The 57,671-nt window shown below is 68.0% G+C and carries 41 protein-coding genes, 3 tRNA genes and 2 pseudogenes (2 of these 46 running past the window's edge); 13 read left to right on the top strand and 33 right to left on the bottom strand.

The window, feature by feature from the left end:
• The 8 genes from MFM001_RS07830 to MFM001_RS07865 all read right to left on the bottom strand — a co-directional run.
• Positions 1-1,945: the beginning of an NAD-glutamate dehydrogenase gene (locus MFM001_RS07830; RefSeq protein WP_116374749.1), read on the bottom strand. Its footprint begins 2,855 nt before the window's first position; the window shows 1,945 of its 4,800 coding nt (coding positions 1-1,945); the start codon lies at positions 1,943-1,945; its stop codon lies off the left edge, out of view.
• Between the two features lie 100 nt (positions 1,946-2,045).
• The gene (gene ettA / locus MFM001_RS07835) at positions 2,046-3,722 is read right to left on the bottom strand and encodes an energy-dependent translational throttle protein EttA (protein WP_116374666.1); all 1,677 of its coding nucleotides are present in this window, start codon (positions 3,720-3,722) and stop codon (positions 2,046-2,048) included.
• Between the two features lie 123 nt (positions 3,723-3,845).
• Entirely contained in the window at positions 3,846-4,292 is a 447-nt protein-coding gene (ssb, locus tag MFM001_RS07840; protein WP_116374667.1) for a single-stranded DNA-binding protein, read from the bottom strand.
• A 199-nt stretch (positions 4,293-4,491) separates the two neighbouring features.
• On the bottom strand, positions 4,492-6,480 hold the full coding sequence (locus MFM001_RS07845) for a cytochrome c oxidase assembly protein (protein WP_116374668.1): 1,989 nt from the start codon (positions 6,478-6,480) through the stop codon (positions 4,492-4,494).
• Between the two features lie 19 nt (positions 6,481-6,499).
• Complete coding sequence (locus MFM001_RS07850) at positions 6,500-8,839, bottom strand: glycerol-3-phosphate 1-O-acyltransferase (protein WP_116374669.1); 2,340 nt, start codon at positions 8,837-8,839, stop codon at positions 6,500-6,502.
• Positions 8,836-10,434: an HAD-IB family hydrolase/lysophospholipid acyltransferase family protein gene (locus MFM001_RS07855; protein WP_116374670.1), complete on the bottom strand. Its 1,599-nt coding sequence runs from the start codon at positions 10,432-10,434 to the stop codon at positions 8,836-8,838. Before MFM001_RS07855 ends, MFM001_RS07850 begins: the two co-directional genes overlap by 4 nt.
• A gap of 49 nt (positions 10,435-10,483) precedes the next feature.
• On the bottom strand, positions 10,484-11,959 hold the full coding sequence (locus MFM001_RS07860) for a wax ester/triacylglycerol synthase family O-acyltransferase (protein ID WP_116374671.1): 1,476 nt from the start codon (positions 11,957-11,959) through the stop codon (positions 10,484-10,486).
• Positions 11,960-12,126: 167 nt separating this feature from the next.
• Entirely contained in the window at positions 12,127-13,386 is a 1,260-nt protein-coding gene (locus MFM001_RS07865) for an alpha/beta hydrolase (protein ID WP_116374750.1), read from the bottom strand.
• A gap of 170 nt (positions 13,387-13,556) precedes the next feature.
• Between MFM001_RS07865 and MFM001_RS07870 the strand changes: the two genes are divergently transcribed.
• A tRNA-Arg gene (locus MFM001_RS07870) sits at positions 13,557-13,630 on the top strand.
• A 5-nt stretch (positions 13,631-13,635) separates the two neighbouring features.
• Here the strand turns inward: MFM001_RS07870 and MFM001_RS07875 are convergent.
• Positions 13,636-15,072, bottom strand: coding sequence for a wax ester/triacylglycerol synthase family O-acyltransferase (locus MFM001_RS07875; protein WP_116374672.1), 1,437 nt, complete (start codon positions 15,070-15,072; stop codon positions 13,636-13,638).
• A 324-nt stretch (positions 15,073-15,396) separates the two neighbouring features.
• On the opposite strand from MFM001_RS07875, the gene MFM001_RS07880 reads away from it, so the two are divergent.
• The gene (locus MFM001_RS07880; protein ID WP_116374673.1) at positions 15,397-16,155 is read left to right on the top strand and encodes an enoyl-CoA hydratase; all 759 of its coding nucleotides are present in this window, start codon (positions 15,397-15,399) and stop codon (positions 16,153-16,155) included.
• Between the two features lie 3 nt (positions 16,156-16,158).
• On the opposite strand, the gene MFM001_RS07885 is transcribed toward MFM001_RS07880, so the two are convergent.
• From MFM001_RS07885 to MFM001_RS07920, 8 genes are all read right to left on the bottom strand, one after another.
• Positions 16,159-17,295, bottom strand: coding sequence for a dihydrolipoamide acetyltransferase family protein (locus MFM001_RS07885; protein WP_116374674.1), 1,137 nt, complete (start codon positions 17,293-17,295; stop codon positions 16,159-16,161).
• Positions 17,292-18,323: a 3-methyl-2-oxobutanoate dehydrogenase subunit beta gene (gene bkdB / locus MFM001_RS07890; RefSeq protein ID WP_116374675.1), complete on the bottom strand. Its 1,032-nt coding sequence runs from the start codon at positions 18,321-18,323 to the stop codon at positions 17,292-17,294. The genes MFM001_RS07885 and bkdB overlap by 4 nt, the downstream gene beginning before the upstream one ends.
• Complete coding sequence (pdhA, locus tag MFM001_RS07895; protein ID WP_116374751.1) at positions 18,324-19,391, bottom strand: pyruvate dehydrogenase (acetyl-transferring) E1 component subunit alpha; 1,068 nt, start codon at positions 19,389-19,391, stop codon at positions 18,324-18,326. It abuts the gene before it with no gap.
• Positions 19,392-19,481: 90 nt separating this feature from the next.
• Entirely contained in the window at positions 19,482-20,300 is an 819-nt protein-coding gene (locus MFM001_RS07900) for a CoA ester lyase (protein ID WP_116374676.1), read from the bottom strand.
• Positions 20,290-20,781, bottom strand: coding sequence for a MaoC family dehydratase (locus tag MFM001_RS07905; protein ID WP_116374677.1), 492 nt, complete (start codon positions 20,779-20,781; stop codon positions 20,290-20,292). Before MFM001_RS07905 ends, MFM001_RS07900 begins: the two co-directional genes overlap by 11 nt.
• Before the next feature lie 57 nt (positions 20,782-20,838).
• Positions 20,839-21,999, bottom strand: coding sequence for an acyl-CoA dehydrogenase family protein (locus tag MFM001_RS07910; RefSeq protein ID WP_116374752.1), 1,161 nt, complete (start codon positions 21,997-21,999; stop codon positions 20,839-20,841).
• 3 nt (positions 22,000-22,002) lie between these two features.
• Positions 22,003-23,973, bottom strand: a complete 1,971-nt coding sequence (locus tag MFM001_RS07915) for an acetyl/propionyl/methylcrotonyl-CoA carboxylase subunit alpha (RefSeq protein ID WP_116374753.1) — start codon at positions 23,971-23,973, stop codon at positions 22,003-22,005.
• A gap of 2 nt (positions 23,974-23,975) precedes the next feature.
• Entirely contained in the window at positions 23,976-25,526 is a 1,551-nt protein-coding gene (locus tag MFM001_RS07920; RefSeq protein ID WP_116374678.1) for a carboxyl transferase domain-containing protein, read from the bottom strand.
• Positions 25,527-25,607: 81 nt separating this feature from the next.
• Here MFM001_RS07920 and MFM001_RS07925 point away from each other — a divergent pair, with 81 nt between their 5' ends.
• Positions 25,608-26,228, top strand: coding sequence for a TetR/AcrR family transcriptional regulator (locus MFM001_RS07925; RefSeq protein ID WP_116374679.1), 621 nt, complete (start codon positions 25,608-25,610; stop codon positions 26,226-26,228).
• A 7-nt stretch (positions 26,229-26,235) separates the two neighbouring features.
• Entirely contained in the window at positions 26,236-26,994 is a 759-nt protein-coding gene (locus MFM001_RS07930) for an MmpS family transport accessory protein (protein WP_116374680.1), read from the top strand.
• Here MFM001_RS07930 and MFM001_RS07935 read toward each other — a convergent pair.
• Complete coding sequence (locus tag MFM001_RS07935) at positions 26,991-28,325, bottom strand: MFS transporter (RefSeq protein ID WP_116374681.1); 1,335 nt, start codon at positions 28,323-28,325, stop codon at positions 26,991-26,993. The genes MFM001_RS07930 and MFM001_RS07935 overlap by 4 nt on opposite strands.
• A 49-nt stretch (positions 28,326-28,374) precedes the next feature.
• Here MFM001_RS07935 and cmrA point away from each other — a divergent pair, with 49 nt between their 5' ends.
• Positions 28,375-29,181, top strand: coding sequence for a mycolate reductase (gene cmrA, locus MFM001_RS07940; RefSeq protein ID WP_116374754.1), 807 nt, complete (start codon positions 28,375-28,377; stop codon positions 29,179-29,181).
• 4 nt (positions 29,182-29,185) lie between these two features.
• Here cmrA and MFM001_RS07945 read toward each other — a convergent pair whose 3' ends face one another.
• Complete coding sequence (locus MFM001_RS07945) at positions 29,186-30,718, bottom strand: helicase HerA-like domain-containing protein (RefSeq protein ID WP_116374682.1); 1,533 nt, start codon at positions 30,716-30,718, stop codon at positions 29,186-29,188.
• Between the two features lie 105 nt (positions 30,719-30,823).
• On the opposite strand from MFM001_RS07945, the gene orn reads away from it, so the two are divergent.
• Together orn and MFM001_RS07955 are read left to right on the top strand one after the other, a co-directional pair.
• Positions 30,824-31,471, top strand: coding sequence for an oligoribonuclease (gene orn / locus MFM001_RS07950; RefSeq protein ID WP_116374755.1), 648 nt, complete (start codon positions 30,824-30,826; stop codon positions 31,469-31,471).
• Between the two features lie 35 nt (positions 31,472-31,506).
• Positions 31,507-31,579, top strand: a tRNA-His gene (locus tag MFM001_RS07955).
• Between the two features lie 84 nt (positions 31,580-31,663).
• Here the strand turns inward: MFM001_RS07955 and MFM001_RS07960 are convergent.
• The gene (locus MFM001_RS07960) at positions 31,664-32,854 is read right to left on the bottom strand and encodes an Ig-like domain-containing protein (RefSeq protein ID WP_116374683.1); all 1,191 of its coding nucleotides are present in this window, start codon (positions 32,852-32,854) and stop codon (positions 31,664-31,666) included.
• 143 nt (positions 32,855-32,997) lie between these two features.
• Between MFM001_RS07960 and MFM001_RS07965 the strand changes: the two genes are divergently transcribed.
• Positions 32,998-33,073 (top strand) — tRNA-Lys (locus MFM001_RS07965).
• A 12-nt stretch (positions 33,074-33,085) separates the two neighbouring features.
• On the opposite strand, the gene MFM001_RS07970 is transcribed toward MFM001_RS07965, so the two are convergent.
• Positions 33,086-33,313, bottom strand: coding sequence for a DUF3618 domain-containing protein (locus MFM001_RS07970; protein ID WP_116374684.1), 228 nt, complete (start codon positions 33,311-33,313; stop codon positions 33,086-33,088).
• A gap of 184 nt (positions 33,314-33,497) precedes the next feature.
• Here MFM001_RS07970 and bcp point away from each other — a divergent pair, with 184 nt between their 5' ends.
• Positions 33,498-33,971, top strand: coding sequence for a thioredoxin-dependent thiol peroxidase (gene bcp, locus MFM001_RS07975; RefSeq protein WP_116374756.1), 474 nt, complete (start codon positions 33,498-33,500; stop codon positions 33,969-33,971).
• Positions 33,972-34,086: 115 nt separating this feature from the next.
• Here bcp and MFM001_RS25160 read toward each other — a convergent pair whose 3' ends face one another.
• The 5 genes and pseudogenes from MFM001_RS25160 to MFM001_RS07995 all read right to left on the bottom strand — a co-directional run bounded on the left by MFM001_RS25160 (position 34,087) and on the right by MFM001_RS07995 (position 46,316).
• On the bottom strand, positions 34,087-34,764 hold the full coding sequence (locus tag MFM001_RS25160) for a M20/M25/M40 family metallo-hydrolase (RefSeq protein WP_371685420.1): 678 nt from the start codon (positions 34,762-34,764) through the stop codon (positions 34,087-34,089).
• A pseudogene (locus tag MFM001_RS25165) lies at positions 34,676-35,413 on the bottom strand (M20/M25/M40 family metallo-hydrolase); the annotation flags it as partial. The gene MFM001_RS25160 and the pseudogene MFM001_RS25165, both read right to left, overlap by 89 nt.
• A gap of 97 nt (positions 35,414-35,510) precedes the next feature.
• Entirely contained in the window at positions 35,511-35,900 is a 390-nt protein-coding gene (locus MFM001_RS07985) for a holo-ACP synthase (RefSeq protein ID WP_116374685.1), read from the bottom strand.
• A gap of 3 nt (positions 35,901-35,903) precedes the next feature.
• Positions 35,904-45,113: a type I polyketide synthase gene (locus tag MFM001_RS07990; RefSeq protein WP_116374686.1), complete on the bottom strand. Its 9,210-nt coding sequence runs from the start codon at positions 45,111-45,113 to the stop codon at positions 35,904-35,906.
• Between the two features lie 480 nt (positions 45,114-45,593).
• Positions 45,594-46,316 (bottom strand): DUF1906 domain-containing protein, encoded by a 723-nt coding sequence (locus MFM001_RS07995; protein WP_116374687.1) that lies wholly within the window; start codon positions 46,314-46,316, stop codon positions 45,594-45,596.
• Positions 46,317-46,444: 128 nt separating this feature from the next.
• Between MFM001_RS07995 and MFM001_RS08000 the strand changes: the two genes are divergently transcribed.
• Both MFM001_RS08000 and MFM001_RS25110 read left to right on the top strand, forming a co-directional pair.
• Positions 46,445-48,019 carry a serine/threonine-protein kinase gene (locus tag MFM001_RS08000; RefSeq protein WP_116374688.1) on the top strand — a complete coding sequence of 525 codons (1,575 nt, stop codon included), beginning with the start codon at positions 46,445-46,447 and terminating at the stop codon, positions 48,017-48,019.
• 71 nt (positions 48,020-48,090) lie between these two features.
• A complete protein-coding gene (locus MFM001_RS25110; RefSeq protein WP_304481773.1) occupies positions 48,091-49,734 on the top strand; it encodes a serine/threonine-protein kinase in 1,644 nt (547 codons plus the stop codon).
• On the opposite strand, the gene MFM001_RS08010 is transcribed toward MFM001_RS25110, so the two are convergent.
• Positions 49,735-50,592 (bottom strand): MerR family transcriptional regulator, encoded by an 858-nt coding sequence (locus MFM001_RS08010; RefSeq protein WP_116374689.1) that lies wholly within the window; start codon positions 50,590-50,592, stop codon positions 49,735-49,737.
• Between the two features lie 40 nt (positions 50,593-50,632).
• Between MFM001_RS08010 and MFM001_RS08015 the strand changes: the two genes are divergently transcribed.
• Positions 50,633-51,784, top strand: a complete 1,152-nt coding sequence (locus MFM001_RS08015; RefSeq protein WP_116374690.1) for an aromatic ring-hydroxylating dioxygenase subunit alpha — start codon at positions 50,633-50,635, stop codon at positions 51,782-51,784.
• On the opposite strand, the gene MFM001_RS08020 is transcribed toward MFM001_RS08015, so the two are convergent.
• On the bottom strand, positions 51,736-52,890 hold the full coding sequence (locus MFM001_RS08020) for a lipocalin-like domain-containing protein (protein ID WP_116374691.1): 1,155 nt from the start codon (positions 52,888-52,890) through the stop codon (positions 51,736-51,738). The genes MFM001_RS08015 and MFM001_RS08020 overlap by 49 nt on opposite strands.
• A 67-nt stretch (positions 52,891-52,957) precedes the next feature.
• On the opposite strand from MFM001_RS08020, the gene MFM001_RS08025 reads away from it, so the two are divergent.
• A complete protein-coding gene (locus MFM001_RS08025) occupies positions 52,958-54,418 on the top strand; it encodes an aldehyde dehydrogenase (protein WP_116374692.1) in 1,461 nt (486 codons plus the stop codon).
• Between the two features lie 71 nt (positions 54,419-54,489).
• Here the strand turns inward: MFM001_RS08025 and MFM001_RS08030 are convergent, their stop codons facing one another.
• The 5 genes and pseudogenes from MFM001_RS08030 to MFM001_RS08050 all read right to left on the bottom strand — a co-directional run.
• Positions 54,490-54,900: a MaoC family dehydratase gene (locus MFM001_RS08030; RefSeq protein WP_238159018.1), complete on the bottom strand. Its 411-nt coding sequence runs from the start codon at positions 54,898-54,900 to the stop codon at positions 54,490-54,492.
• Positions 54,901-54,936: 36 nt separating this feature from the next.
• Positions 54,937-55,452, bottom strand: a pseudogene (locus tag MFM001_RS08035) (MaoC family dehydratase N-terminal domain-containing protein); the annotation flags it as partial.
• The gene (locus tag MFM001_RS08040; RefSeq protein ID WP_116374693.1) at positions 55,449-55,865 is read right to left on the bottom strand and encodes a nuclear transport factor 2 family protein; all 417 of its coding nucleotides are present in this window, start codon (positions 55,863-55,865) and stop codon (positions 55,449-55,451) included. The pseudogene MFM001_RS08035 and the gene MFM001_RS08040, both read right to left, overlap by 4 nt.
• Positions 55,866-55,879: 14 nt before the next feature.
• Positions 55,880-57,430: an AMP-binding protein gene (locus MFM001_RS08045; RefSeq protein ID WP_116374694.1), complete on the bottom strand. Its 1,551-nt coding sequence runs from the start codon at positions 57,428-57,430 to the stop codon at positions 55,880-55,882.
• Positions 57,430-57,671 carry the 3' end of an aromatic ring-hydroxylating dioxygenase subunit alpha gene (locus MFM001_RS08050; RefSeq protein ID WP_116374695.1) on the bottom strand. The gene runs 868 nt beyond the window's last position, so the window shows 242 of its 1,110 coding nt (coding positions 869-1,110); its start codon lies off the right edge, out of view; its stop codon occupies positions 57,430-57,432. Before MFM001_RS08050 ends, MFM001_RS08045 begins: the two co-directional genes overlap by 1 nt.

Here is a 57,671-nt window from a genome sequence, read left to right on the forward strand (position 1 = left end):
TTGCGTACGCCCGCAGCAGGACCACTTGTTGCCAGGTGAGGTTTGCCCGCAACACCAGCTCGTTGAACCGGTCGATCTCCACGCGGCCCTGCCAAATAGCGGTCACCGCGTCGGCGAATCGCTGTGCGGCGGCTTCGCGTTCGGGCCCCTGCGGAGCCAGTGAGATCGTCGGATGCGGCGAGATCTTGAACTGGTAGATCCACACCTCCAGCCCGTCCGCCCGGGTCACGGTGAACGGGCGCTCTTCGAGGACCACCACGCCCATCGATTGCAGCATGGGCAGCAGCCGGCTCAACGACGCGGTTCGCCCACCCAAATACCATGTCAGCAGCGCGATTCCGTCGCCTTCGTCATGGTCGGAGAACACCAGTTTGACCGAATCGTCCGTCAACGATTCGATGGCGGCGATGTCCTTGATGGCGTCGACGGGGCTGACGGCCTGTTTGTAGGTCTCGGGGAAAGCCGCCGCGTAGTGTTCGGCCTGCGGCAGCGCAATTGCGCCGCTCTGCACGGCGCCGAGCAAGCGGTCAGCCCAGGTGCGGGCGGCCTCGGTCAGCAGGGCCTGAATGCGTGTCCGGTTGTCTTCGGAGGTGTCGACGCTGGCGTGCGCATCCGGCAGCCGAACCACGAAATGCACCAGCGCCCACGGCGCTTCGCTGACCCGCGCGGTGTATTCCAGGCTGGTGCCGCCGAATTCGCGAACCAGGATGTCCTGCATCTCCAGCCGGACAGCCGTGGTGTAGCGGTCGCGTGGCAGGTAAACCAGGCACGACACCAGTTGGCCGGGCTCGTCGGCGCGCAGGAAAAGCAGTGCGCGGCGCCGTGATCCGAGATCCACCACGGCCATCGCCATGGTCAGCAGCCGCTCGGCGTCCAGCGCGAACAGCTCCGAGCGCGGTACGGTCTGGATGATGTCGAGCAGCAGCTGTCCCGGATGGCTGGGATCGCGTTCGGCCAGTTCGAGCGCCTGCTGAACCCGCCCGGCGATCAGCGGGATCTCCAGCACGTTGGCGTTCATCGCGGCGACCGTGAACAGGCCGACGAAGCGGTGCTCGACGATGCCGTCCCCGTCGTTTTCGCGGATGACCGCGATGTAGGGGTAGGCGCCGAAGCGTACATAGCTGGGAACGGTGGCCTGGGCGAGCACCAGCAGTTTGGTGTCGTCGGTCAGCCGGGGTCGCAAGGCCTTGCGCAGCCGCAGCACACCCAGCCGCGTCGACTCGTCGACCGAGATCTGCCCATCGCTTACCGCCCCGCGTTGGTAGCCGAGCAGCACGAAGTGCCCGTCGGCCAGCCAGCGCAACAGCGCGGCGACGTCGGTGCGGTCCGGGGCCGAGAAGTGGTCGTCGGCATTGGTTTCGACTCGGCCGGCCAAATTGTCGAGGGCAGCGGCCATGGCTGTCGAATCCGCCGCGACCTGACGGACGTCGGCTAACACGTTGGGCAGCAGGCGCTCGGCGTCCGCCAGCGCCTTGTGATGCACCGACGGTGAGAGCTGGACGTGAATCCACATCTCGTCAACGCCGTCGGGTTCAATGCCCTCCAAATCGCCGTCCGGGCCGCGGCGCACCCCAAACACCGGGTTCATGATGCCGACGTAGGCCACCCCGAGCCGATGCAGCAGGACCGCCACCGAATCCATCAGCATGGCGCCGTGCTCGGTGACCACCTGCATCGCGGGTCCCAACCCGGCCGCGTCGTCGGCTGGGTATACGGCAACGCGGGTTTCGCCGGGCCGGCGGTGCTGCGCGAGCCGGAAGTGAGCGCTCAGCATCGCCGGCGTCACCGCCTGGACAGCGGCCCGATTCAGGACGGCGGTGTCGGCGAACTGGCGCTCGGTCTCGGGCGCGTCGCCGTGCGGGCCGCGATAGGTGGCGGCGTAAGCCCTCGGAATCCAGGGCGGAAGCTCGTCGACGCTGGTGAACTCGGCCCACCCCGCCGGCAGGCGGAAGCTCTGGCCTGACGGCGGTGCGGGCTGGGCTGGTCCCACCGTCACACCGACCGCTCCTCAATCAGCACGCATACGAGCGCTGGTATCGGAGACACTAGTCGCGGGTGAGCCTGCGGTGCGTCACTCGGTGCGGCCTGGCGGCTTCGACGCCGAGCCGTTCGATCTTGTTCTCCTCGTACGCGCCGAAGTTGCCCTCGAACCAGAACCACTTGGCCTCGTTGTCGGCGTCGCCCTCCCACGCCAGGATGTGGGTGCAGGTCCGGTCGAGGAACCAGCGGTCGTGCGAGATCACCACCGCGCAGCCGGGGAACTTTTCCAGCGCGTTCTCCAGCGAGCCCAGCGTTTCGACGTCCAGGTCGTTGGTCGGCTCGTCGAGCAGGATCAGGTTGCCGCCCTCCTTGAGGGTCAGCGCGAGATTGAGCCGGTTGCGTTCGCCGCCGGACAACACGCCGGCCGGCTTCTGCTGGTCGGGTCCCTTGAATCCGAACGCCGACACGTAGGCCCGCGACGGGATCTCGCTCTGCCCGACCTCGATGTGGTCCAGCCCGTCGGAGACGACCTCCCAGACGGTTTTCTTGGGGTCGATCCCCGCCCGGGCCTGGTCGACGTAGCTGATCTTGACGGTCTCGCCGACCTTGACCGTGCCGCTGTCGGGTTGCTCGAGCCCGACGATGGTCTTGAACAGCGTGGTCTTACCCACCCCGTTGGGGCCGATGACGCCGACGATGCCGTTGCGGGGCAGCGTGAACGACAGGTCTTTGATCAGCGTGCGACCCTCGAAGCCCTTGTCGAGGTGCTCGACCTCGACGACCACGTTGCCCAGCCGCGGGCCGGGCGGGATCTGGATTTCCTCGAAGTCGAGCTTGCGGGTCTTCTCGGCCTCGGCGGCCATCTCCTCGTAGCGCTGCAGCCTGGCCTTGCTCTTGGCCTGCCGCGCCTTGGCGCCCGAACGCACCCAGGCCAGCTCGTCCTGCAGGCGTTTCTGCAGCTTGGCGTCCTTGCGGCCCTGCACCGCCAGCCGCTCGGCCTTCTTCTCCAGATACGTGGAGTAGTTGCCCTCGTAGGGGTAGGCGCGGCCGCGGTCGAGTTCGAGGATCCATTCGGCGACGTTGTCGAGGAAGTAGCGGTCGTGGGTGACCGCCAGGATCGCGCCCTGGTAGGCGGCCAGGTGCTGCTCGAGCCACTGCACGCTTTCGGCGTCGAGGTGGTTGGTCGGCTCGTCGAGCAGCAGCAGGTCGGGCTTGGAGAGCAGCAGCTTGCACAACGCCACCCGGCGCCGCTCGCCGCCGGAGAGGTGCGTGACCGGCTCGTCGGGCGGCGGGCAGCGCAGCGCGTCCATCGCCTGCTCGAGCTGCGAGTCGATATCCCAGGCGCCGGCATGGTCCAGCTCCTCCTGCAGCCGGCCCATCTCCTCCATCAGCTCGTCGGTGTAGTCGGTGGCCATCAGCTCGGCGACCTCGTTGAACCGGTCGAGTTTGACTTTGAGGTCGCCCAGCCCCTCCTCGACGTTGCCGCGGACGGTCTTGGTCTCGTCCAGCGGCGGCTCCTGCTGCAGGATGCCGACGGTGGCGCCGGTGGCCAGGAAGGCGTCGCCGTTGTTGGGCTTGTCCAGGCCGGCCATGATCCGCAAGACGCTCGACTTCCCCGCCCCGTTGGGGCCGACGACGCCGATCTTGGCTCCCGGCAGGAAGCTCAGCGTGACGTCGTCGAGGATGACTTTGTCGCCGTGCGCCTTGCGGACCTTCTTCATCGTGTAGATGAACTCAGCCATGCAGCAGTGTTACCTCTCTGGGCTTTGTTGTCGTGCGGCGACCCCTGCGCCCGGCTTCGCCGCGCTTGCGATCGCCGCAAGATTGCTCGCGCCCCATCCTAGGCACCGCTGCGGTGATGCCGTTCAGGCCGATAGCGGCAGCCCGGTCTCGGCCTCCTCTGTGTCGTCGGCCGCGGACTCGGATGGCGACGGCGTCGCGGTGTCCGCGTCGACGGCGACCGTCTTTTCGACGTGGGCGATGCAGCGAGACAGGTCCGGGCCGACGGACGTCGCGCGCATCTCCAGAGTCGAGCGCCGGATGCCGTCGCGGTCCTCGTATTCGCTGGTGTGGACATGTCCCACCACGATCACGGCCGAGCCCTTGCGCAGCGAGGCGCCCACCCCGGTGACCAGCCGGCCCCAGCAGTTGACGGTGACAAACAACGAGTTGCCGGGCTCCCATGTGCCGTCGGCGCCGCGTCGGCGCGAGTTGCTCGCGACCCGGAACTTGATCACCTCTTGGTCGCCGACCTGGCGGCGCTGCAGGTCGTTGACGATGTTGCCGACTACGGTCAGCGGCGTTTCGAACATTGCTCATTCCTTTCGGTTGGAGTTGCTGGCACTCATTCAGCGCCGCGACGCCGACAACAGACGACACACCGCCTGGTGTCACCGGTGAGGCTGTGGACAATGGGCCAACTGTGGATCGCCACCAGTTCGCGAAGCAGAAGCCACGGTCGTGACTCGGCCAGAACTACAGCCTTAGCGTCTGTTTCGCGAGAAACCGCGGCTAGCCCCGCGGCGAGGTGTCGCGGCGCGCCAACTCGGCGAGCATCGCGTTGTAGGCGGCCAGCTCGGCGTCGTCGTCGCGCTCGGCGGCACGGTCCAGCCGCCGCGCGGTGCGCTGGTCGCTGCGGGTCCACTGCACCAGCAACGCGATCATCACGATCACCAGCGGGATTTCGCCTGCCGCCCAAGCGATTCCGCCGCCGAGTCGCTGGTCGCCGAGCAGATCGGTGTGCCAGCTCAGATGCAGCGACCGGTAGAAGCTTTCGCCGAGTACCTCGCGGGTGCTCATCAGCACCACCCCGAAAAAGGCGTGCAGCGGCAGCGACGCGAACACCACCGCCACCTTGGCCAGCGGCGGGATGGGCCGCGGGGTGGGGTCGACGCCGATCACCACCCAGTAGAAGAGGTAGCCGCTGAGCAGGAAGTGCACGTTCATCAGCAGGTGGCCCATATGACTGCCCGCCGCCGCGTCGAAGATGCCGCCGAGGTAGAGCCCGTAAAACCCGGCGACGAACAGCACGGTGGCCACCACCGGGTTGGTGAGGAACCGCGAGAGCCGGCTGTGCAGCGCGGCGAGAAGCCATTCCCGCATGCCGGGCGGATCGCTGGGTGGCAGCGCCCGCAACGCCAGGCTGACCGGCGCCCCCAGCACCAACAGCACCGGCACCAGCATCGACAGCACCATGTGGGCCGCCATGTGCATGCTGAACATCGCCGGCATGTAGCGGCCCACTCCCGACGACGTCGCGAACAGCAGCGCCGCGCAGCCCAGCAGCCACGCGAGCGTCCGGCCGCGCGGCCAGTGATCGCCGCGGCGGCGAAGCCGGCGCACCCCGGCCAGATACAGCCCGGCGAACACGACCGCCGCGGTGCCGAAGATCAGGTCGAAGCGCCAGTCGAAGAGCACCCGGGCCACCGTGGGCGGCCCGTCGAAGTCGTAGCCGATCGCGACCTCGGGTATCGAGGGGTTGAGGATCGGCGGCGGTGGCGGCGGGGTGCGGCCCAGCCCGACGGCGATACCGAACGTCAGGCCGAACACCGCGGCCTCGATTGCCGCCAACCGGACCAACCCAAAATGTGAGCTTGAATCTGCTTGCAGCGCAACAACTCCCACGCGACGCTGACGCCAGCCGACGAGACCCAGCAGGCACAGGGCGACGGCCTTGGCGATCACCAGCCGCCCGTAGCCGGTGCTCAGCAGGTCGGCCGGAACCACGCGCACCAGGGCGTTGACGACCCCGCTGAGCGCCATCGCGGCAAAGCACCACAACGCCAGCGTCGAGAACCGCCGCGCGGCCAGGTCGGTGTGCTCCCCGCCGCGAATCGCGTGGACCAGCAGGACCAGCAGACCGCCGGCCCACAGGCCGGCGGCAACCAAGTGGATCAACAGGCTGTTGGTGGCCAGGTCATGCGACCCGCCGGCCGACGAGTGACCGGTCAGCCCAAGCGGCACCAGCGTCACCAGCGACCCGGCCAACAGCAACGGCGTCGCTGACCAGCGCAGCACCGGCAGGCTCACCAGCATCACCGCGGCGGCCAAAAACGCGGTCCACCGCCACGCCGTCGCGACGTTGATCAGGCTGGCCAGCGACCACAGCGTCGCCGGGTTGAGGTGAGCGCTCAGCGGCTGACCCGAAACGTCGGAGATGGTCAGCGGGACCAGCAGCGCCGCACACACTGCCCACACGCCGGCGGCCACCGTCCCCAGCCGCAACGCGCGGTAGCCGTCGGCGTCCAGCACGCCGCTGTCCTGCGGCGGCACCAGAAACGCCGCGAACAGAAACGACCCGACCGCCACCACGGCGGCGATCTCCCCGGCCGCCCGCACGAACGGCAACCCCAGCGTGGTGACCGGACCCGGATCGGGCAGCCCGGTGGCGGTCAGCGCGTCGGCCAGCGACAACGCCGCGATCCCCGCCGCGGTGCAGCCCGCCAGCGCGGCCACGCCGACCAGCAGCGGCCACACCACCGCACGTCGGGCGTCCGTCATAACTACAGCGTATGGCCCACTATCCCGCCGCCCGCCGCGACTCGACTTCGCGGGCGACGAACTGATTGCGCGCGATCTGCGCGACGTGGTCGAAATCCCTGAGGATTCTCCGCAATTCGGTGCGGAATGCGGTCCGGCGCTCGGCCAGGTCAGGTGCGGGCTCCAACAGCTGCTGGTCCGCGGCGACCTGCCGTGCCGTCGCAAACAGCAGCGTGGAGACCGGCTCGCTGCTGCTCACCCGGCCCTGCGCGACGTACTGGCGGCCGACGCCGAGCGCCAATTGGGTCAGGTCCTTCTCGCCGATGTCCGCCGGGGCGTCGCGCAGTACGTCGGCGACAATCTCGTACGCCTCGAAGAACACCCGCAGCATCGCGTCCGACATCAGCGGTCGTTTGGCGTACAGCATTGCGTCGATCTCGTCGCCGCCCGCCGCGACGTGGGCTTCCCAATCGGAGTGCCAGGCCATCTCTTCTGCGATGTTGTTGCGGAATGACGCCGAATCAGCGAAGTAGAAGTCGAACTTCAGTAGATCGCGAAGCCGCATGGCCTGCGTCCAGAAGGCTTCCACCCGATCGCCCTCGGCGTGGGCGGCGTGTGCCAGGGCCAGCTCGACGATCGAGGTCTCCAGGAAGGCGTGGATCACCGAGTTGCGGTAGAACGCCGCGGTGTGCTCGTCTTCGGGCGCGATGCGCCACACCGGTTCTCGTCCGCCGTCGACGCGGGTGACCGGATGGCCATTGGACAGTGCGTCCACCGCCGCGCGGACACCCTCGGTGGTGCGCAGCCGCAGTGCGCTGGTGGTGACCGGGGTTTGCTTGCGCTCCAGGTAGTCCAGTGAGTCCTGCAGCGTGTGGTGCAGCTGGCGCAGGGTCAGCGCGACGCCGTGCGTGGTCAGCAGCAGCGCCGACACCAGCCCGGTGGCGTTCACCGGCGTTGCCCGCAGAATGCGCCACGCGACTTCGAACGACATCTTTTGCAGCGCAAGCCGTTTGGCGGCCGGATCGGCGGCTGTCGGGCCACCCGCCGGGCCGAGGTATTGGCGCATCGAGACCGCTTCGGGGAAGCGGACGTAGATCTTGCCGTAGTTGCGCTCGCCCTGGGCCTTGATGAAGTTGTACAGCCAGCCGACGCCTTCGGCTTTCTTTTCCGCGCCGCGCGCGTAGGCCGCGTATTCGGCGGTCTCGTGCAGCTGGTCGAAGCTGATCGAAACTCCTTGCAACAGAATGTCGTCGCTGCGGCCGTCTAGGTAGGCGTCGGCCACGTAGCTCATCAGGCCGAGCTTGGGCGGCAGCATCTTGCCGGTGCGCGAGCGGGTGCCCTCGATGGACCAGCTCAGGTTGAACCGCTTCTCGACGACGTAGCCCACGTACTGTCTGAGCACGTACTTGTAGAGCTGGTTGTCGCCGATGTTGCGGCGAATGAAGATGACACCGGAGCGGCGCAGCAGCGGGCCCATCACCCCGAATGCCAGGTTGATGCCGGCGAATACGTGCACCGGCGGGAGCCGGTTCTCCTGCATGGCGACCGGCATGACCGCGCCGTCGATGTAGGACCGGTGCGAGAACAGCAGCACTGCGGGATGGGTCTCCAGCGCGGTGCGCATGGCCGCCACTTGGTACTCGTCGTAGTCGATTTCGGGGTCGAAGCCCCGGCTGAGCAACCTGCCCAGCACCGACACCAGGTCGACGGACACTCGGCTCCAGCCGGTGGCAAGCTCGTCGAGCATCTTGCCGGCTTCCTCGAGTGTGGCGCCCGGGATCTTCTCCAGTCCGGCGCGGAATCGCGCGGAGGCCAAGATCTCCGGCTTCACCAGCCGCGGAGACTTGTACTGCGGCCCCAGGATGCGGTATTCGGCGCGTTCCAGCGCCAGGATGGCCCGGCGTGCGACGAAATGTGCGAAATCCCTGGGGTTTTCGCCGACAGTGAGATCACGCCACTGCTGGCGCAACTCGGAGACCTTCGCGGATTCGCCGACCACCACCCTGGCCCGGGACGGCTCGGAGCTCACCACGCGACGCTGCTGACGCTCGTTGGGGTGGTAGGGATCGCGTCCCGGCAGCAGAGCCGCCACCCTGCTCAGCGCGGACGCGCCCGCGCGTGGCAGCCAGAAGACCCGCACCGGGACGATCGAGCGGTCCTCGTCGGCCTCCAGCTGCTCGACGAGCTGGGCCAGTGCTGCTGGCTCTGGGTCATGTGGAGGCAGCTGCAGCACGTCGACCTTGGTGTCGGGGTACCGCTTACGTTGCTGCCCCAACCACTCCGAGACCAGCTCCGCCTCCACCGGCGAGGAAATCGACGCCAACACCAGCGTGTCGTCGGTGGTGGTCAATGTGCCGATGTCGGCGCCCGGCTTTCTCACGATCGGCCCTTCGGCCGGGGTTGCGCCTTGGCGGCCTTCTTCGCCGGCGTCTTGGCGGCCTTCTTCGCGGCGCGCTTGCGGGGCGGCGCTTTGGTCACCCGGGTGTACAGAGCGGCTTCGGGTAGTTGGTCGACCGGCCAGTCGGCCAACGTGTCCAAATACAGCTGGCGCACTTCGGCAATCCGGTCCGGCAGCGTGTCGACGCTCCAGTTGCTGACCGAAATCGGCGGGAACACAGCAACATCCACCGTGCCCGGGTTCATCGTGGAGGAGTTTCGCGCGGCGACGATCTCCGCGTTGCGGATCACGATCGGCACGATCGGGATTCCGGCGGCCATCGCGATGCGGAACGGCCCCTTCTTGAACGGCCCGACGGTGGTGGTGTCCATCCGGGTGCCCTCGGGCGCGATCACGATCGACAGTCCCTTTTTGGCGCGCTCTTCGACCTCGTGCAGCGACTCCACCGCGGCCGTCGGATCGTCGCGGTCGATGAACACGGCGTCCAGCAGCTTGCCGAGCGTGCCCATGATCGGGTCGCTTTCCAGCTCCTTCTTGCCCACACCAATCCAGTTGTCGCGCACCAACGCAGCGGTGATGATCGGGTCGGCCTGGTTGCGGTGATTGAAGATGAACACGGCCGGGCGCTGCGCCGTCAGGTTCTCCGCGCCAATCACGTTGAGGTGCACGCCGCTGGCCACCAGCAGCAGCTGCGACCAGGTGGAGGTGAAGAAGTTCACGCCGCGACGGCGGTTTCGGGTCAGCAGCCCGATGCCCACCGCGCCGGCAGCGACAGGAAACGCCGAGCCGATGCCGGCCAAAGCCCGCAGCTGCGAGCGGATGCCGACGCCGCCGCGGCTGGTGAAGCGCAGGATCGGCCAACCGCGACGGCGGGCGACCGCGGCCATCTTGCCCTCGGGGTTGGTCGGGCGGGGATTTCCGACCAGATACATCAGCGCGACGTCCTCGTCGCCGTCGGCGTAGAAGTAGCTGTCCTTCAAGTCGATACCGTGTTCGGCGGCGAACTGCTGCACGGCCGCCGCCTTGCCCGGTCCCCACAGAATCGGCTTGACCACTTTGCCGGTGAGGACCCCGTTCTCGTCGGTTTCGAACTTGTTGGTCAGCGTGTTGGGAATGCCAAGAAATCGAGCAACGGGCTCCACCTGCAGCGTCAGCGCCGACGAACTGAGCACCACGGTGTGGCCGCGAGCGAGGTGGGCGCGCACCAATTCCCGCATCTCCGGGTAGATCCGGCTCTCGATCTTCTGCGCGAACAACCGCTCGCCGATTTCCTCCATGTCGGACAGCGGGCGGCCGCGCAGCGCCGACGACGCCTTGAGGATGAGTTCCTCGAACTCGATGCGCCCGAGTTGATGATTCAGGCCGGCCTGGATCATCCCGATCAGCTCACCCACGCCCATCTCGCGGCGCCGGAAGCGCTCCTGGGTCAAGATGACGCCGGTGAAGCCTGCGACCAGGGTGCCGTCCAGGTCGAAAAACGCGCCGATCTTTGGGCCGGGCGGACTGGCCATGATTTCAGCGACCGACCCGGGCAACCGGAGATCGCGCGGCTGCTTGCGCTTTTCCGCCCCGGTCATTTGCGCCGCTCCTCCTCATCGCTTCGCTCTGCATCGTCGCCGGCGCGGGTCATGATCCGGCCGCCGATCGGGTCGACGACTTCGACGCCTCGACGTCGAAGGAGGCGGGCACCGGGTGCGGCGCGGGTTCGCCTGCCAGCGCGAGGATCTCGTCGAAACCCTCCAGAAGGCATCGGGCCCACAAATCCTCATGGCGGACCGCGGCCCGGTCGTAGCGCGTGGTGATTGTGCAGTACCCGCCGCGCGATATCAGCACGACCATCATCGCGACGCCCGGCAGTGGCCCAATGCCATACTGCCGCAAGACTTTTGCACCGGCGAGGTACGTATCGCCCGGGTACACCGGCACATTGCTGGCCTGCACGTCGGAGGCGACCACCGAGCCGGTCATCGACTCGAGCAACGGCGTGGGCAGCACGCTGAGCACCGGGGCGATCGAACCGATGAAGTCCATCGCCGGTTCGTCACGGCGCTGGGTCATCTGGGCACGAATCTTGCGCATCCGGGCCACCGGGTCGGCGGTGCCCACCGGCGCGGCCAGGTTGACGCCGGTGAACCGGTTGCCGCCGGCCGGATCGGATTCGGCCCGTAGGTTCACCGGCACCGCCATCGGCAGCGTGGCGATCGGCACGCCGAGCGCTTCGTGGTAGCGGCCCAGCGCACCGCACAGGCCGGCCAGATAGGCGTCGTTGATCGAGCCGCCGCCCGCCTTGGCGGCTCGGTGCAGGTCGGAGAGCGGGATGTCGATGGCCTCGGTGCGGGTGGCCAGGCTGCGCCGGCGCAGCAGCGGCGACGGCTCGGCGGCCCGGCTCATCACCCGCACGCTGGAGCGGGCGTAGCTCAGCGCCCCGGCCACCGTGGATGCGGGACGCAAAACCGCCCGCCCCACCACCGAGGCCGCGCCCCACACCGCGCCCCGAACCCCGCCGACGACGGATTCGGGAAGGTGATTGAGGCCCTCGCGCATCAGGTCGTTCGGCGACAGATCTTGCGGAATGGGTTGCGGCGGCGCGGGTCCAGCCGGCGGATCGCGCTCCAGGTCATAGATGTGGGAGAACATCTCCACGCTGCCGACACCGTCGGTGACGGCGTGGCTGAGGTGCAACAGTGTCGCGGCCCTGCCGTCGGCCAAGCCGTCGATCAGGGTGGCCGTCCACAACGGCCGCGCGATGTCCAGCGGCGACTGCAGCATCACCTCGGCCAGATCGAATACCTGCCGTAGCGTGCCCGGTTCGGCGACCCGCAGCCGTCGCACATGAAAGTCCAAGTTGAAATCGGGATCCACCACCCAGCGCGGCGCGGCCGTCGGCAGCGTCGGCACAACCACCTTCTGGCGCAGCCGCAGCACCCGCCGGGACGCGTGTTCGAAACGGGTCCGGAAGCGTTCCCAGTCCGGTGTGGTGTCGAGGATTTCCAGTGCCATGATCCCCGACCGTGTCCGCGGGTTGGCTTCCCCACGGTGCAGCAGATAGTCGACAGCTCCCAGCGCGGTGGGCAACCCCGCCGCATCGACGGCCTCAGCCACCGTCTCTTCCCTGTCCCGGCATCACCACTGCAGCCTCCGTTCCGACGCCTACCCAAACGCTAGTCCGGTTGCTGCGACGGCGGTAGCGATTGCCAGGATCCGCTTCAACGGCAATAATATCAGCCGGCCGGTTTACGAAAGACTTTGCCAGCGGCGCGAATTGGAATTCAGCTGGCAGAAGTGGCCTGTTTGTGCGTTACGCGTCTGCGGGAACGCAGATAACGTCCGTGCACCACACCGAAAAAGTCCGCGACGGCGTCGGCCGTCAGACGGGAGCGCACGGTTCCGACGATATCGAACGCGTGGTGCGCGTTGGGCAGCTCCGCGTAGCACACGGTGCGGGCGCCGGCGTCGCGCAGTGCAGCGCAGAACGTTTGCGACTGCGCCCGCGGAATCAACGAATCGTTCGCGCCGTGCAGCACGAAAAACGGCGGAGCTTCGCTGTGCGCATGCGATATCGGCGAGGCGGATTCGAACAATCCGGGGTCGTCGGCGTAGCGCTTTTGCATCACGAAATGCTCCAGGAACGGCAGCATCAATTCGTGCATTTTCTCGGGATCGGTGAAGTCGTAGACGCCGTAATACGGCGCGGCCGCCTGGACCGTGGTGTCGACGTCTTCGAACCCGGGCTGCAGCCGCCGGTCGTTGGCGGTGAGCGCGGCCAGCGAGGCCAGGTGCGCGCCCGCGGAGCCACCGGTGACCGCGATGAAATTCGGGTCGCCGCCGTAGTCGGCGATGTTCTCGCGGACCCACGCGATGGCCCGTTTGACGTCGACGATGTGCGCCGGCCACGCCTTGCCCGGACTCTTGCTGTAGTCGATCGACACGCAGATCCAGCCGAGCTCGACCATCCGGCCCAGCAGCGGATATGCCTGTCCCCGTTTGCCGTTGAGGGTCCAGGCGCCGCCCGGGATTTGCACCAGCACCGGGGCCCGGCAGCCGCCGGGCAGGTCCGGCCGCCGCCAGATGTCGAGCAGGTTGTCGCGACCTCCCGGCCCGTAGGAGATGTCCGAGGTCTGCGACGCGTAACGACGACGATGGCCGGCCGCGTGCAATAGTCCGCCGCGGCGCGCGCACTCGTCCTGCTCGGTGACGGGATGCGACACCCGGGCGCGGTAATTGGCGCCGAAGGATTCCTCGAGCGCCGCGGTGAGGATGCGGTCGGCCCGTTGCGCCGCCCACATCGTGGCGACCCGGCCGACCGACAGCGGACTCACCCCCGACAGCGCATGGCCGGTCAGCACCTGCGGCGAAAACTCAGCCGACAGCCATCCCGCGAACCAGGCGACGGCGAACGGCGAACCCTGCAGCAGCAGCGCGGCGGCCCGGTAGGTGTCGACCGCCTCCGCCGCCAGCTGGGCGCCGTGGCGCAGCGCCAGCGCGCCCGCCCGAGAGCACCTCGTGGTCACGTTGGTAGCCATGCTCATGGCACGCCACTCCTTGACGTCGGGCCACACATCGCCGGTCAGCGTACGTGTGTCGCGCGTCACAGGTTAGCGAATCACCAATTCCGCCAAGGGGATTTCGCTCGGCGTTGCGCGTCGGGACTTGGCGTTTCCCGGCGTTGGATACACTGACCTGCGCGTAAGACTTTCCGGCCCCCGTAGCTCAGCTGGACAGAGCGCATGACTTCTAATCTTGTGGTCGCAGGTTCGAGTCCTGCCGGGGGCACCTCGTCAAGGTTGCCCGGACGTTGCCGGCACCGTGGGCGGCGCCGATTCACCCGCCAGGGCGAGTATCTCGTCGAAACCCTCATGTAGGCAGCGGGCAAACAGTTCCTCATCCCGCACGGCGGCTCTGTCGTAGTTGACGGTGACGGTGCACCACTCGCCGGCCGACAACAGGACCACCACCATTCCCACACCAGGCACCGAGGCTAGACCGTGCTGCCGTAGCACTTTCGCCCCGGCGATGTAGATGTCATCGCGGTACGACGGCACGTTGCTGGCCACCACGTCGACGAATCCTCCGCTGCTCATCGCGCTCAGCAGGGCCGCCGGCAAAACACTCACCAGGCGCACGACCGAATGGCTGATGTCGCGCGCGGGCTCGTTTCGGCGCCGCGTCATCTGCGCGCGGATCTTGCCCATGCGAGTGACGGGATCGGCCTCGCCGACCGGGGCTGCCAGCATGACGCTGGTGACCTGGTTGGCGTCGGTCAGGTCCGCTTCACCGCGCACATTCACTGGCACCGCCATCGGCAGCGCGTCGATCGGCGTGCCGAGCGCCCGGTGATAGCGCCCCAGCGCGCCGCAGAGGGCGGCCAGAAAGGCGTCGTTTAGAGAACCGCCCCCGGTTTTGGCGGCGCTGAGCAGGGCGGAAAGGCGGAAGTCCAGCGCTTCGCTGCGGCGTACCGGGCTGCGCTCGCGCAGCAGCGGTGACGGCTCGACGGGCCGCCTTGTCACTCGCACCGCTGATCGGGCGTAGTCCACGCCGCCCGCCAGCGCCGACACCGGGTTGCGCATCAATCGGCCAACTGCGCGCAATGCGACCCGCAGCAATCGCCGGACTCCCCTGACAATGGCTCGGGGCAGGCGCTTGATGCCCTCCCACATCAGGTCGTCGGGGGACATGTCCTGCGGAGGTGGTGCCGGAGGTGGCGTCTGGGGCGGCGGATCGCGCTGCAAGGTGGGGATTTGCGCGAACATCTCGAGGGCGCCGATCCCGTCGGTGAGCGCATGGCCGATGCGGAAAAGGAGCGCCGACCTGCCGTCGGCAAGCCCCTCGACCAACGTGGCGGTCCACAGCGGCCGGGAGGTATCCATCGGTGTGCGCAGCATCACGTCGGCGAGGTCGAAGACTTCCCGCGTGGTGCCAGGCTTGGGCACGGGCATCCGCCGCACGTGAAAGTTCACGTCGAAGTCCGGATCCACCACCCAGCGCGGCGCGGTCGTCGGGAGAGTGGGCACCACTACTTTCTGCCGTAGCCGCGGCACCCGGCGGGAGGCCTCTTCGAAATGGACGCAAAACCGGTTCCAGTCCGGCGCGGTGTCGAGGAAGACGACTCCCATGCTGCCCAGCCGCGCGTGGCTATGGGCTTCGCGCCGATGCATCAAATAGTCGCCGGGTGCCAGTTCGCTGGGCAGCCCGGCGGTGCCAGCGGAGTCAACCATCGTCGCGACTCCGCTCCTGCTCCGTCGACCACGTCATCGCCCGGCTTCACCTTTCAACTGCTTCGGACCTCTGCCAAGCACAAGCTAAACCGGCCGACGCGCGGGCGGAGCTAATTGTGTGGATTCGCTGGCTGTTCGGATGGCCGCTCACCAACTCGCGAATGGCATTGGAATTGTGTCGAATAGGGGTCGCGACCTGCGGCTCTGTCGACCGGCGACGCTTGCGCGGCAACGAAAGTGTTCTACGCCTCGGCGGCGGTCGCCGATGGCCGTCCTACTACTCTGAGCTCGCCTGGCCGGATGTTTAGCTCGCGGAGGTGGCACATGACCCAGCCCGACCTCGTGCTCTACCGCGTCGACAATCTCGTCGCGCTGATCACCGTCAACGATCCGGAACGACGCAACGCCGTCGCCGCCGCGATGTCCGCGCAGCTGCGGGCCGCGGTCGAGCGGGCCGAGGCTGATCCGGGCGTGCATGCCGTCGTGGTCACCGGCGCCGGCAAGGCGTTCTGCGCGGGCGCCGACCTGAGCGCGCTGGGCAAGGCCGCCGAGGAAGGGCTGCTGGCCCTCTACGACGGGTTCATGGCGGTCGGCAAGTGCACGCTGCCGACGATCGCGGCGGTCAACGGGGCGGCGGTCGGCGCCGGGCTGAACCTGGCGCTGGCCGCCGACGTGCGCATCGCCGGGCCGGCCGCGTTGTTCGACGCCCGATTCCAGAAGCTCGGTCTGCACCCCGGCGGCGGCGCGACGTGGATGCTGCAGCGCGCGGTGGGTCCGCAGGTCGCCCGCGCAGCATTGTTGTTCGGTATGCGTTTCGACGCGGAATCCGCTGTGCGCCATGGCCTTGCGCTGTCCGTTGCCGACGACCCGGTTGCCGCCGCACTGGAACTGGCCGCCGGGCCCGCCGCTGCGCCGCGTGAGGTGGTGCTGGCGACCAAGGCCACGATGAGCGCCACCGCCAGCCCCGGGTCGCGCGACGACCAGCAACACGAACTGGCCAAGGACACCGAGTTGGGCCCGCAGGCCACGTCGATCCGGTCACCGGAGTTCGCGGCCCGGTTGGCCGCGGCCCGGGGCAAGTAGTCGCTACAGGTCCAGCAGCGCCGTTTGCGGTGACTCGAGGAGCCCGCGCAGCTCACCCAGGAACGCCGCGACCTGCGCGCCGTCGGCGACTCGGTGGTCGAACACGCAGGTCAGCGTCATCTGGGGCCGCACGACGACCGAGTCGTCGAGGGCCATCGGCCGCGGCTTGAGCGAACCCATTCCCAGGATGGCCGCCTCCGGATAGTTGATCACCGGCACGCCCTCGTCGAGTCCGAGCGCGCCGAAGTTCGAGACGGTGAATGTCGAGCCTTGCAGCAGCGCCGGCTTCAGCGTGCCCGCGCGGGCCTGCTCGGTCAGCCGGGCCACCGCTTCGGCGAACTGCCTGGTGGTCATCTGCTGCGCATCGGCGACGACGGGCACGAGCAGACCGCGCGGGGCGGCGACCGCGAAGCCCAGGTGCACGGCGCGGTGGGTACGCACCTGGGGCCCGTCGGGTTCGTCGACCCAGGTGGAATTCAAGATGCGGTGGTGTGTTAGCGCGAGGACCACAAACCGCAGGGTGAGCGCGAACGGTGTGACCTGCAGTTGCTCGTGCAGCCGCAGCAGATTGGTGCAGTCGACCTGGACACTGGCATGGGCATCGGGAATCTGGCTGCGGGCCAATGTCATTCGTCGAGCCATCTCGGCCTGCACGCCGCGCACCGGCAGCACGTCGTCAGTGACTTCCGCGGGTTCGGCCGCCGCCAGCACCGCTTCCCGGCTGACCAGTCCGTCCGGTCCGGGTGGCACGCTGGCCAGGTCGACGCCCAGGTCGGCGGCCAGTTTACGGACCGGTGGCTTGGCTTTCGGGCGGCGGCTGGCATCCAGCGTGTCGTCGGCGCCGTATCCCACTAGTATTGGTGTGCGCGTTGGCGATTCGCCGTTCGACGGGGCGTCAGACGCCGTGTCGATCCGCACCAGCAGCGCGCCGACCGGCAGCACATCGCCTTCGGCGCCATGTGTCTCGACGATGCGGCCCGCGTACGGGCTCGGGATTTCGACTTCCGCCTTGGCGGTCTCCACCGAGCACAGCGGCTGGTTGAGTTCGACCTCGTCGCCGACGGCGACGTTCCAGCTCGACAGCGTCACCTCCTCGAGCCCTTCGCCGAGATCCGGGACGACGAACGGCTTGACGCTCACGGGAGTTCCAGGGCGCGCTCGACGCAGTCCATCAACCGGTCGGGCCCTGGCAGCCACAGCTTTTCGAGCCGCGCCGGCGGATAGGGGGTGTCAAACCCGCACGCCCGCAACACCGGGGCCTCCAACTCGTAGAAGAGCTCTTCTTGAATGCGGGCGGCCAGCCCGGCGCCGTAGCCCAGGCTTCGCGGTCCCTCGTGCAGCACCACACAGCGGCCGGTGCGACGGATCGACGCGGCGACGGTGTCGAAATCCAACGGCACCAGTGAGCGCAGGTCGACCACTTCCAGGCTCCAACCTCGTTGGGCCGCAGCCATTTCCGCGGTCGACAAGGCGGTGGCCACCAGGCCGCCGTAGGTCAGCACGGTGACGTCGGTACCGTCGCGGCGCACCACCGCCTGCCCGATCGGGGGTCCGGGCTGCTCGGTGTCGACGACCTCGCGACCCCAGTAGCGCCTCTTCGGCTCCAGGAACATCACGGGGTCGGGACAGTTAATGGCATGGCGCAGCAGCCAATACGCGTCCGACGGAGACGACGGGACGACAACCTTCAGCCCGGCGGTGTGCGCCCAGTACGACTCGGTGGACTCCGAATGGTGTTCGACCGCACCGATACCGCCGAACGAGGGGATCCGCACCGTGACCGGCATGTCGATTTCGCCGCGGGTGCGGGTGCGGTACTTGGCCAAATGGCTGACTATCTGGTCGAACGCCGGATAGGCGAACCCGTCGAACTGGATCTCGGGCGCCGGCTTGAAGCCGCGCAGCGCCAGGCCGACTGCAATGCCGATCACCGCGGACTCGGCCAGCGGTGTGTCGAAGCAGCGGTCGGAACCGAACGTCTCGGCCAGCCCCTCGGTCACTCGGAACACGCCGCCCTGCGCCGCGACGTCCTCGCCGAACACCAGCACCCGATCGTCGGCGGCCATCGCGTCGTGCAGCGCGCGGTTGAGCGCCTCCACCATGGTCAGCCGCTGTGCGGTGGCCGGCAATGTTGCGGTGCGAGTGGGTGGTTCGACGATCTGGGTCATCTACGCCTCCTGGGCCAATTCCGCCTGCAGCGCTTGCCGTTGGGCTTCCAGTGCGGGCGTGATGTCGGCGTAGACCGTGGTGAACACCTCGTCGACGTCGACGTCGGGCGCGCCGAACAGTGTGTCCCGCAACTCGGTACACATCCGCTGGGACCGGGCCGCAACCCGGTCCGCCAACCGCTGCGACCACAGCCCCCGGCCCGCAAGATAGGTCCGGTAGCGCGGAATCGGGTCCAGCGCCAGCCAGCGCTCGAGTTCGTCGCGGCTGCGGTAGCGGGTCGGGTCGTCGGAGGTGGTGTGCGGGCCGAGTCGGTAGGTGATGGCCTCGATGAGCGTCGGCCCGCCGCCGGCCCTGGCCCGGGCGGCCGCCTCGGCCATCACCGCATAGCAGGCCAACACGTCGTTGCCGTCCACCCGGATGCCCGGCATCCCATAGCCGATCGCCTTGTGCGCGATCGACGGCGCGGCGGTCTGCCGGCACAGCGGCACCGAGATCGCCCACTGGTTGTTCTGCACGTAGAACACGCAGGGCGCCCCGAAAACCGCTGCGACGTTCAGCGCCTCGTGCACATCGCCCTCACTGGTGGCGCCGTCGCCCAGGAAGGCGACCGTCATGGAATCCTCGCCGAGGCGCTGCGCGGCCATCGCCGCCCCGACGGCGTGCAAGGCGTGTGTGCCGACCGGGATCGAGATCGGAGCGCAACATTTCTTGGTGAATTCCAGGCCGCCGTGCCAGGTTCCGCGCCACATGGCGCCGACGTGGCTGGGTGGAATACCCCGCACCAGGAACACACCCAATTCGCGATATTGCGGAAACAGCCAGTCCGACTTGCGCAGACAGGCCGCCGCGCCGACCTGCGCCGCCTCCTGGCCGCGGCACGGCGCGAACAGTGCCAGTTCGCCTTGGCGCTGCAGGTTGACGAGTTCGGTGTCCAGATCGCGGGTGAGCACCATCATCTCGTAGAGCCAGCACAGGGTTTCGTCCGGAAGCTCACGGCTGTAACGGTCTTCGGCGGTCGGCGTCCCGTCCGGTGCGACGAGTTGCACCGGATCGAGGTCGACGGTCATCGGCGTCTGGGCAAACTCGGTCACACCGCCTCCTTCCCGCGGTCACGCGGGTGCGCGGCGGGTCAGAGCAAACCCGGACGACCGGGACCGCTACGAGCCGGAGTCGGTCGCCAGCTGCACGATTCGCTCGGCTCGCCGCAACACTGGCGCATCTACCATTATGCCTTCAAATGCGAAGACACCGCGTTCATCGGCGGCCGCGGCGAGCACGTGTCGCGCCCACTGCACCTGCTCGGGTGTGGGGGCGTAGCCGGCCCGGATCACCGGCACCTGGCTGGGGTGGATAGCAACCTTCGCGTCGAAGCCGACCGCGACCGCGTCGTCGACCTCGGCGCGCAGCCCGTCGAGGTCCTTGATGTCGAGGTAGACCGAGTCCAGCGCAAGGCGGCCGTAGGCCTTGGCCGCCAGCAGCGACTGCGAGCGCACGTGCCGGGCCACCTCCCGGTAGCTGCCGTCCGGGTAGCGGTTGGCGGTGCCGCCGAGCACGGCGAATAGGTCCTCTGCTCCCCACATCACGGCGACGGCGTTGTCGGCACGGACGTTGTCGGTGACGGTCAGCGCGCCCAACGGTGACTCGACCAGCACGATGACGTCCCGTGGTGCCAATGCGGTGACCTGGTCGGGCGCTTCGCATTTGGGCAGCATGACGGTGTCGTACGGTGTGTTCGCCAATGCTTCGAGATCCTGTGCTTGGTCGTCGGTGCCGGACGGGTTGACCCGCACCACGGTGCGGGCCGGGTCGAGCGGAACCTCGACGAGGGCCTTGCGCGCCGCCGGCCGGTCCGCGGCAGCGCATCCGTCCTCCAGGTCGAGGATCACGACATCGGCTGCGGCCGCAGCCTTTCCGAAACGCTCGGGTCGATCGGCCGGGCAGAACAGCCATGCCGGACCCGGATTGTCAAGCGTCATCGGCCGGCCTCATGCGCACCAAGGTTTTGCGGACTGCGGTGGCGACGACGTCGCCGTGCTGGTTGCGTCCGGTGTGGGCGAACGTGAGGATGCCCTCCCCCGGGCGGCTCTTGGATTCCCGTTTGTCGGTGATCACTGTTTCGGCGTACAGCGTGTCGCCGTGGAAAAGTGGCTTGGGGAAGGCGATTTCGGAGAATCCGAGGTTGGCGACGATGGTGCCCTGGGTGAGCTGCGCGACCGACAATCCGACCAGCGTCGACAACGTGAACATCGAGTTGACCAGCCGCTGGTGAAACGGTGGCAGCGCGTCGGAGAACGCGGCATCCAGGTGCAGCGCCTGGGTGTTCATGGTCAACGTGGTGAACAACACGTTGTCGGCCTCGGTGATCGTGCGGCCGGGGCGATGCAGATAGCGCACCCCGATCTCGAATTCCTCGAACCACAGTCCGCGCTGGACGACAGCGCGCTGCTCCTGTGTCACAGCTGGATGGTTCGTCTCGTTCCCGTCACTCACTGCGCTCGTTCCGCTCACTCGACTTCACAGCCCCACCTCTCTGGCGATCAACATCAACTGCACCTCACTGGTCCCTTCACCGATCTCCAGGATCTTGCTGTCCCGGTAATGCCGGGCGACCGGGAACTCGTTGATGAACCCGTAGCCGCCGTGGATCTGCGTGGCGTCGCGGGCGTTGTCCATCGCGGCCTCGCTGGCCACCAGCTTGGCGATCGCCGCCTGCTTCTTGAACGGCTTACCGGCCAGCATCAGCGCCGCGGCGTCGTAGTACGCGGTGCGGGCCGTGTGTGCGCGGGCCTCCATCCGGGCGATGGTGAACTCGATGGCCTGATACCGGCCGATCGGCTGACCGAAAGCCTCACGCTCGCGGGCATACTTGACGCTTTCGTCCACGCAGCCCTGCGCGGCGCCGGTGGACAGCGCGGCGATCGCGATCCGGCCTTCGTCGAGGATGCGTAGGAAGTTGGTGTAGCCGCGGCCGCGTTCGCCGAGCAGGTTCTCCTGGGGCACCCGCACGTCTTGGAACGTTAGCGGATGGGTGTCGGACGCCTTCCAGCCCACCTTGTCGTAGGCGGGTTCGACGATGAAACCCGGTGTGGGCACCGGTATCAGGATCGACGAGATCTCTTTGCGGCGACCCTGTTCACCAGTGACCGCGCTGACGGTGACCAGCTTGGTGATGTCGGTGCCGGAGTTGGTGATGAACTGTTTGGACCCGTTGATCACCCATTCGCCGTTGTCGAGGCGGGCGGTGGTCTTGGTGGCACCGGCGTCGCTGCCGCCGCCCGGCTCGGTCAGCCCGAACGCGCCGAGTGCACGGCCACTGGCCAACTGCGGCAACCACTCTCGCTTCTGCTCCTCGGTGCCGAACCGGTACACCGGCATCGCGCCGAGTGACACCCCGGCCTCCAGCGTGATGGCCACGCTTTGGTCCACCTTGCCCAGTTCCTCGAGTGCCAGGCACAGCGCAAAGTAGTCGCCGCCCATGCCGCCCCACTCCTCCGGGAACGGCAGGCCGAACAGCCCCATCTCGGCCATCCCGGCCACCACCTCGTAGGGGAAGGAATGCTCGGCGTCGTGGCGGGCCGCGACCGGCGCGACCACGCTCTGCGCGAAGTCGCGGACCGTCTTGGCCAACTGCTGATACTCGTCGGGAAGCATCCCGGTGGCCATAAACTCAGCCATCACTTAGCCTTTCACCTTGATCCGGGCCAGCGGCTGGCCCACTTTGACTTGATCGCCGGGTGCGACGAGAAGCTCCACCACACCGTCGACGGGCGCCGCCAGCGCGTGCTCCATCTTCATCGCCTCGACGGTGACGACCACCGCGCCCGTCTGCACCTCGGCGCCGTCGTCGACACCGACCGCGACGACCGACCCCGGCATCGGGCTGGTCAATTCGGCGTCACCACTGTGCGTGTCGTCGGGGCGCACCGGCGCCTCCCGCACCTCCTCGAGCACGACGGTGGCCCCGTCGCCTTTCAGCCAGATCTGGTGGTCAGCCACCGCGACGGTGTACTCGGTTCGCACGCCGTCGAGGGTCACCACCAACTGTTGGCCCGCTAAATGAGCCTGTAGTGAACGGTTTTCGCCGTCTTCGATGCGGGCCGCCGCGTCGGCGGGGGTGCCGGTGATGTGCACGTGGTCGGTGCGCCCGCCGGCCCCCAGCCGCACGCTAACGGGCGCGGCGACGCCGACACGCCAGCCGGACGGCACCTCCCACAGGTCGGCGCCGGGCGCCGGCCACAGCCGCAGCCACCGGTAGGCCGCCGCGGCGATGAAGTGTTCGTCCGAGGGCGGCGCCGCGACGAAATCTCCGGCCCGCCGGTCCAGGAGCCCGGTGTCCAGCCGCCCAGCGGCGACGTCGGGATCGGCCAACAGGAACCGGGCGAATTCCACATTGGTGACCACGCCGAGGACCGCGGTGTCGGCCAGCGCCCGGTCCAGTGCCCGCAGTGCAGCGGCCCGGTCGGCGCCGTGCGCAATCACCTTGGCAAGCATAGGATCGTATTGGCTGCCGACCACCATTCCCGCCGTCAGGCCCGAATCGACCCGCACGCCAGGGCCTTTCGGCTCCACCACCGCAAGCACGTCGCCGCCGGTCGGCAGGAAGCCGCGCGCCGGGTCCTCGGCGTAGACCCGGGCCTCGATCGCATGGCCGTGCAGCGCGATGTCGGATTGGGTGGCGGTCAGCTTCTCCCCCGCAGCGATGCGCACCTGCCACTCGACCAGATCCCAGCCCGTCACCATCTCGGTGACCGGGTGCTCGACCTGCAGCCGGGTGTTCATCTCCATGAAGAAGAACTCCTCCGGCTTGTCGGCGGAGACAATGAATTCCACGGTGCCGGCGCCGGTGTAGTCCACGCTGCGCGCGGTGTCGCAGGCGGCGGCGCCGATCCGGGCGCGCGTCGCCACGTCCAGCAGCGGCGACGGCGCCTCCTCGATGACCTTCTGGTGCCGCCGCTGCAGGCTGCACTCGCGCTCGCCGAGGTGCACCACGTTGCCGTAGGTGTCGGCCAGTACCTGGACCTCGATATGCCTGGGCCGCAGCACGAATCGCTCCAGGAACAGCGTGTCGTCGCCGAAGGCGGCCGCCGATTCACGGCGGGCGCTCGTCAGTGCTGCGGATAGGTCCGCGGCCTGTTCCACCAGACGCATGCCCTTGCCGCCGCCGCCGGCCGACGGCTTGACCAGCACCGGGTAACCGATCTCCTCGGCGGCGGCGATCAGTTCGGCGTCGGTCAGGCCAGGCCGTGCAATGCCGGGCACCACTGGCACCCCGAACTCCGACACGGTCGCCTTGGCGGCGATCTTGTCGCCCATCGTCTGGATCGCTTTGGCGGGTGGGCCGATGAAGGTCAGCCCAGCCACGCTTAGAGCAGCCGCGAAATCAGCGTTCTCCGAAAGGAAGCCGTATCCGGGATGCACCGCCTGCGCGCCCGTGCGCACCGCGGCGTCGACGACCGTGGAGATGTTGAGGTAGCTGTCCCGTGCGGACGCGGGACCCAGTCGCACGGCAACGTCTGCCTCGGCGACATGACGCGCGTCGGCGTCGGCGTCGCTGTAGACCGCCACCGATCGGATACCCATCGCCTTCAACGTGCGGATCACCCGGACGGCGATCTCGCCGCGGTTGGCAACCAGAACTGTCTCGAACACGTTCACATCCTGAACACGCCGTAGGAAACCGGCTCGACGGGCGCGTTGGCGACCACCGAAAGAGCAAGGCCCACAACGGTTCTGGTGTCAGCAGGGTCGATCACGCCGTCGTCCCACAGCCGGGCTGTCGAATAGTACGGGTTGCCCTGGTATTCGTACTGTGCACGGATGGGCGCCTTGAAGGTCTCTTCCTCCTCGGCCGTCATCTCGCCACGCACCGTCGCCAGCACCGAGGCGGCCTGCTCGCCGCCCATCACCGAGATTCGGGCGTTCGGCCACATCCACAGGAACCGCGGTGAATACGCCCGTCCGCACATCGAGTAGTTGCCCGCCCCGTATGAGCCGCCGATCACAACGGTCAGCTTGGGCACCCGCGCGCAGGCCACCGCGGTGACCATCTTGGCGCCGTGTTTGGCGATGCCGCCGGCCTCGTAGTCGCGGCCCACCATGAAGCCGGAGATGTTCTGCAAGAACAGCAGCGGCACCATCCGCTTGTCGCACAGCTCGATGAAATGAGCGCCTTTCAAGGCGGATTCGCCGAACAACACACCGTTGTTGGCGACGATACCGACCGGATGGCCGTGGATGCGGGCGAAGCCGGTAACCAGCGTGGTGCCGTATTCCGCTTTGAATTCGCCGAATTCGCCGCCGTCGACGATGCGGGTGACGACGTTGTGCACGTCGTAGGGAATGCGGGGGTCGACGGGCACCACGTCGTACAGCTCGGTCTGGTCGGCGACGGGGTCGACGGTCGGCAGCACGTCCCAGGCCCGCGGCTGGCGAGGGCCAAGGGTCGCGACGATGCGGCGGATGATGTTCAGGGCGTCTCGGTCGTCGTGGGCGAGGTGGTCGGTGACGCCGGAGGTCTTGGAGTGCAGCTCCCCGCCGCCCAGTTCCTCGGCGGTGACCACCTCTCCGGTGGCGGCCTTCACCAGCGGCGGGCCGCCGAGGAAAATCGTGCCTTGGTTGCGCACGATCACGGCTTCGTCGCTCATCGCCGGCACGTAAGCCCCTCCGGCAGTACAGGATCCGAGCACGGCGGCGATCTGCGGGATGCCCTCGGCGGACAGCTTGGCCTGGTTGTAGAAGATCCGGCCGAAATGTTCGCGGTCGGGAAACACCTCGTCCTGGCGCGGCAGGAATGCGCCGCCGGAGTCGACTAAGTAGATGCAGGGCAGCCGGTTCTGCCCCGCGATTTCTTGGGCCCGCAGGTGCTTTTTGACCGTGATCGGGTAGTAGGTGCCGCCTTTGACCGTGGCGTCGTTGGCCACGATCATGCATTCGCGGCCGGACACCCTGCCGATGCCGGTGATGATGCCCGCGCCGGGGCACTCGTCGTCGTACATGCCGTTGGCGGCCAGCGGCGCCACTTCCAGCAGCGGACTCCCCGGGTCGAGCAGACCGTCTACCCGGTCGCGCGGAAGCAGCTTGCCGCGGCCCACGTGACGCTCGCGGGCGCGTTCCGGCCCGCCCAGCGTAGCCACAGCCAGCTTCTCGCGAAGCTGCGCCACCAATGCTTGGTGCGCATCGCGATTCGCCGTTGAAGAAGTCATCCGCTACCCGCCGAATTCGGTTAATGACGACTAACTCGTGCTATGTTAGTGGAGATTAACTGAAGTGTCCAGGAGACCCCTATGGCAGCATCTGCCACCGCCGACAATCGGCGCAGTCGGCTGAAGTCCGACCGGCGGGCGCAGCTGCTGGCGGCCGCCGAGAGGCTGTTCGCCGAGCGCGGCTTTCTGGCGGTGCGGCTGGAGGACATCGGCGCGGCGGCCGGCGTCAGCGGTCCGGCCATCTACCGGCACTTCCCCAACAAAGAGTCGCTGCTGGTTGAGTTGCTGGTCGGCATCAGCACCCGGCTGTTGGCCGGCGCGCGAGAGGTGAAGTCCCGCAGCGCCGACCCGGCCGAGGCGCTGGACGGCCTCATCGACTTCCACCTCGAATTTGCTTTGGGCGAACCGGATTTGATCCGCATCCAGGACCGCGACCTTGCGCATCTGCCTGCGGCCGCCGAACGCCAGGTGCGCCGTGCGCAACGGCAGTATGTCGAGGTGTGGGTCGGCGTGCTGCGCGAGCTGGAACCCGGCCTTGCCGAGGCCGACGCGCGGCTGATGGCGCACGCCGTGTTCGGGCTGCTGAACTCGACCCCGCACAGCATGAAGCGCGCCGAGAGCAGGGCCGCGCGGTCCCGGGCGGTGATGCGGGCGATGACCGTCGCCGCGCTGAATACCGGTGCAGGTACCCTGCCAGGGTGAGGTGTGCATGAACGATCCGCGTCGACCCGAGCACACCCGTCCGGCTCGGCCCGGCGGCGAACCGACCGAACGGCTCCGCCAGCCGTATTCGCCGTACAACGACCCCGCCTACGCCGGTCAATCGCCGTACTACCAGGGTCTTCCGCCGCGTCCTGGACCGACCGAAACCAACCCGACAGAGAAGTTGCCGCAGTACTGGCTGCAGGACCAGGCCTCGCAGCAGCCGACCACGCCTCCGCCGGGTCGGCCGAAGCCGCCACGCTGGTTGTGGGTGGCCGCGGCCGCAGCGGCGTTGCTGGTCGCGGCGCTCGTCATCGCGCTGGTGATTGCCAACGGAGCGGCCCGGAAGCAGACCGCGGTCGCGCCGCTGCCCGCGATGCCGGGTTCCAAGACGTCCGGGTCGGCCACGTCACCGTCGAGCAGTGCCTCGGCGCCTAGCAGCACCACCACTTCCACTTCCGAGCCGTCGGAATCGAGTGAGACCACCACCAGTGCCGCCGGCGACCAGACCGTCGTCTACAACGTCAGCGGAGAGGGCCGGGCGATCAGCATCACCTACGTCGACAACGGCGGGGTGATGCAGACCGAGTTCAACGTGCCGCTGCCGTGGAGCAAGCAAGTCAGCCTGCCCCAGTCGGGCGATCGCAAGGCCAACGTCACGATCATCAACATCGGCAACAAGGTCACCTGCACCGTCACCGTGGCGGGTGTGCAGGTCCGCGAACACACCGGTTCGGGCCTGACCGTCTGCGACGCGCCGTCTTAACCGGCGGTTTGCGGCACGACGGCGGCACGACGCGGTGCGCGCACCGCCAGCATGGCCAGCAGCCCCACACCGAGCACCACGCACAGCCCGCCCATGCCGGCGCGGACGGCCCCGAAGACGTCGACGAAGACCGAAAACAGCCAGGGCGCAAGGAAAGACACCGCCCGCCCGGTCATCGTGTACAGCCCGAAGGCGACGCCTTCCTTGCCGTGGCGTGACATTCGCAACAGCAGTGTGCGTGCCGACGCCTGCGCCGGCCCGATGAACAGGCACAGCAGCAACCCGCACACCCAGAACGCCCGCGGACCCGACAGCGTCATCAACGTGAGCCCCATCGCGATGATCGCCATCAACGACCCCACGATGACGTTCTTGGATCCGAGTCGGTCGTCGACCAGGCCGCCGGCCACCGCGCCGAGTGCGGCCACCACGCTGGCGGCCACCCCGAAGATCAGCACGTTGGCCTGCGAGATGCCGTAGACGTTGACGCCGAGGACCGCACCGAAGGTGAATACCCCTGCCAGCCCGTCCCGGAAGACGGCGCTGGCCAGCAGGAAGTAGACCAGGTTGTGGTCGCGCCGCCATTCGGCGGAAAGGTCGGACCACAGTCTGCGGTAGCCGCCCAGCACGCCTCCGACGGCCGGCGCCGTGTCGGTAGACGCGGGTAGCCGATGGGCGGTCAACAGCAGCGGCAGGGCGAGCAGTGCCAGCCAGGCGGCGGCCAGCAGCATCGCGGCGCGCACGTTCATGCCGTCGCTGGCCGGCAGGTGCAGCAGCCCGCGGGTGTCTCCTTTGCCGGAGATGAAGCCCAAGTAGACGACCAGCAGCAGCACGACGCTGCCGACGTAGCCGGCGGCCCAGCCGAACCCGGAGATCCGTCCGGAGGTCTGCGGGGTGGACAGCTGACGCAGCATCGCGTTGTACGGGACGCTGGCGAGGTCACCGCAGGCGGCGGTGGCGGCCAGCAGCGCCAGGCCGGGCCACAGGTATGCGGGCTGGTCGCGGATGAGGCTCATTGCGCCGGTCATGAGGACGGCGACGACGGTCAGCAGACTCAGCGTCGCGCGCCGGCGGTGCGGGGACTCCACCCAGACGCCGATGACGGGTGCCAGCAGCGCAATAGTCAACCCGGCGACGGCCAGCGCGCGGCCCAGCCAGCTGGCCGGTGAGGCGCCGCCCGGCATGCCCTCCCCGACGGTGCTGGTCAGATACACCGAGAACACAAAGGTCACCACGATCGCGCTGACCCCGGTGGCGCCGCAGTCCCACAGCGCCCACGCCAGCACCCCGGATCGCCCGGCTGTGCGCCCGCCCGGCTCCGGGTTGCTCATGCTGGGAGGGTAACCGCTGGTAGCGACCCGCATGCTTACGATGGGCCGCATGCCTGTACCCGCTCCCAGCCCCGATGCACGCGCCGTCGTCACCGGCGCATCCCAGAACATCGGCGAAGCGCTGGCCACCGAACTGGCCGCACGCGGCCACAGCCTGATCGTCACCGCGCGACGCGAAGACCTGCTCAAGGAGCTTGCCGGGCGTCTGGTCGACAAGTACGGGGTGGCCGTGGATGTGCGCCCTGCCGACCTGGCCGACCCGGCCGACCGCGCGAAATTGTGCGACGAGCTGGCCGCCCGTCCCGTCTCGGTCCTGTGCGCCAACGCAGGAACTGCGACGTTCGGACCGGTGGCCGGCCTCGATCCCGCGGGCGAAAAGGCTCAAGTCCAGCTGAATGTCCTTGGCGTGCATGACCTTGCGTTGGCAGTGCTGCCGGGCATGGTCGAACGGCGGGCCGGCGGTATCTTGATTTCCGGTTCGGCGGCGGGCAATTCGCCGATTCCCTACAACGCGACCTACGCGGCCACCAAGGCGTTCGTGAACACCTTCAGTGAATCGCTGCGAGGCGAACTGCGCGGCTCGGGTGTGCATGTCACCCTGCTGGCGCCCGGCCCGGTGCGCACCGAACTGCCGGACGAGGCCGAGGCCTCGCTGGTGGAGAAGCTGGTGCCCGAATTCCTATGGATTTCGACCGAGCACACGGCCAAGGTTTCGCTGGATGCGTTGGAGCGCAACAAGATGCGGGTCGTTCCGGGGCTGACCTCCAAGGCGATGTCGGTGGCCAGTGGATACGCTCCGCGCGCGATCGTCGCGCCGATCGTCGGCAGCTTCTACAAGAAGCTGGGCGGCGGATAGAGCGTCAGCGACGCCGCTTGCCGCTGCCCATCATGCTGCGCACGATCTCCCGGCCGAGCGCGTTGAGGAACGTCTGGAAACCCTTGCTGTTGACGAACCGCTTGAACCAGCCGGGCTTCTTCTCGGCCGGTACGGCTTTGGAATCCTTCTCCGCAGGCGGGCCGGCCTGGGCAGCTTGCGCTTTTTCGGCTTCGATCTTCTCGTAGGCGGATTCCCGGTTCTTGGTTTCGCCATATGTCTCGTGCAGTGGACTGGCCTGAGCCGCTTTACCGATCTCGTCGTTGCCGATGGCGGCCATCAACGAACGCGGTGAGCGCAGCCTGGTCCACGCGACCGGAGTCGGGGCGCCGCGCTCCGACAACACGGTGACGACGGCTTCGCCGATGCCAAGCGACGTCAACGCCGAAGCCAGGTCGTAGACATCGGTTTTCGGATACGTGCGAACAGTTTTCGTCAACGCCTTCTGATCGTCGGGAGTGAAGGCGCGCAGAGCATGCTGGATGCGGGCCCCCAACTGCGACAGCACCTCGTTGGGTACATCGGTAGGCAACTGGGTGCAGAAGAACACCCCGACGCCGCGGGAGCGGATCAGCTTGACGGTCTGCTCGACCTGTTCCAGGAACGCCTTCGACGCATCGCTGAACAACAAGTGGGCCTCGTCGAAGAAGAACACCAGCTTGGGTTTGTCGACGTCGCCGATCTCAGGCAGGGACTTGAACAGATCGGACAACACCCACATCAAGAAAGTCGAGAACAGGACGGGGCGCGCTGCCTGGTCGCCCAGCTCGAGCAGTGAGATAACCCCATGGCCTTTGTCGTCAAAACGCAAGAGGTCCGTGGGTTTTAGCTCCGGTTCGCCGAAGAAGGTGTCGGCACCTTCGCCTTCCAGATTGACCAGGGCACGCAGAATGACACCGGCCGTTTGCGCGGAGACGCCACCGAGCGATTTCAGATCGGCTTTGCCCTCGTCGCTGGTGAGCTTGCTGATCACCGCGCGCAGATCTTTCAGGTCCAGCAGCTCGTAGTTCTTGTCCTTGGCATAACGGAAAATAAGGCCCAGTGTCGATTCTTGAGTTGCGTTGAGCCCCAAGACTTTCGCCAGCAGGATGGCGCCGAAGCTTTCGATGGTGGCGCGCACCGGAACGCCGATTCCCTTGGTGCCCAGCGACAAGAAGTCCACGGGGAAGGCGCTGGCCTCCCACGAGTCGCCGGTTTCCTTGGCGCGTCCGGTGATTTTGTCGCTGCTCTCCCCGGGCTTGGACAAGCCGGACAGGTCACCTTTGACGTCGGCCATCAGGACTGGCACGCCCGCCGCCGACAGCTGCTCGGCGAGCAGCTGGAGCGTCTTCGTCTTTCCGGTGCCCGTCGCCCCCGCGACCAACCCGTGCCGGTTGACGGTCGCGAGCGGGATGCGGACCTGCGCGTCCGGGTCGGCGGTGCCGTCGACGACGACCGTGCCCAGCTCCAGTGCCTGGCCGTCGACGGCGTAGCCGGCCGCGATCTGCTTTGCGGGAGTTGCTGTCGATTCGCTGCCCATAACGCGCGTGTCCTCTCCCCTAACTCATGCCGGCACTGGACGACATTACTGCCAGCTGCGTGTGTCGGCAGGTGCTGCGGCTAACGTGTGTTGGTTGTGAATGCTGTGCGTGACCACCTGGTGTGGATCGACTGTGAGATGACCGGGCTCAACCTGCGCACGGACAAGCTAATCGAGATCGCCGTGCTGGTTACCGATGGTGAGTTGAACATCCTCGGCGACGGGATCGACGTGGTGATCCACGCTGACGAGGCCGCGTTGTCGTCGATGATCGACGTGGTCAGGGACATGCACGCCCGTTCGGGCCTGATCGACGAGGTGCGCGCCTCCACCGTCGACCTGGCGACCGCCGAAACGATGGTGCTCGACTACATCCGTGAGCACGTCAAGCAACCCAAGACGGCGCCGCTGGCGGGCAACTCGATCGCCACCGACCGCGGCTTCATTGCCCGCGACATGCCCGCCCTGGACGCCTACCTGCACTACCGGATGATCGACGTCAGCTCGATCAAGGAGCTGTGCCGGCGCTGGTATCCGCGCATCTACTACGGGCAGCCGGCCAAGGGGCTGGCCCACCGCGCGCTGGCCGACATTCACGAGTCGATCCGCGAACTGCAGTACTACCGGCGCACCGCGTTCGTGCCGCCACCGGGACCGGCTACCAGCGATATCGCGGCGGTGGCTGCCGAGCTCGGGGTGCCGGTGAACTCGCCGGAGGGAATCGATTCGGCTGCCGAGCATCCGAGCGGCTAGTATCGACGTCGCCGCCGGCTCGGCTGGCGGCAATGGTGGCTGTAGTTCAGCTGGTAGAGCACCAGGTTGTGATCCTGGGTGTCGCGGGTTCGAGTCCCGTCAGCCACCCCGAATGAGCGGTTGTTTCCGCGAGCCAGAAGCTATGGCTGCGATTGTGCCTAACTCACGACCCTGGCTTCTGGTTGGCGGCGTCTAGGTCTTGGCGTTGCCGGCGTGCCACTGGTCCCACGGGATGTTCCAGTCGCCCAGCCCTTCGGTCCCGGACAGCGTCGGCCCCACGGTGTGCAGAACCTCGACGATGTCGCCGCGCTTGGTGTGGTCGTAGAACCACCGCGCGTTGCTGGGGCTGACGTTGAGGCAGCCGTGGCTGGTGTTGGTGTGGCCCTGGGCGCCCACCGACCACGGCGCGGAGTGCACGAACACGCCGCTGTAGGACATCTGCGTCGCGTAGTCGACCTCGGTGCGATACCCGTTGGGCGAGTTGACCGGAACCCCGTACGTCGACGAGTCCATGATCATGTGCGCGAACCGCTCACCGATGATGTAGATCCCGTTGGCGGTCGGCGTGCTGTCCTTGCCCATCGAGATCGGCATCGTCTTGACCACTTCGCCGTTGACTCGCACCGTCAGCGTCTTGGTGGTGTCGTCGGCGGTCGCGATGACCTGGTCGCCGATGGTGAAGTGGGTGCTCATGTTGTCTTCACCGAACAACCCGTCGCCCAGGTCGACGCCGTAGGTGTTGACCGCCACGTTCACCGACGTGCCGGGCTTCCAGAAATCCTTTGGCCGCCAACGTACTTCGCGGTTGTTCAGCCAGTAGAACGCGCCCTCGACCGGCGGGTCGGTGGTGACCACGATGGCTTTTTCGGCCGCGGCGCGGTTGCCGATGTTCTCGTCGAACCGAATCGCCACCGGCTGGCCGACGCCGACGACCTCGCCGTCGCGGGGCACCACATACGGCATCGTCAGGTAGTCCGGCGATTGGGTCTCGAAGGTCATCTGGCGGGTGGCCACGCCGCCAAGACCGCGGGCCTTGGCGGTCAGCGTGTAGCGGCGGTTGTATCCGAGCGGTTCGTTGGTCTTCCAGTGCACCCCGTCGGGGCTGAGTTGACCGTCGATCGAGCGGCCATTCTCGTTGACCATCGTGACCGAGGCCAGTACACCGTTGTCGGCGCTGACCGTCACCGGGGCGTCGACGCCAACTCCGACGGCGCCGTCGGTGACCGAGGCGGTCAGCTTGGGGACCAGCAGGTCGGCGAACGGCGTGCCCTTGTCGAAGATGGCGTTTTCTGGAGCTTTGTTGCCGCCGCCGCTGCACGCGCCGAGGCCCAACACGACAAGCGGGACCATCAGCGCGGCTAACCAGCCGCGACGACCTGCCATCTAGCTTTGTCCCCCTTGTGACCCACCGACCCGGCACTACTGATGAGTATTCTAGTGGCTGCACGAGCAACCACCGTTCTCCCTGCCGGCGATTTCACCCGACGGCGGCGAGCTTGTTATGGTTGCGTGGCTAGAAAATCCAGGCGCCGTTAGCTCAGTTGGTAGAGCAGCTGACTCTTAATCAGCGGGTCCGGGGTTCGAAACCCTGACGGCGCACCACAAGCCCGCGTTTCAGCGGTTGCGTATCTTGCGGACCACCAGGACGGCCGCCAGAGCGGCGAGACCGGCCAGTGAGACGGCGACCGCGGGCTTCTTGACGAACGCGATCGCCCGGGTCTTGGCGTCGTCGGCGATGCGGCGGGGGTTGGCCCGCTCAGCGAGTGAGTCGACTGTCGAGGCCAGCTGTTCGCGGGCCTGGTCGATCTCCTGCTTGATGGTGTCGGGATCCCGCTCCGCCACTGTTTGTCCTCCCTGTCATCCGCACCTGTGGCCTGGCCTGGGTGCACCCGCACTACCCTAGTGGCGACCGCAAGCGCGGCGAAGCGGGGCGCGGCGTAGCCGGGCGCCGCGGGTCGCCACTCGGTGACCCAGGGCGACCGCAAGCGCGGCGTAGCCGGGCGCCCGTGAGTAGAAAGGGACCGTGTTGACCGAGACTCCACGCCTGCAACCCGGCGACAAAGCACCCGCGTTCAGCCTTCCCGACGCCGACGGCAACACCGTGTCGCTGGCCGACTACCGCGGCCGTCGCGTCATCGTGTACTTCTACCCCGCCGCCTCGACGCCCGGATGCACCAAGCAAGCCTGTGACTTTCGCGACAATCTGCGCGAGCTCAACGACGCCGGCATCGACGTCGTGGGCATCTCCCCCGACAAACCGGCAAAGCTGGCCAAATTCCGCGACGCCGAAAAGCTGACATTCCCGCTGCTGTCCGATCCGGACCGTAAGGTGCTGACCGCGTGGGGGGCCTACGGGCTGAAGAAGCTGTATGGCAGGGAAACCCAGGGCGTCATCCGCTCGACGTTCGTGGTCGACGAGAAGGGCAAGATCGCCGTCGCGCAGTACAACGTCAAGGCCACCGGGCACGTCGCCAAGCTGCGGCGCGACCTGTCGCTCTAGTGTTGTGAGTCATTAATGGGCGCTCAATTCGCCTCGGCTCGTCGAACGTGGGGGGTATGGACGAAAAGTGGTCGGATCGTGTGCATACCCCCCACGCTCGGCGCGCCCTGTCGGTCTAGGCAAGGTTGGCCAACAGCAGAGCTTCGGTGATCGCGGCCCGTTCCAGCACCCCGAGGTGGACGCTCTCGTTGACGCTATGCGCCTGCGTGGCCGGATCCTCCATGCCGGTGACCAGGATCGTGGCCTGCGGGAATGCCCCGGCGAACTCCGCGATGAACGGGATCGAGCCGCCCATCCCCATCTCGACGGGCTCCGTGCCCCAGGCCTGCCGGAACGCGACCCGCGCGGCGTCGTAGACCGGCCCACTGGCGTCGATGGCGTACGGCTGACCGACGTCACCGGGCGTGACGGTCACGTGCGCGCCCCACGGTGCGTGCTGCTCCAGATGGGTGCGCAGCGCCTCCAGGTGCGCGACGGCGTCGCCGCCGGGCGCGACCCGCATGCTGACCTTGGCGCGAGCGCGCGGGATAAGCGTGTTCGACGACGCCGCAATCGATGTGGTGTCGATGCCGATCACCGTGATCGCCGGCTTGCCCCAAAGTCGTTGCGGCACCGAACCGGAACCGATTTCGCTGACGCCGTCGAGTAGTCCGGTTTCGGAGCGCACCCGCTCGGCGGGGTAATCCACTGCGGCAACGGGACTTTCGTGCAGTCCGGCCACCGCCACGTTGCCGTCGTCGTCGTGCAGGCTGGCCAAAAGGCGCACCAGCACGCTCAACGCGTCGGGCACCACGCCGCCCCACAAGCCGGAATGCAGGCCGTGGTCTAAGGTGGCGACTTCCACCACGCAGTCGGGCCAGACCGCGCAACGACACCGTGAGCGACGGGACGTCGATACTCCAGTTGTCGGAGTCGGCGATGACGATCACGTCGGCGGCCAGCGCGTCGCGGTGCGCGGCCAGCAGCCGACCCAGCGACGGCGACCCGGACTCCTCCTCCCCTTCGACGAACACCGTCACACCCACCGGCGGATTGCCGTCGTGTGCCCGAAACGCCGCCAAATGTGTTGCGATGCCGGCTTTGTCGTCGGCGGTACCGCGGCCGTAGAGCCGGCCGTCGCGTTCGGTCGGCTCGAACGGGGGCGACGCCCATTGGGTGTGGTCGCCCTCGGGCTGCACGTCGTGATGCGCGTAGAGCAGCACAGTAGGCGCGCCCGGCGGCGCCGGATGTCGGGCGATGACGGCCGGCGCACCGTCTGCGCTGACGATCTGGACATCGTCAAAGCCAGCCTGTCCCAACAGGTCTGCGACGGCCTGGGCGCTGCGGTGCACCTCGCCGCGCCGGGCCGGGTCGGCCCACACCGATTCGATGCGCACCAAGTTTTCCAGGTCGCGGCGCACCGACGGCAGCACCTCGCGGACACGTTCGACCAATCCATTCATGCTTCACCTCTCTTGCCGCGAGCGTGCGCAGAATGCCGCCCAAACGCGCTCAACCCGTACAACTATGCACGCTCGCGCCCGAAGGTCGCGCCGAGAGTCACACCTCGAGGATGGCGACCGCCGCGGCGGTGTCCGCCTCGTGGGTCAGCGACACGTGGATCGTCACGTCCTTCAGGTGCTCGGCGATCGCGCCGGTCAGCCGGACCCGTGGCCGGCCCCACATGTCGGTGACGACCTCGATGTCGCGGTGAATGCCCTCCGGCAGCACCGGCCGCTGCGCGAACCGCGAGCCCGACCAGGCCTTGATCACCGCCTCCTTGGCGGCCCAGCGGGCGGCCAGGTGGCGCGCGGCCGACGAGCTCTTGTCGGAGGCGTCGCGGCGCTCACCCGGCGTGAAGGTTTCGGCGAACACCGTTCCCGGCTGGTCGACCTGATCGGCGAACTCCGGAATGGACACCAGGTCGATCCCGATTCCGACGATGCTCATCGCTCAGCGAACAAAGACGTCGTTGTCGCCCAGCCGCGCCGCCGCGTCCAGCAGCATCGCCGCTTCCTGTGGCTTCTCGGACGTCGCGTGGTCGAAACGACGGTCGGCGGGCCGCTCGTACATCGGCTTGCCGCCGGCGATCGCCGACGCGAGCCGCCGCTGGCCGGCCAACAGCCGGGCATCGGCGCGGCGCCGGTACTCCTCGCGCTGTTCGGCGCTCAGGCTGGCCAGGAACGCCTGCGGATGCACCAGCGCGACCAGCCCCGACACGTGCCCGAAGCCCAAGCTGGTCACCAGCCCCGCCTTGAGCGGGAACTTCCCGCCGAGCCGCAGCGTGTCGCGAACCCAGACGAAGTGCCCCGAGCCGGCCAGCTCGTCGTCGACGCAATCCAGGCTGCGGTTGGGCGGAATGACGCCGTCGCGCAGGATCTGGCACAGGCCCATCATCTGGAAGACCGCCGCGCCGCCCTTGGCGTGCCCGGTCAGGCTCTTCTGCGACACGATGAACAGCGGTGCGCCGTCGGAGCGGCCGAGCGAATCGGCAAGGCGCTCATGCAGTTCCGTCTCATTGGGGTCGTTGGCCAGCGTCGAGGTGTCGTGCTTGGAGATCACCGCGATGTCGTCGGCGCCGACACCGAGCCTGGCCAGCGCGCGGGCTAGCGGCGACTCTTTGCCGCCGCGACCGGCGCCCAGCGCGCCGAGCCCGGGCGCGGGGATCGACGTGTGCACACCGTCGCCGAACGACTGCGCGTAGCCCACCACGGCCAGCACGGGCAGACCCATCTTCACAGCGAGGTCCCCGCGGGCCAGCAGAATGGTGCCGCCGCCCTGGGCTTCCACGAAGCCCAGCCGCCGCCGGTCGTTGGGCCGCGAGAACTTCGAGTCGCTGATACCGCGGCCGCGCATCATGCCGGTGTCGGCGGTGGCCGCCATGTCACCGAAGCCGATGATGCCTTCCAGCGTCAGGTCGTCGATGCCGCCGGCCACGACCAATTCGGCCTTGCCCAACCGGATCTTGTCGACACCCTCCTCGACCGACACCGCGGCCGTCGCGCATGCGGCGACCGGGTGGATCATCGCGCCGTAGCTGCCGATGTAGGACTGAACGACGTGTGCGGCAACGATATTGGGCAGCACTTCCTGGAAGATGTCGTTGGGCTTGCTGCGGCCCAACAGGTTTCCGTGGTACATGGTCTGCATCGAGGTGCCACCACCCATGCCGGTGCCCATGGTGTTGGCCACCAGCGTCGGGTGCACGTAGCGCATCACCTCGGCCGGGCTGAACCCGGCGGACAGGAACGCATCGACGGTCGCGACGATGTTCCACACCGCCAGCCGGTCGATCGAGCTGGCCAGGTCCGCCGGAATCCCCCAGACGGTCGGGTCGAAGCCGGTCGGGATCTGGCCGCCGACAATGCGAGTCAGCTTGTTCTTGCGCGGCACCCGAATCTCGGTGCCGGCCTTACGCGTTACCTGCCAGTCCGAGCTGTCGGGCACCGGCCGGATGACCGTGTGCTCGGGGTCGAACTGCACGAAGGCGCGCGCCTCGGCTTCGGACGACACCACGAACGTGAAGTCCTTGTCCAGGAACACGCTCACCAACAGCGGCGAGGCGTGGTCGGGGTCGATCGAGCCGTCGTCGACCCACTCGCGGATCCCGACGCGTTCCACCACGGCATCGTGGTAGCGCTCGACCAGCTCGGCTTCGTCGACCAGTTCGCCGGATTCGGTGTCGTACCAACCGGGTTGGGGGTCGTCTTCCCAGCGGATCAGCCCGGTGGTCCAGGCCAGTTCCAGCACGCCGGCGGCCGACAGCTCGTTTTCGACCTCCATCTCGAAGCGGGTGCGCGACGAGCCGTACGGCCCGAGTTCCGCGCCGCCGACGATCACCACCAGGTCGGCGGGGTCGACGTCGAGGTCGTCCCACTCCGGCGGCGGCGCCGGCGTGTAGCCGCGCGGCGGCGACGGCAGCGCGGCGATGGTGCCTTCCGGCGCGGCGTCGTCGTCGGCCGCGGCTTCGGCCGTCATCTCCTCGCGGGCCTTGGCGGCCAGCTCGGCCATGTCCAGCTCGACGTCGCCGAGCCCGCCGGTCAGGTCGACCTTGAGCGGGGCGTTGGCCGCGGCGGCCTTGGACTCGATGTCGCAGAGCCCCAGCAGCATCGCGGCCATCTCGTCGGTGGAATACGTTGTGACACCGGCTTCTTCGACGGCGCTGACGATCGCGTCGTTGTGTCCCATCAGGCCGGTGCCGCGGGTCCAGCCGATCAGCGCGTGCGCCAGGCTGACCCGCTGCGCCCACGACGACTCGGCGTGCCAGCGAGTGACAACCGCGTCCAGCGCCGACTTGGCTTCGCCGTAGGCGCCGTCGCCGCCGAACATGCCGCGGTTGGGCGAGCCTGGCAGCACCACGTGCAGCCGCGAGGCGATGTCGCGCTCGGCGCCAATGCTGGACAGCCCGCCGATGAGCCGCTGCACGGCCCACAGCAACACCTTCATCTCCATCTCGGCGCGCGACCCGGCCTCGGAGAGGTCACCGGCGACGCGCGGCGCCGCGAACGGGAACAGCAGCGTCGGGGTTTGTGCGTCCTTGACGTGAATCGACAGCGGCCCAAGGCTTTCCACCTGCTCGCTGCCGACCCACTCGACCAGCGCGTCGATGTCGGAGTAGGACGCCATGTTGGCCGGCACCACCCACAGCGCGGCGTCGTAGCGGGCGTGGTCGCGGTACAGCGTGCGGTAGAACGCCAGGCGCTCATCGTCGAGCCGCGACGTCGTCGCGATCACCGTGGCACCGCCGTCGAGCAGCTGCCCCACCACCGACGCGGCAATCGAGCCCTTCGACGCGCCGGTGACGACCGCAACCTCGTCGCTGTAGCGGCCCTTGTCCGGGTTCTCCGCGCCGGCAGCAATGCGGCCGTACAGCGAGGCGTGGATCTGCCGCCCGGCGGCCAGCGCCTTACCCTGCCACCAGGTGGCCTGGGTCGCCACTACGTGTCCGGCCCCCTCGAACCGTTCGGAGAGGCGCGCCCAGTCCGCGTCGATGTCGTCGTCGTCCGCCAGCCACAGCTTGACCAAGTCTTCGCGGGCGCTGGCCCAGCGGTCGTCGAACACGACGGCCTTCTTGGCGTCGAACGCAGGCGCCACCAGACGCGGCCAGTCGGCGCCCAACTCACCGGTCACCAGGTCGATCAGTTCGGCGTCGGTGGCCGCCGCGGGCGCGGTGACCGGGTCGTCGAGGCCCAGCTGGTTCAGCACCAGGCGGGCCGCGGACGCGAGAACGCCGTCGCGGCCGGTGATCTGGTCGGTGAATTCGGAGAGTGCCGCGGCGTCGACGGTCGCACCGCCACCGCCGGAGGACGGCAGCGCCACCGAAACACCTTGGCGCGCAGCGACTGCCGCCACGGCGGCGTCGATGACCTTGTCGACGGACGCGGCGTCGGCCAGCGCGCCCTCGTGCAGGTGGCCCAGTGCGCCGCCGCGCACGCTGGTGCCCTCGCGGGTGCCCAGCGCGACCTCGACCGTGACGTGCTTGACCCAGCCGTCGCCGAGTTCCCAGGTCTTCTTCACACGCTCAGCGATGGCGCCCGGCCGCTTGCCCGACGGGCCGAACGCCGTGCGCAGCTGGTCGTTGATCGCGTCGGAAAGCACTGGGCCGAAAGGCTTGTAGGTGCGGGCCAGCTTGGTGACCTGCGAGCGCAGGCCCGCCAGGTCGGCCTCGGCGGCGCCGTCGATGGCGCCCAGGTTGAGCTCCGAGCCCAGGTCCACCAGCAGCTGGTTACGCCGCGACGACGCGCCGTCGGTGATCGACTCGATGGAATCGAGCGGCTCGATCTGGTCCATGCGCATCTTGGCCGACAGCGCGATCAGCGCCAGTGTGGCGTCGGCGGCGTCGAACGGAATGTCGTCGGGGCGTGGACCACCGGACGGAGCCGCGGCCGGCGCGGGTGCAGGTGCTTCGGCTTGCGGTGCACCGGATTCCGCGGCCGGCTCGGCTTCCTCGAGTTCGGGCTCCGGCTCAGGGTCGGTGTCGGTGGCGAACAGCACCGCGGCGTCGCGCTCGGCGTTGAGCACTTCGACTGTGCTGTGGGCGTATTCGGGCAGCTTGAGGGTGTTGGTGGCCAGTCCGGCGACGGTCGGCGAGGATTTCACGCCGATCTCGACGAAGCGTTCCACACCCAGGCCGCCGGCGGCCTCCTCGGTGAACAGCAGATCTTGCGTCTCAATCCAGCGCACAGGGCTGGCGAACTGCCACGCCAGCAATTCGATGAAGACGGTGCGCGCCATCTCGCGGGGCCGCTCGCGACGCCAGGTGTCGTAGTCGGCGAGGATCGGGTCGAGTGGCTCGGCCGGCACCAGATCGCGGATCTCCTGGATGAAGTCGCGGTCGAGCGTGAAGGGCCGCGGCACCAGGTTGGGGATGTAGCGCCCGATGATAAGGTCCGGATCGCCGTCGCGCGGCATGACCCGGTCCAGCGACCGGCGGAACTCGGCCACCCCGACCCGCAACACCCGCGAGTGGAACGGCACGTCGATGCCGGGCACCAGAATGAAAGAGCGCTTGCCGCCGGTGATTTCCCGACGGCGCTCGACCTCGGCCTCCAGTTCTTCGAGGCCGCGGACGGTGCCGGCGATGGCGTACTGGGAGCCGCGCAGGTTGAAGTTGACGATCTCCAGGAATTCTCCTGTGCGCTCGGAGATCTCGGCGACGAACGCCGTCACGTCGGCGTCGTCCAGGTCGATCTGCGACGGGCGGATCGCTGCCAGCCGGTAGTTGGAGCGGCCCAGCTCGTCGCGCGGCACGATGTCGTGCATCTTGGAGCCGCGGTGAAACACCATCTCCAGCAACGCTTCCAGTTCGTAGATGCCGGTGACGCAGGCCAGCGCGGTGTACTCGCCGACGGAGTGGCCGCACGCGATCGCGCCTTCCACGAACGCGCCCTGCTCGCGCATCTCGGCGACCTGAGCGGCCGCGACGGTCGCCATCGCGACCTGGGTGAACTGGGTCAGATACAGCACGCCCTCGGGGTGTTGGTAGTGCACGCCCGACGCGATGATGCTGGTCGGGTTGTCGCGCACCACGTGCAGCACCGAGAAGCCCAGCGTCTCGCGGGTGAACTTGTCCGCGGAGTCCCACACCTTGCGGGCAGCCTTGGAACGGGCCCGCACCTCCATGCCCATGCCCTTGTGCTGGATGCCCTGGCCGGGGAACGCGTAGACGGTCTTGGGCGCGGCCAGCCGGGCCGTCGCCGACATCACCAGGTCCGACCCGATTCGTGCGGCGACCTCCAAAACCTCTGCGCCCTGGTCGATTCCGACTCGGTCGACCCGGAAGTCCACCTCGTCGCCGGGGCGGACCATGCCCAGAAAACGCGCGGTCCAGCCGACCAGCCGGGCCGGCGGCCGGGCCTGGCCGTCGGTGGCGGTCACCACGTGCTGGGCCGCGGCCGAGAGCCACATCCCGTGCACGATCGGCGATTCCAGGCCGGCCAGCAGGGCCGCGGCCCGGTCGGTGTGGATCGGGTTGTGGTCGCCGGAGACGACCGCGAACGGCCGCATGTCGACCGGTGCCGTCAGCGTGACGTCGCGGCGGCGGCGCCGCGGAGTGTCGGTTGCGTTGTCGGACACCGCACCGCCGGCCCGCAGCGGGTCGGTGAGCTCGGCGGCACCGGTGCGGCCGCGGATCGCGAAGCGTTCCTCGAGAGTGGCCAGCGCCTTGCCGTCAGCGTCGGCAACGGTCACCGACACCGGCACGACGCGGCCGACCTCGGTGTCGGTGGCGGTGGAAGCCGTTGCGGTAACGGTCAATTCGGCCGGGACGGTAGGCAACTGGCCGAGCAGGTGCGCGGCGTGGTCCAGGTGGACCAGGCTCAGCAAGCCCTCGACAACCGGGATGCCGCTGTCGGTGACCGCCGAGCCGATCGCGGCGAACACCGCGGGCCAGCAGCTGCCGACCAGCGCGTCGGGCACGGTGGTCAGGCCGGGTGCCAGCGGCTCGCCGAAGGTGGCGGTGACGCCGGTGTGGTCGGCGACCCGCTCGGGGTTCCAGTCGACGGTGACGGTGGCTGTCCCGTCATGAACCGGCGGCAGCGCGTCGGGCCCGTCGACACCGGCCGCGATCGCCAACACCGCACGCATGGCGGTGGCCGCGTCGTCGGTGCCGATGATCGGAGTGCCGCCGTCGGCGGTGATGGCGGGCAGGGTGAAGCGGATGTCGATCCAGGTGCCGGAGATCGGCACGCTCAGCACGACCTGCTCACCCTCGGTCTGCAACCGCGCTCCGGTGGAAGAGTGTGTGGCGGTGCGGTTTTCGTGCACCTGCCAGTCCGCGGGGTCGGCGATGCGGTGCACCGGGTTGGTGGCGGCGCGCCCTGCCCACAGCACGTCGGGGGCGTCGAGCACGACGGCCAGCGGCCCGCTGACGTCGGTGCGGCCTTGGCGGCGCGCGGTCACCGGCTGCGGTTGCCCGTTGGCCGCGAGCACCTCGTCGATGGCGGCCTGCTCGAAGCGGTCCAGCAGCTCGCCGACGGGCTCGTCCATCCGGGTGATGCCGGCCACCGACGCGGTGCCGGGGATGATGCACACCTGGTCGGCGTCGTAGCGCGCGTCGTGGGCCTGCCACAGCGAATCGCTGCGCCACCAACGCCGGACGTCCTTGTCGATCACCGGTACGAAGTTGACCGGCTTGCCCAGCGTCTTGCAGAGCGTGACGAAGAACGGCACGTCGGCCGGGTGCAGTTGCACGCTTGAAGCGTCGGGGTAGCGCGCCAGCAGTACATCGATCGCAGCGTCGGGGCGTTCCAGCAACTCGGAGTCGCCGAACAGGGTCTCGATCGGACCGAAATCCTTGGGGTGCAAACGCGCTTCGGCGCGCTGCAGCATCTGCTGGAACCGGTCGCGCCAGGTGTCGGCCAGCCACGGGCTGCCCGGTGACGCGGTGTCGGCGGTCGAATTGCCGTCGCCGATGGTCAGTTCGACGTAGCGGCGCAGCCACTGTAGGTAGGTCATCTCGGCGACGTCGCCGAAGTACGGCTTGGCGGTCTTGTTCAGCGCGGCGATGATCTCGTCGCGGCGCTTGGCCACCGCCTCGGCGTCGCCGGCCACCTCGTCGAGCAGCCGACCGCAGCGGGAGGCGGTGTTGTCGATCTCGTGGATGTCGGCGCCGAGCTGGCTGCGGCTAGATGCCATGCCGCCCTGGGCTTTTCCGGCGCTGATCCACTGGTCGGTGCCCTGCGTTTCGACCAGCATCCGCTTGACCGACGGCGAGGTGGTGGACTCGAGCGTGGCCATCGCGGCGGTGCCGACCAGGATGCCGTCGACCGGCATCAGCGGGAAGCCGTAGGACTGCGCCCAGCGGCCGGACAGGTATTCGGCCGCCCGCTCCGGGGTGCCGATGCCGCCGCCGACGCACACGGTGATGTTGGGCCGCGACCGGAGCTCCGAGTAGGTGGCCAGCAGTAGGTCGTCGAGGTCTTCCCAGGAGTGGTGGCCGCCGGCGCGCCCGCCCTCGATGTGCATGATCACCGGCTTGGTCGGCACCTCGGTGGCGATGCGGATGACCGAGCGGATCTGCTCGACGGTGCCCGGCTTGAACACCATGTGGCTGATGCCGATCTCGTTGAGCTCGTCGATCAGCTCGACGGCCTCTTCCAGCTCGGGGATGCCGGCGGACACCACCAGCCCGTCGATCGGCGCGCCGGACTGACGGGCCTTCTGCACCAAGCGTTTTCCGCCGACCTGCAGCTTCCACAGATACGGGTCGAGGAACAGCGCGTTGAACTGGTAGGTGCGGCCGGGCTCGAGCAGGCCGCCCAATTCCTCGATGCGGTCATTGAAGATTTCCTCGGTGACCTGCCCGCCGCCGGCCAGTTCGGCCCAGTGCCCGGCATTCGCTGCAGCCGCAACGATTTTGGCGTCGACGGTGGTCGGCGTCATGCCGGCCAGCAGGATCGGTGAGCGGCCGGTGAGCCGCGTGAACTTCGTCGAAAGCTTGACCCGGCCGTCGGGCAGTTGGACTGCCGACGGGGCGTAGCTCGACCACGGACGGGCTACCTCGGGAACGGCGCCGATCGTGAACAGGTTGCGCTGGCCACCGCGGGTGGCTGCCGGCACGATGCCGATGCCCAGGCCGCGGATTACCGGCGCAGTCAGTCGAGTCAGGATGTCGCCCGGCCCCAGGTCGAGGATCCAGCGGGCGCCGGCCTCGTGCAGCGCCACGACCTCGTCCACCCAGTCGACGGGTTGCACCAGGATGGCTTCGGTCATCGCGCGGGCCAACTCGACGTCGATGCCGACCTTCTCGGCCCAGCCGCCAACGAGGTCGATTCCGTCGGAGAGTCGCGGCGTGTGGAAGCCCACCTCGACCTGGACCGGCTCGAAGACCGGCGCGAACACGTCGCCGCCGCGAATCTTGTTCTTGCGGTCGGCTTCCTCTTTCTCCGAAATCTGCTTGCAGTAGAGCTCGAAGCGGGACAGCTGTTCGGGAGTTCCGGTGATGACGACCGACCGCCGGCCATTGCGGATGGACAGCACCGGCGGCAGCACGGTCCGCACGTCTTGGGCGAACTCTTCGAGCAGCCGGTGGATGCGCTCGGGGTCGGCGTTGGTCACGGACACCATCGGCGGACGGTCGCCGAGGATCGAGATGCCGCGCCGGCGGGCCACCAGGGTGCCGGCGGCGCCGATCAGCTGCGCCAGGGCCAGCAATTCGATGTCGCGGGCGCCGGCGGCCTTCAGCGACTCGACCCCCAGCACGCCTTGCGAGTGCCCGGTGACCGCCACCGGCGGGGTGGCGGACAGGTCCATACCCTGGCGCGCCAGCGCGCGCACGGCAGCGATCTGGGTGAGCAGCACGCCGGGCACCGACACGGCGGCCGAGGTCAGCTGCTTGGCCGACGGGACCGGGTCTTCGGCGGCCAGCGCGCGCACCCAGCTCAGCGGCTCAAAGCCGATGGGGCGCACCACGACCAGCTCTTTGGCGACCGGCTCCAGCAGCAGGTCCACCTCGCCGACCAGCGTCGCCAACTCCGACTCGATACCGGCCGAGGACACCAACTCCTCGAGGGTCTCCAGCCAGGCGCTGCCCTGCCCGCCGAACGCGACGGCGTAGGGCTCACCGGCGGTGAGACGATCGACCAGAGCGTGGGTGCCCTGCGTGGCCTCGGCGGACATTCCGTCGCGGTCGGCGGACACCCGGTCGTGCTCGTGGATCGTCACGTTGCGTATCTCCCTGTACGTATCGCTTGTCTGTCAGAGCTGCGCTGCCCTGGGCGTCGTCTGATTCCCCGTCGAATCCCGACCGATTCCCCACTGACCTGGGGGCCGCGGCGGCCGGCCCAAGGGGGCGGTGGACTGCATCGGCTGCAATAAGAGTGTCATAAGAACCGGGGGATTTTTCCGCCCAGATCGGTTACTGGCGAGTTCTACGCACGGGTAGCGGTTACGTGGGTAACACGCTGCTCAATCGCGCCCCGCGGCGCGCGGAACAAACCTGCTGCGTGCAGGTGGTTACGGTCGAGTAGGCGCAACACCGCTGATCAAGGCAGTATTGTTATCAAATCGTTATGTTCAAATTTTCGGCGTCGACGGGCGCGCCGCGGCGCGTCGGTCGGCTGGCCTCGCTGCCGCTGACAAAAATCGGGCCGCCCGTCGGCGGTTCAGAAGTTTGCTGGAACCTTACCCGTGAGTCAGGTCGCGTCAGTCCCACTGCCCGAATTGCGGCTTCATGATGTGGTTGATGTCCACCCCGACGCCGCCGACACTGCGCTTGTCGATCTCCACCTGGTGCAGATTGGCGGCCGGATGGGTGTATCCGCGCGGCGAACCCCAGTTGTGCTGCCAGAAGTAGGAGCCCAGGCCGTCCTGCAGCGCCCAGTCGATGGTTTTGGAGTTGGCGTAGACCCCGACCCGCTGATGGCCGAGCACTGACTCCCAGCCCCGCAGATACGGCGCGACCTGCTGTTTGTACTGCTCGTAGGACGGGTCGTCGTCGATCGAGGCGTAGATCGGCGCGCCGGTGGGACCGCCGGCGGCGGTGTGCAACTGCCACCCGCGCTTCGCGTGCGCGACGCCGGCATTTTGGCCGCCCAGCCAGTCGGCGGTGTCCTGCTTGCCGTACTGGTAGCACGACACGATCTTGAGCCCGCTGCCGTACAGGTCACGGGCTTCGGCCAGCTGGATCGGCTTGCCGAGCATCCAAGCGCCACCCGGCCGGCGATCCGACACGTACCGGATTGACCCGGCCGCGCCGGCTGCCTTGATGTCGCTGGCGGGGATGACGCCGGCCGCGTAGTCCAGCAGCACGCCCAGCGGGCCGGCCGAGGCGATCGCGGCGCGCACCGACGAGGCCGCGACACCCAAACCGATCAGGGCTGGCGTCGCGGCCGCGCATTTGAGCACCTGGCGCCGAGACACTGGCACGAGTCACAGGGTACGACAAACGCATCAAATACCACATCGACGCCACAAGCCACGCCTGTATCAGAAGTTCTATTGCGCCACGGCGGTGACACATGCACGAGACCGAATTACATCTGTAGTATTCGCCCATGCCGTTGGCGAGCGACACGACGTGTGCCGGTTTCCGCATCGTTCGGCATCTGGGGTCGGGCGGGATGGGTGAGGTCTATTTGGCCCAGCACCCGCGGTTGCCGCGACGCGATGCGCTCAAGGTGCTTCCCGCCGACGTGTCCGCCGACCCCGATTTCCGCGAGCGGTTCAACCGGGAAGCCGACCTGGCCGCGGCGCTGTGGCACCCCCACATCGTCGGCCTGCACGACCGCGGCGAATTCGACGGCCAGTTGTGGATTTCGATGGACTACGTCGACGGCTCCGATGCCGCCAAGCTGCTGCACGAGAGCTATCCCGACGGTATGCCGGCCGATGAGGTGATCGAGATCGTCAGCGCGATCGCCGACGCCTTGGACTATGCCCACGACAGCGGCCTGCTACACCGCGACGTGAAGCCGAGCAACATCCTGATTACTCAGCCGGTCTGCGGCTGGCGGCGAATCCTGCTGGCAGACTTCGGCATTGCGCGGCGGCTGGACGACATCAGTGGCCTGACGGTGACGAACATGGCCGTCGGGACCATGAGCTACGCAGCACCCGAGCAACTGGTGGACGCCCCGATCGACGGCCGCGCCGACCAATATGCGTTGGCGGCCACCGCGTTTCACCTGCTGACCGGGTCGCCGCCGTTTCGGCACAGCAATCCGGCGGTGGTGATCGGCAAGCATCTGGGCGGCGTGCCGCCCAAGTTGAGCGACGTCAAACCGGAACTGGCCCACCTTGATGGCGCGCTCGCCCGCGCGCTGGCCAAAAACCCTGCCGACAGATTCGCGTGCTGCCGGGATTTCGCCCAGGCGCTCAAGGGCCACCGTCCCAAACGGCGGCGCCGTCTGCGGTTGGCGGCCGGTAAGCCGTCGGTATCGCGAATCCACCCGGTGGTGCGGGCCGCAGTCGTCGTCCCGACGCTCGTGACGATGATGCTGACCGGATCGGTGATCGTCACCGGGACGCGGGTGGGCGACGCGCGCCGATCGGCGTCGCCCGCCGCCCACGCCGCCAGCGTTCCCGGACAGCCACGGGTAACACCGCCGGCGGTTCCGGCCGCAGACCACGGCAGGCCGCCGATGGGTGCGCCGTGTGCCCGCGAGGAGATCAACACGACCACCCTCTCGAACTCGAACACGCCCATCCGCTGCGTGAACGTGCGGCACGGCTCGTTGTGGCAGCCCAACGCCGAGGTCGAGAGGATGTATCCGCTGATTGCCGGCGAGTACGGCTGGCGCAACTGCCTCAAGCAATTCCCGCGCGGCAAGTGCGAAGCCGCCGCGGCCATCCTGGCGGGCGCCCCGGGCTCCACCGGGCCGTTCATCCCGCCTGGGACGTATGCGGTTCCCGGGGAGATGTCGCCGGGCCTCTATGCGGCGGCCAATGGAGTTGCCGGCGCCGGCTGCTCCTGGCACACCTACGACAATGCCGGCAACCTGCTGGAAGCCGGCAACGACGCACAGGACGTGGCCATCGGACCGCTGGTCGCGCGGTTCAGTACCGCTGGATGCACGCCGTGGGTCCGCAAGGGGTCGGGCTCGCGGCCGCCCGTCAGCGGTTGGCCCTAGATTTCCGGCCGGTCCCAGCTCATCGAGCCTGAAATTCTGGTCTGTGAGCACCAGCTTGTACGATCCTCCCCATGCCGCTGGTCACTGGTGCGACGGCTGCCGGATTCAGCATCGTTCGGCCGCTGGGCTCTGGCCAGCATGGTGAGGTCTATCTGGTTGAGCGCCCGAGGCTGCCGCGCCGTCACGCGCTCAAGATCCTGCCCGCCGACGTGTCCGCCGACCCCGAGTACCAGGAGCGGTTCTACCGCGAGTCGGACCTGGCGGCGGCGCTGTGGCACCCGAACATCGTCGGCCTCTACGACCGGGGCGAGTTCGAGGGCCGGCTGTGGCTGCTGACGGACTACGTCGACGGCGCCGACGCAACCCAACTGCTCAGCGATGCCTATCCCGACGGCGTCCCGCCCGACGAGGTTGTCGAGATCGTCACCGCAGTCGCGGAGGCACTTGACTACGCCCACGACCACGGGCTGGTGCACGGCTACGTGAAGCCGGGCAACATTCTGCTGACCAAACCCGAATCGGGTAAGCGGCGAATCCTGCTGGCTGACTTCGGTGTACCCCGGCAGACCGACATGACGATCGGCGCCGTGAGCTATGCCGCGCCCGAGCAGCTGATGGACGACTCGATCGACGGCCGGGCCGACCAATATGCGTTGGCGTGCACCGCTTTTCACCTGCTGACGGGGTCACCGCCATTCGCGCACCACAACCCTGCCGTGGTGATCAGCAAGCACCTCAACGAATCACCGCCACGGTCGGGCGACGTCAAACCGGAACTGGCCTACTTCGACGAAGCCTTTGCCCGCGCGCTCGCCAAAGCAGCTGTCGAAAGATTCCCACGGTGTCGAGACTTCGCCGAAGCACTCGAGGGGAATCACCGGCGCGATCCGCAGGACGCTGACGCCACTGCTGTCCTTGGATGGCCGGTGCACGACGCTACGCCCACGACTGACGAACCTGCTGCGTCACACGTATGGGAAGACACTGAATACGACGACGCCGCCACGTTCCCCGAAGCCCACGAGGCCGCAGCGGCGCCACCAGATGTCTGGCACGACACCGAATTCGACGATGCCACCACGTCCCCCGAGCCTGCCGTGTCCGACACAACGGCTGACGAACCAGACGAAGCCGTAGCGGAGCCACCAGATGTCTGGGAAGACAACGAGTTTGACGACTCGCCGTTCTTCGAACCAGCAGTGGCCCGCGCGACTACTGCGGATGCGTCGGCGACCGCGCGCCGCCGCCGGCTGATCCAAACGGGGGCGTTCGCCCTCACGATCGTGGCGGTGGCGCTGCTCGGATACTTCGCGGTCATGCTGCTGCGGGCGCACTCGTTCCAGGACTCGCCAAGCGTCGAGATGCCGGCGCCGCTGACCACCGTCCGGTCTGTTGCCCCGCCGCCGCCGAGCGCCACGTTGCCGCCCGCCCCGCCTGCTCCGATTCCTGCGCCGCCGTTGCCGGAAATCACGATGCCCTCGCCGTCTGCTGCGACGACGACTCCGCCCACGAGCACATCGCCGACGACCGAGACGCACGCGGCGACGACGACCACGACGCCCTCCACCTCGGCACCGCCTTTGGACACCCGGCCGGCCCTCGGCATGCCCTGCAGCCCTCAGCAGGCGGGCACGGCAACCGTCTCGAACACGGGGGTTCCGATCAGCTGCGTCGATACACCCGGCGGATTCGCCTGGCAACCGCCGGGTGGCTGACTAACTGCACCTCGCCGGCGGCAGCACGATCACGCTGACCGTTTCCAGTCCGCGCCGGGCGGCCTCCCGGGTCAGTTCGTCGATGAAATGGGCCGCGGCGGGGGTGATCGACGCTGCCCACGTCCGAAACCCCTGCACGATGACCGGGTCGCGTTCCAGCAGCGGCTGCACGCAGCGCAACGCATCAACGACGTCGTCGGGCAGCGGGTCGGCCACCTGCTGGTCAATCCACGTGTGCGCCAGTTCAGTTGCCGCGGCGTCGTTTTCGCCGAGAGCCACCACCTCACCCGCAAGCTTGCGCAATCGGTCGAACAGCACGTCGCGCCCCGGCGTCTCGGCGAGTTCCTCGAGCAGTATGCTGGCTGCCGGTGGCAGAACCATCTGACCGAACAGCGCGGGAACCGGCAGCTCCCAGGCGTCGAACAGGTCGGTGTACATCGCGGCCGTTGCCGGGGACAGCGGCGTGCTCAGCCGGCCGATGACACCGATGCTGTCGCGATGCGACGTGGCCAGTTGCTCCAGGACGTCGTCGTCGTCGTGGATGGCGGTGGCGGCGTCGATGGCCGCGATCAGCTGATCGAGCCGGTCGCGCTGGGCCATCAGCAACGCGCGGTGTTCGTCGAGGACGTCGGCCAGGGTGGCCTGGTCGGCCAACCGCTGGATGTCTTTGATGCTCAGGCCCAGGCTGCGCAGAAGGTCGATGCGCAACAGGTCGAGAACCTGCCCGACGTCGAAGACGCGGTAGCCGTTGGACAGGTGCTCGGCCCGCAGCAGCCCGATTTTCTCGTAGTGGCGGATGCGGCCCGGCGCGATCCCGGTCAAGGCCGTGACGTCGCCGATCAGCAACTGCTCAGCCACGTCTTGACATTACAACGGTGACAAGGTCTGTACTGGACGCATGGACCGCGATCAGCTGATCGACTTGACCCGGCGCGCGGTGAAATTGGCGCGCGACAACACCACCGATCTGGCGCCGACGGAGCACACGGTCGCCGCGCGTGAGTACACGTCGGCCGAGCGCCACGAGCGTGACGTGGCGATGCTGCTGGCCAGCCCGCAACTGGTCGGGTACGTCTCCGAGTTGCCGGCGCCGGGCAGCTACTGCACCAAGACCGTGATGGGCCGATCGGTCCTGCTGACCCGGATATCCGACGGGTCGGTCAAGGCGTTCGACAACGTTTGCCTGCATCGGCAGTCGCAGGTGGTCAGCGGCTGCGGCACGGCAAAGCGGTTCAGCTGTCCGTATCACGCGTGGACCTACGACAACACCGGGCGGCTGGTCGGTGTGCCGGGCCGGGAAGGCTTCCCGGGAGTTCAGGTGAAGTCGGATGGGCTGACCGAGTTGCCGGCCGCCGAATTCGCCGGATTCCTTTGGGTGTCACTGCAACCCGACGCCTCGTTGGATGTTGCGGCGCATCTGGGTTCGCTGGCTACCGAACTCGACTCGTGGGGCATCGGGCGGTGGTCACCGCTGGGCGAGAAGGTCCTGGACTCCCCGATCAACTGGAAACTCGCGGTCGACACCTTTTCGGAGAATTACCATTTCGCCACCGTGCACCGGCAGACGTTCGCGACGATCGCGCGCAGCAACTGCACGGTCTTCGACGCGTTCGGTGCGCATCACCGGTTGATCTTCCCGCTCAACTCGATCCTCGAATTGGAGAACGTTCCCGAAGAACAGTGGGATCCGTTCCAGAACATGGTGGTGATCTACGCGCTGTTCCCCAACATCGTGCTGTCGGTGACGATCGCCAACGGTGAGCTGTTCCGGATCTACCCGGGCGACAAGCCGGGCAGATCGATTACCGTGCACCAGAATTCGACGCCGCTGGACACCTCCGACGAGTCCGTCGCGGCGGGTGCGCAGGCTGTGTTCGACTACGCGCACGCCACTGTGCGCGACGAGGACTACCGGTTGGTCGCGGGGCTGCAGGCCAACCTGGAGTCGGGGGCGCGTGAACGTTTGTTGTTCGGCCGCAACGAGCCCGGGTTGCAGCATCGTCACAAGAGTTGGGCCGAGGCAATGTCGGCGAGTTCCCAGTCCCGGTAGAGCGCCAGCGAGCGCTCGTAGAACCCGAAGCCGCTCACCGGCTTTCCGCGCAGCGTCCCGCGGTAGAGGTATGGCCCCTCCATGTATTCGATCGGCAACGCATGCGCCGGCGCGGCCACCAGCGGCTCGCCGGTGAGGTCGAGTTGCAATGTGGCGCTGGACAGTCGGTGGCGGTCGGGCATGTAGCGGACCTGCGAGAGCGGCGGCACCAGGGGGCGGATCGACTCCGGCCACCGCACATAGCTGTCGACGGTGACGTCGACGTCCTCGGCGCACTCCGCCGGCGCGTCCGGGTAGCTGACCGTTACGCCGGAGAAGGGTTGCAGCGCATTGTGGTTGGTGCGGTCGAACTGTCGCCAGATGCTCAGGTCGACACCATTGTCCAGGTTGATCGTGCGCCATTCGTGGGAGCGGGCGCGAGGGTCTCCCCCGGTCCCGCCACCGCCGGCGTAACGGGGAAACCACTGCCGATCGACATGCCCGGCCTTGCCGCTGACCTGTTCACTGATGTCACCCCAGCGCAGCGTCCCGGTCATCGCCATTCGGGTCTGGAAATACGAATACGTGGCGTCCTGGCCGAAGCAGGCGATCCGGCCGTTGTACTTCGGTGCGCCCAGCGGAACCGGCCCCCGCGTGGGCGTGACGGTCAAATCCAGACCCATCGGCCCGCCGACCTGATCGACGCCGACCAGGTTGACCCGGTAGGTGTAGGGCAGCAGCTGCCCGTCGTCGTCGCGGCAGGTGGTCCAGGTGGCGATGCCGGCGCTGCTTTCGTATCGGATGTCGAGGTGGCCGGGGACGGCGGACAGTTTCGGCGTGGCCGCGTTGCGCGGCGGCATGTCGTAGTCGGTATAGGTGCCGTATATGCCTGCGTCGCAATCGAATAGCGCCATCGTGTAGAAGTCGGCGACCACCGATCCGCCGGGGCGGTTTTTGTTGACGATGGTCAGGAACGCGTACGACCGGCCCGACGCGGCGGCCAGTTCGCCGGCGACGAACCAGGTGTCGGACTCCTGGTCGGGGTGCTCGCCTTCGGCGGCGGGGAATTCCAGCATCGGGTCGCCGGGCACCAATTGGAACGGGTAACAGCGCCAGTCGTCGCCCACATGGACTCCCGTCCCCACGTTTTCTTGCTATGTTAGCAGTAATAGCCATGTCACGAGGCGGTGCCGCATGCCCCAGCAGCTTGACCATCGTTGCTACGACGAGCTTTTCATCGGCGGCCAGTGGCGCAAACCCTTGAGCGGGGCCCGGCTCACAGTGATCTCTCCGCACTCCGAGGAGCCCATCGGCGAGGCCCCCGCCGGCAGCCCCGAGGACGTCGACGCCGCAGTCACCGCGGCGCGGCACGCCTTCGACCACGGGCCGTGGCCGCGGCTGGATCCACGCGAACGGATGGCCAAGATCGAAGAGCTCGCCGCCATCTACGGGCGGCATACCGACGAGATTTCCGACCTGATCACCGCCGAGATGGGGTCGCCGCGCAGTTTCAGCCGGCTGGGTCAAGGGGCCGGCGCCGCATCGATGATCCACCTTGCGCTGGCGGCTGCCCGTGATTTTCCGTGGGCCGAGCGTCGCCAGGGTGTGCGCGGTGAAGTCTTGGTTCGTCGTGCGCCGGTAGGCGTGGTCGGCGCGATCGTGCCGTGGAACGTGCCGCAATTCCTGATCATGCCCAAGCTGATTCCCGCGCTGATCGCCGGTTGCACGGTCGTCGTCAAGCCCGCGCCGGAAACACCGTTGGACGCACTGTGGTTGGCCGAGATGCTCGAGCAGGTCGGGCTGCCCGAGGGCGTGGTGTCGGTGGTCACCGGCGGGCCCGACGTCGGCGAGGCGCTGGTGCGCCACCCGGGTGTGGACAAGATCGCGTTCACCGGGTCCAGCGCCGTCGGCCGCCGCATCGCGGCGATTTGTGGGGAGCAGCTCAAACGGGTGAGCCTGGAACTGGGCGGCAAGTCGGCGGCGATCATTCTCGACGACGCCGACATCGACAAGACGGTCGCCGGGCTGAAGACCGCAGGGCTGATGAACAACGGGCAGGCCTGCGTTGCGCAGACCCGCATTCTGGTCAGCGAGCGCCGCCGCGACGAGGTCGTCGATGCGCTGGCCGACATGATGTCGGGCCTGCAGGTCGGCGACCCGTTCGACGAGGCCACCGACATCGGGCCGCTGGTCGCGCAACGCCAGCAGCATCGGGTGCAGGACTACATCCGCTCCGGCCTCAAAGAGGGCGCCCGGATTGTCCTCGGCGGTGAAGATCCGCCGACCGACCGCGGCTGGTACGTGCGTCCGACGCTGTTCGCCGACGCCACCAACGACATGCGCATCGCGCGCGAGGAGATCTTCGGCCCGGTGCTGACCGTGCTGACCTATACCGACGAGGACGACGCGGTGCGCATCGCCAACGACAGCGACTACGGTCTGGCCGGTTCGGTGTGGACGGCCGATGCCGCCCACGGGATGGAGATCGCCTCGGCGGTGCGCGCCGGCACCTACGGCATCAACATGTACATGCTCGACATCGCCAGCCCGTTCGGTGGTTTCAAGCAATCGGGCATCGGGCGGGAATTCGGTCCGGAGGGTCTGGCCGAGTATGTGGAGTTGCAGTCGGTGGTCAGCAAGAGCCCGCTGAATTAGCCGATCCGCCGAGTGTGGAGTTGCGTCACGCTACGCGCGAATTCGCGTGCCCCAAGCCCACGCTCGGTGGCCTACGAGTGCGGCACTTGCAGGGTGAGCTCGACCGGGCAACACAGTTCGCCGCGCTGGTTGTTCACGTCGATCTGCAGATCGACGGTGGTGTCGGTGCGCTTGGCGACGACGCGTCCGCGGCCCACCATGGTGTCGCCGGCGTAGATTGTTCCGACCAGGCGCATCGCGCGGCGCACCACCCGGCTCTGTGGGCCGGCCCAGTCGGTGGCGATGCGGTCGGCGAAGCCGGCGAAGTGCATGGTGTTGACGAAAATCGTTGGGTGGCCTTGGTTGTAGGCATAGCCGGGATCGAAGTGGCCCGGAAAGTAGTCCCACGTCGCGCCGGAGTTCATCACCACTCGCTGGTAGTCGATCTCGTCGAGCACCACCGGCAGCTGCTCTGCGCCAGCAGACGCAAAGGTCTCCGACACGCCGGGCGGAGGGGGACTTTTGCGTCTGCTCGCGCCAGATGGCTCGGGGGTGAAGCGGAACAACGTGTTTCGGTTGCGGGCCACCACCGCGCCGTCCTGGCGAGTAAAGGTGTCGAGGGTCTCGACGAAATGCCCGACGCCAAGGTGGGTCTGCTTTTCCGGTGACACCGACACCACCTCGTCGACCATGCTCAGCAGGTCGCCCTCGACGATGGGCAGCAGAAATTCGGCGTCGTTGGCGGCGTTGACGAACGTGGTGCCGGGCAGCGGCACCCGCAGCGCGATCGCCGTCACCCGCGGCTCACCCGTCGGCAGCCACGGCGGTGGTACCAGCCAGCCCATCAGCAGACCTGGCGGTGCCAGCAGGCCGCCCCAGGTCTCGGCGGCGAATTCGGCGTCCCAGTACGACGGGTTGGCGTCGCGGACCAGCGCCGCGAACATCTGGATGCGCGCCGCGCTGACCACGGCTGTCGCGGTTCGCGGCTCGGACGTCGCCCCGACCATGCGCAGCGCGTCCTCGTAGGTGCCGAACGCGAGTTGGATACCGGTCATACCCGAGCTGGCGCCGAATCCCATTGCAGCTCACGGGAAGTGAAGTACCAGCCGCCGCGTTCGTAGATGAGCCGATCGTGATAGGTGCCGGTGGCCCGCAGCGCGGCGACGCCGTCGTCGCCCACCGCGTAGAGCAGCGCGACGCAGCGCTGGGTGGCGTTGACGCCGTCGACGCTGATCTCGTGATCGACGCTGACCAGCCGCTGTCCGCCGCCGCCGTCGAAGGCGGCGCGCAAGTCGGTGAACTCCTCACCGCCGCGGACGTAGCTGGCGCCGGAGTGCCGGAACGTCGCGATCCAGCCGTTGCGGTCGCCGTCGGAGTAGCACCGGTTGTGCCGGGCGGTGAGATCCAGGATGGCGTCGCGGCCGGTCGCGCCGTCGAGCTGGAATTGCTGCTGATAGGTCATGCTCATAGTGGTCCCCCAACTTACCGGCTGACGATGTATCCGTGGCGTTCCCGGTCCCAGGCGCCGGGACCGAGCCCGCGGCCCCGCAATACATCTTTGCGCACCCGCCCGATGATCGTCTTGGGAATCTCGTCGACGATCTCGACGTAGCGCGGCACGCAGAAGTACGGCATCCGCGCCGAGCAGAAATCCAGCAGCTCAACGTAGTCCAGCGAGGACTCCGGTCGCAGCGTCACGATCAGTAGGATGTCGTCCTCGCCCAGCTCGCTGGGCACCCCGACCGCTGCCGCCTCGGCCACCGCGGGATGCTGCAGAACGGTTGTTTCCACTTCCACCGACGAGATGTTCTCACCGCGGCGGCGCAGTGAATCCTTCACGCGGTCCAGGTAGGTCAGGTTCTGATTGTCGTCCAGCATGCCGAGGTCGCCGGTGCGAAACCACTCCGGGTGCGGCTCGACCGTCCCGTCGGCGCCGACATAGCCCTCGCTCATCACATGGGGATGCCTGGGCCGGCAGGCGATCTCACCGGCGGTTCCCGGGGGCACCGGGTTCCCGTCGGCGTCGACGATTGCCACGTCGAAGCTCGGGTTGGGCCGGCCCGACGTTCCCGGGACCCCGTCCTCGTCGACGCCCTTGACCGCGACGGGAAAGGCCTCCGTCAAGCCGTACATCGTGACGACGCGGCAGTTGTAACGCTTTTCGATGTCCCGATAGAGCGCAGCGTCGATGGGCGCGGCCGAGATGAACCGCAGCGGCAGCTGCGCGTCGCGCGGGTCCGGCGGCTGATTCCACAGCATCGACACCATTGCGCCGGCACCGGCGAAGCCCACGGCGCCGCAGCCCCGCACGTCGTCCCACACGCTGGCCGGATGGAAGGCCGGCGCCAGCACGGTGGTCCCGCCGACAAGCAGCGGCGCCAGCACCGACGGCGCGGCGCTGAGATGGAACAACGGCATCGCGGTCCACAGCACCTCGTCCTCACCGAATTTCCACGCCGACGCCACCGTCGCCGCCGCGGTGAACAGGTAGTGCCAGCTGGTGGCAACCGCTTTGGACGCGCCGGTGGTGCCGGAGGTGAAAAACAGCGATCCGACCACGCCGGGGTCAGCCGGCTCGTCCGTTACCGCATCACCGTCGCCGAGCGAGTCACCTTGCGCCAGAATCTCTTTGAGCATCGGCAACTGGTTCGCCACTTCGTCGACGCGGCAGCGCCGTTCGGTGTCGGTGAGGATCGCTTTGGCTCGCGAGAGCCGCAGGGCGTGCAGCAGGAACTCGCCCTTGTAGGCGGCGTTGACGGCTGCGGTCACCGCGCCGATCCGCGCCGCGCCCAGCCAGAAGTAGATCCACTCCGGGCAGGTCGCGGTGAACAGCGCGACGCAATCGCCGCGGCCAATACCGTTGTCGCGCAGCGTGCTTGCCGCCGAGCAGGATCGCTGCGCCATCTGCTCGAAGGTCACCGCAGTGCCGGCCACCGACATCATCACCCGGTCCGGAAACTGCTCGGCGCGGCGGTCGAGCACCGCCGGCACGCTGAATTGCTCCACCCCGAAATCGGCCGGGCGGATCGGCATCAGGCCTGCGCGGCTGCCGGGTCGGGCGAACCGTCCGGGGTGTATCCGAAGTCGTCGGGCGAGGGCTGTTCGCCCGGGTAGAAGCGGTGTGCCCAGCGGCGAAGCGCCGCGTAGTCGCGGGCTTCCTCGGGCGCCAGGTTGGGCTTCTCCAAGTATTTCATGTTCTCCCAGGTGAAGAAGTCCTGCTTGATGACTTCCTGTTGCAGCGCAAGGAATCTCGCGGCGCGCCCGGAAGGCGCCT

The organism is Mycobacterium sp. MFM001, from assembly GCF_003402475.1.
Taxonomy (GTDB): Bacteria; Actinomycetota; Actinomycetes; order Mycobacteriales; family Mycobacteriaceae; genus Mycobacterium.

What these genes read in the sequence shown, in the direction of transcription:
- bkdB (WP_116374675.1), bottom strand. Translation starts at nt 18,323, where the DNA reads ATGACCCAGATCGTCGAACCACCCACTCGCACCGCAACATTGCCGGCC.
- MFM001_RS07865 (WP_116374750.1), bottom strand. Translation starts at nt 13,386, where the DNA reads ATGAGCATGGCTACCAACGTGACCACGAGGTGCTCTCGGGCGGGCGCG.
- MFM001_RS08045 (WP_116374694.1), bottom strand. Translation starts at nt 57,430, where the DNA reads ATGCCGATCCGCCCGGCCGATTTCGGGGTGGAGCAATTCAGCGTGCCG.
- MFM001_RS07900 (WP_116374676.1), bottom strand. Translation starts at nt 20,300, where the DNA reads ATGACGCTTGACAATCCGGGTCCGGCATGGCTGTTCTGCCCGGCCGAT.
- MFM001_RS07845 (WP_116374668.1), bottom strand. Translation starts at nt 6,480, where the DNA reads ATGACGGACGCCCGACGTGCGGTGGTGTGGCCGCTGCTGGTCGGCGTG.
- MFM001_RS07925 (WP_116374679.1), top strand. Translation starts at nt 25,608, where the DNA reads ATGGCAGCATCTGCCACCGCCGACAATCGGCGCAGTCGGCTGAAGTCC.
- MFM001_RS07880 (WP_116374673.1), top strand. Translation starts at nt 15,397, where the DNA reads ATGACCCAGCCCGACCTCGTGCTCTACCGCGTCGACAATCTCGTCGCG.
- MFM001_RS07855 (WP_116374670.1), bottom strand. Translation starts at nt 10,434, where the DNA reads ATGACCGGGGCGGAAAAGCGCAAGCAGCCGCGCGATCTCCGGTTGCCC.
- MFM001_RS08040 (WP_116374693.1), bottom strand. Translation starts at nt 55,865, where the DNA reads ATGAGCATGACCTATCAGCAGCAATTCCAGCTCGACGGCGCGACCGGC.
- MFM001_RS08025 (WP_116374692.1), top strand. Translation starts at nt 52,958, where the DNA reads ATGCCCCAGCAGCTTGACCATCGTTGCTACGACGAGCTTTTCATCGGC.
- MFM001_RS07960 (WP_116374683.1), bottom strand. Translation starts at nt 32,854, where the DNA reads ATGGCAGGTCGTCGCGGCTGGTTAGCCGCGCTGATGGTCCCGCTTGTC.
- ssb (WP_116374667.1), bottom strand. Translation starts at nt 4,292, where the DNA reads ATGTTCGAAACGCCGCTGACCGTAGTCGGCAACATCGTCAACGACCTG.
- ettA (WP_116374666.1), bottom strand. Translation starts at nt 3,722, where the DNA reads ATGGCTGAGTTCATCTACACGATGAAGAAGGTCCGCAAGGCGCACGGC.
- MFM001_RS25110 (WP_304481773.1), top strand. Translation starts at nt 48,091, where the DNA reads ATGCCGCTGGTCACTGGTGCGACGGCTGCCGGATTCAGCATCGTTCGG.
- MFM001_RS08015 (WP_116374690.1), top strand. Translation starts at nt 50,633, where the DNA reads ATGGACCGCGATCAGCTGATCGACTTGACCCGGCGCGCGGTGAAATTG.
- MFM001_RS07875 (WP_116374672.1), bottom strand. Translation starts at nt 15,072, where the DNA reads ATGGTTGACTCCGCTGGCACCGCCGGGCTGCCCAGCGAACTGGCACCC.
- MFM001_RS07930 (WP_116374680.1), top strand. Translation starts at nt 26,236, where the DNA reads ATGAACGATCCGCGTCGACCCGAGCACACCCGTCCGGCTCGGCCCGGC.
- MFM001_RS07945 (WP_116374682.1), bottom strand. Translation starts at nt 30,718, where the DNA reads ATGGGCAGCGAATCGACAGCAACTCCCGCAAAGCAGATCGCGGCCGGC.
- MFM001_RS07985 (WP_116374685.1), bottom strand. Translation starts at nt 35,900, where the DNA reads ATGAGCATCGTCGGAATCGGGATCGACCTGGTGTCCATTCCGGAGTTC.
- MFM001_RS07920 (WP_116374678.1), bottom strand. Translation starts at nt 25,526, where the DNA reads ATGACTTCTTCAACGGCGAATCGCGATGCGCACCAAGCATTGGTGGCG.
- MFM001_RS07910 (WP_116374752.1), bottom strand. Translation starts at nt 21,999, where the DNA reads ATGGCTGAGTTTATGGCCACCGGGATGCTTCCCGACGAGTATCAGCAG.
- cmrA (WP_116374754.1), top strand. Translation starts at nt 28,375, where the DNA reads ATGCCTGTACCCGCTCCCAGCCCCGATGCACGCGCCGTCGTCACCGGC.
- MFM001_RS07935 (WP_116374681.1), bottom strand. Translation starts at nt 28,325, where the DNA reads ATGAGCAACCCGGAGCCGGGCGGGCGCACAGCCGGGCGATCCGGGGTG.
- MFM001_RS08000 (WP_116374688.1), top strand. Translation starts at nt 46,445, where the DNA reads ATGCCGTTGGCGAGCGACACGACGTGTGCCGGTTTCCGCATCGTTCGG.
- pdhA (WP_116374751.1), bottom strand. Translation starts at nt 19,391, where the DNA reads ATGACCGTCGACCTCGATCCGGTGCAACTCGTCGCACCGGACGGGACG.